This is a genomic window from Mycetocola sp. Y171, from assembly GCF_056713165.1.
Genome location: NZ_JBWYGX010000002.1, coordinates 54,466 through 110,433, shown reverse-complemented (window position 1 = coordinate 110,433; position 55,968 = coordinate 54,466). Strand labels below are relative to the sequence as shown.

Sequence of the window (55,968 nt, the reverse complement as noted above, 5' to 3'; positions counted from 1 at the left end):
CGAAGGGCGGCCGACGGGCCTCGAGCACGCCGGCGGCGCCGGCGACAGCGACGAGCACGGCACCGATTCCGATGAGGAGCGCGATCTTGTCGTTGGTGCCGAACAGCGCGATCGCCGTCTCTTTCGCCCATGACGGCGCCAGGTCGATGAGCAGCGAGCCCACCACCACGAACGGACTCGATGACGGAGCGAGGAGTGCCGCCCCCAGCTCACCGACGCCGGTTCCGAAGACGACGGATGCCACACCGGCTGCTGCCGGCAGCACCCAGCGCCCTCGCGGGCCGCGCCGGTCTGTCATGGGTTCAGGGTAGCCCCGCATCCTGTGTGGGGAGGCCCGAAACCATCAGTGGGCCAGGGCCACCGTCACACCGCCAGTAGGGTGCCGATCACCAGAAGCTGACCTGCGCGAGAACGAGGAGACCGATCAGGAAGACGACCACGATTCCCGCGAGGATTCCCAGCGTCTTGCGCGACATCTTCGCCACTCCGAACCCGACGAGGAACGGGAGCGAGAGCAGGAACAGGGTGGCCACCCACCAGAACGTGGCGTACCCGGTCGCCGAGACGTCGACCGCGTTGGTGAAAAGGAACCGCGTCTCAGGGTGGGTCGCGAAGGCGAACGCCGCCGAGAGAGGGACCGCGATGAGAGCCGCAGTGACGACTCCGGCGAAAAACCCCCACATCCCGGCCTTCGAGCTGTCGACCGTGGATGACGAATGTGATTGCGACTTCTGCGCGGCAGCCATGCTGAGACCTCTTTCATCGCGCGGGCGTCGACCCGCGGCTGTTCTGACTCGTAGCTTGGCACCCGCGGGCGTCCGATGCCACGCCCCGTGGTCACCGACGCCGAATTTCACCCGCCGAGGGTGACCGCCACCGGCCGGATCACCTCTTAGCGCGACAGCGCCGATGGGAAACCGGGGTCCGCATCTTCTGAGCCGTTCACCCCTGAAGGATGATGTGGGCTGGCCGAGGTGCGTCCACCATCAAGGAGTCCGGTCCTGTGACGGGTGCGCCCGCGACAGGACGCCGGGCATTCGCGCGAGAGGAACCTCATGAGCACACCGCTGGCCAGCTGGAACGAGGGGACGGCGAAGGATGCCATCCTCGATTTCGTCAGAAGGAGCACGGCCGACGACTCCGCTGAAGCAGTGCCGCCGGAGGATCGTGTCGCCGTGTTCGACAACGACGGCACGCTCTGGTGCGAGAAACCGATGCCGATCCAGCTCGACTTCATCCTGCGACGACTCGTGGCTATGACGGAAGACGACCCGGACCTGCGCACGGCTGAGCCGTGGCGTGCCGCCTCCGAACGTGACTACGCCTGGCTGGCCTCTGTGCTTTCCGACCACTACGCCGGCGACGACACGAAGCTGGCCGGAATGGCAGCGGGCATCCTGAAAGCCCACGCCGACATCAGCGTCGACCGGTTCGACGAGCTCGCTGCCGAGTTCCTTCGCACGGCGCGCCACCCGACACTCGACCGCAGCTACCTCGACTGTGCCTACGCACCGATGATCGACCTCCTCGGCTATCTTCGGGCGAACGGCTTCGCCACGTACATCGCGTCGGGTGGCGGACGTGACTTCATGCGACCGATCACGGCCGACGTGTACGGGATACCGCGGGAGAACGTGATCGGCAGCGCGACCGCCCTCGAGTACACGGCCGACGACGACGGGGGGACCATCGTCAGGCGGGCTGAGGCCGACTACCTCGATGACGGACCGGAGAAGCCGGTGCGGATCTGGGATCGAACGGGTCGGCGCCCGGTTCTCGCCGCCGGAAACTCGAACGGCGACATCGAGATGCTGGAGTTCACCCGACGCTCGGGGAGGCCGTCCCTGCAATTGCTTGTTCTGCACGACGACGCCGAGCGCGAATTCGACTACACCTCAGGGTCGGAACGCGCTCTCGAGCGAGCGAGAGACGAAGGCTGGACTGTCGTGAGCATCCGGAACGACTGGAACACCGTCTTCTGACCGGCCGATGACATCCGCCCGCCGCCCACAGAGCACAGCGACGGCCGACCAGATCCTGGAACGGCTTCGCGAGATGGCGGACCCCGCCGAATTCGCGAAGATCAGCACGCGGGTCGACCCCGGCCAGGTGATCGGCGTGCGGATGAAGTCCCAGTTCGACCTGGCAAAACAGGAGTCGACGATGGACCTCGACGAGGTACGCCGACTGCTCCGGTCGCCGTGGTACGAGGCGAGGATGGTGGCCATCAGCATCCTCGACGCCCGCGCTCGCCGCTCTCCCGCCGACACGGAAGAGCGACGCCGACTGTACGAGCTGTACCTGTCCGAGCACAGCCACATCGACACATGGGACCTCGTCGATCGCGCGGCGCCCCGCGTGATCGGGGGCTACCTGCTGCACCGCTCGCGGGCTCCCCTGTTCGACCTCGCGAGATCGGTGAATATCTGGGAACGACGCACGGCCATCACCGCGTCGTTCTGGATCATCCGCTCGGGCGATCTCACCGACCCCCTGGCAATCGCTGACCTCCTGCTCGACGACGAGGAGCATTTCGTGCAGACCTCGGTCGGTACGGCGCTCCGTGAGGTCGGGCGGGTCGACGCGGACGCGCTCGAGGCCTTCGTGACACGCAACGCCGACCGGATCAGCCCGACCACCCGCCGCCTGATGAAGGACGGTTCCTCGCGCTAGAACGTCGGGCACGGGGGCGGAGATGTCACAGCCCTGCTCGGCACGCAGAAAGGCGGTCACCCGATGGGTGACCGCCTTCTGTGCGACGAACCGGACGGGCTAGAAGTCCCAGTTCTTGCCCGCCGTGCTGCGAAGCCCGGAATCCCGAGGATTGTGCGGTACGTCTCTTCACTTGTGCCTTCTGCGTGCCCCCCGCATTTGAAGTTGGACCGCGTCGGGGTGACTCATTTAGCGCTTCGGACTTCGGTTGCGCTAGGAGCCTTGTGCGTGTTCATCGATTATCGACCCGCGCGGCGATTTTTCGTCCACCCGGTCGTCTTCGACGTTCTGTTTTGTGAGCGCGTAGGCGAGGCCCCGCCGCTCATGTGTCGTCCACACCGCGATGACGCTCGCGATGGCGAGGAGGGAAGCGAGGGCTGCGAATCCGGGTAGGTCAAGTTGTGTCAGTACCGCCCAGCCGCCAATGCCCAGAGCCCACCGGCCAAGTGAGGTCGCGGTGTTAGGTCGGACGACTGGACGAAGCCGCACGACCAGCTCTCCGAGCGTCCGGCCCGTTTTGAGCACGATGAGAAGTTGACCGAGGGGCGGGACGAACATCAGTGCTTTGACAGTGATCTCGACGTCGCGATGTGCAGCGGTTTCGCCTGCTGCGAGAACACCGAGCACGACGGCGGTCACGAGGGCGCCTTGTGTGAGCACGACGGCCAGGAGGTCGCAGACCATCCCAAGCAGGCGCCGCATTGCCGTCACGGGCTGCGGGATGGTTGCGCTCGCCGGGCTGCGCTGTCCTGGAATGAGTATGAGCATGGGGGCGAGGATGCCCCCGATGAGCGCACCAATCGTATTGGCGATGAGGTCGTCGACATCGAAGAGGCGGTAGGCGCAGGGGTAGAGGAACCAGTTCCCGGTGAGCTGTGTGAATTCCACCAGAAGAGATGTGACGAACCCGGCTGCCGTCGCCAATAGCACCCCGAGCACAAGCCGCCGGGCGAACACGTAGCGGACGATCATGCCGAGCGGGACGAAGAGCAGAATGTTGAAGACGAACTGCGCAGCGGCGGGGTTGCGCACGATGGATGCCAGTCCGACCATCCCGCCCTCGCGTTGGATGTCTGCGATGACTGCTCCGGGGTCGAGCTGTGGGTTGGCGCCTCCCGTGGCGCACATCTCCGTCGTCGACGCGGGAAGTGGTAGGAGAGTGTAGGTCAGAATCGCCAAGGCGTACACGACAGTGAGCGCCGCGATCAGTGTCGGCCCGACCCCGAGCGTGCCGCGGCGACGGTATTGAACGGCAGCCCAGGGCACGAACCCCGCAGCGATGATCAGAAGTCCCCCCAACACCGCTAGCACCGCTGGCATGATGGACCCCATAACTGCGATGCTATCGACGCGCCGAGGGCTTCTCCAACTCGATGTTTGTCATCAAGCCACCACGTCCTCTGCTTGAGACGTCACTTCGACCACCAGGAAATCCCGTGACCGCTGCAATGTCCTCAACTAGAGAGCGGAAGAGGCGCGGAAGAGGTGTGCGCTCAGTCCACTTCATCCTTTCCATGCTTGCGTTCGTTTTCGCTCTGCTCACGCAGGGCGCGTGACGGAACAGACTTGGAGACCGTTTGGCGGTCCGCTTGGGCTTTACCGGGTACCGCCTTCAGTCCCATTCAGCTCCACGGCAGGTGTCACTGCTGTTTGTGTTGGAAGCACGCCAGGACTCAACGCGCCAACTCCCTGCCCGGGGTGGTCCGGATGGAGGGTTCCTTGCCACATCGAACAGCTATTCATGTCCGTCTCAGTCCCCTCTATCTGTCGAGAGAGGGCACGAAAAGGCCCGGATCCGCAGGATTCTGCGGGTCCGGGCCTCTCAGCAGCCCATTACGGGCCGGGCGTGATGTGGCGCCCTAGAAGTTCCAGTCCTCGTCTTCGGTGACAACGGCCTTGCCGATGACGTACGACGAACCGGACCCGGAGAAGAAGTCGTGGTTCTCGTCGGCGTTCGGCGAGAGCGCTGAGAGGATCGCCGGGTTCACATCGGTGACCGTCTTCGGGAACATCGGCTCGTAGCCGAGGTTCATCAGCGCCTTGTTGGCGTTGTAGTGCAGGAACTTCTTCACGTCTTCGGTCAGGCCGACGGCGTCGTAGAGGTCCTGCGTGTACTGCACCTCGTTGTCGTAGAGCTCGAACAGGAGGTTGAACGTGTAGTCCTTGATCTCCTGGCGGCGCTCCTCGGTCTCCTTCTCGAGACCCTTCTGGAACTTGTAGCCGATGTAATACCCGTGAACGGCCTCATCGCGGATGATGAGCCGGATCATGTCGGCCGTGTTGGTGAGCTTGGCGCGGCTCGACCAGTACATCGGCAGGTAGAACCCGGAGTAGAAGAGGAACGACTCGAGCAGTGTCGAGGCGACCTTCCGCTTCAGGGGGTCGTCGCCGGTGTAGTAGTCCATGACGATCGAGGCCTTCTTCTGAAGGTTCTCGTTCTCGACCGACCAGCGGAACGCCTCGTCGATCTCCTTGGTGGAGCACAGGGTCGAGAAGATCGACGAGTAGCTCTTGGCGTGCACGGACTCCATGAACGCGATGTTCGTGTACACCGCCTCTTCGTGCGGAGTGACGGCATCCGGGATCAGCGACACGGCGCCGACGGTGCCCTGGATGGTGTCGAGGAGCGTGAGCCCTGTGAACACGCGCATCGTCAGCTGCTGCTCCTCGGGGGTGAGCGTGTTCCACGACTGGACGTCGTTGGACAGCGGCACCTTCTCGGGCAACCAGAAGTTGTTGACGAGGCGGTTCCACACCTCGACGTCCTTCTCGTCCTCGATCTTGTTCCAGTTGATCGCCTGGACGTGGTCGACCAGCTTGAGCTTGTCAATCATTGAAGAGTTCCTTTATGAGTACGTTGATCGAGCGAGTCGAGATCAGAGCATGCAGCTGACGCAGCCGTCAACCTCGGTGCCCTCGAGTGCCAGCTGACGCAGGCGGATGTAGTAGATCGTCTTGATGCCCTTGCGCCATGCGTAGATCTGAGCCTTGTTGATGTCACGCGTGGTGGCGGTGTCCTTGAAGAACAGCGTCAGCGACAGGCCCTGGTCGACGTGCTGCGTGGCAGCGGCATACGTGTCGATGATCTTCTCTGCGCCGATTTCGTAGGCGTCCTGGTAGTAGTCCAGGTTGTCGTTCGTCATGAACGGAGCCGGGTAGTAGACGCGACCGAGCTTGCCTTCCTTGCGGATCTCGATCTTCGACGCGATCGGGTGGATCGATGACGTGGAGTTGTTGATGTACGAGATCGATCCGGTGGGCGGCACGGCCTGCAGGTTCTGGTTGTAGATGCCGTGTTCCATGACGGATGCCTTCAGCGCGGCCCAGTCGGCCTGCGTCGGGATGGCCACGGCGGAGGTGGCGAACAGCTCGGCGACGCGTTCGGTCGTGGGCTCCCACACCTGATCGGTGTACTTGTCGAAGAACGTTCCTGAGGCGTAGGTCGACTTCTCGAAACCGTCGAAGGCGATGCCACGCTCGATGGCGATCCGGTTGGATGCCCGCAGCGCGTGGTACAGCACGGTGTAGAAGTAGATGTTCGTGAAGTCGATGCCTTCTTCGGAGCCGTAGTAGACCCGCTCGCGGGCGAGGTAGCCGTGGAGGTTCATCTGGCCGAGGCCGATGGCGTGCGACTTGTCGTTGCCATCTTCGATGGAGCGGACAGATTCGATGTGGCTCTGGTCGGACACCGAGCTGAGGCCGCGGATGGCGGTCTCGACGGTGCGGCCGAAGTCGGGCGAGTCCATCGACAGGGCGATGTTCATCGAGCCGAGGTTGCAGGAGATGTCCTTGCCGATGACGTCGTACGACAGGTCGGCGTTGTACGTGGTCGGCGTGTTGACCTGGAGGATCTCGGAGCAGAGGTTCGACATGTTGATGCGACCCTCGATCGGGTTCGCCTTGTTCACCGTGTCCTCGAACATGATGTACGGGTAACCGGACTCGAACTGGATCTCCGCGAGGGTCTGGAAGAAGTCGCGCGCCTTGATCTTGGTCTTCTTGATCCGTGCGTCGTCGACCATCTCGTAGTACTTCTCGGAGACCGAGATGTCGCCGAAGGGAACTCCGTAGACCTTCTCGACGTCGTACGGCGAGAACAGGTACATGTCCTCGCCCTTCTTGGCGAGCTCGAACGTGATGTCGGGAACGACAACGCCGAGGGAGAGCGTCTTGATCCGGATCTTCTCGTCGGCGTTCTCGCGCTTGGTGTCGAGGAACCGCATGATGTCCGGGTGGTGCGCCTGCAGGTAGACGGCGCCTGCACCCTGGCGGGCTCCGAGCTGGTTGGCGTAGCTGAAGGAGTCTTCGAGGAGCTTCATGACGGGGATGATGCCGCTGGACTGGTTCTCGATCTGCTTGATCGGCGCGCCGGCCTCACGGATGTTCGAGAGGAGGAGGGCGACACCCCCTCCACGCTTCGACAGCTGCAGCGACGAGTTGATGCCGCGGGAGATGGACTCCATGTTGTCTTCGATACGGAGCAGGAAGCAGGAGACGAGTTCGCCGCGCTGGGCCTTGCCCGAGTTAAGGAAGGTCGGGGTCGCTGGCTGGAAGCGACCGGCGATGATCTCCTCGACGAGCGCAGTGGCGAGCTTCTCGTCGCCCTGGGCGAGTCCGAGGGCGGTCATCACGACACGGTCCTCAAAGCGCTCGAGGTAACGCTTTCCGTCGAAGGTCTTCAGCGTGTACGACGTGTAGTACTTGAACGCACCTAGGAAGGTCTGGAAGCGGAACTTCTTGGAGTAGGCCAGGTCGTTGAGTCCGGTGATGAACTCGAACGAGTACGCGTCGAGCACCTCCTTCTCGTAGTACTCCTTCTCGACCAGGTAGTCGAGGCGCTCGCGCAGCGAGTGGAAGAAGACCGTGTTCTGGTTGACGTGCTGCAGGAAGTACTCCCGCGCGGCCTCCTGGTCTTTGTCGAACTGGATTTCACCGTTCGGGCCGTAGAGGTTGAGCATCGCGTTGAGCGAGTGGTAATCCATACCGGTGTCCATGGGCACCTCGGTCACTACTGTTCCAGCCAAAATGATTCCAATCCTTCGTGAACGACTCGTACGTCGTCTGGTGTTCCGAATACTTCAAAGCGATACAGGTTCGGCACACTGCACTTGGCGGAGATGATGTCTCCGGCCAGGCCGTATGCCTTACCGAAATTCGTGTTTCCTGCGGCGATCACGCCGCGGATGAGCTTCCGGTTCTTCTCGTCGTTGAGAAACCGGATGACCTGCTTGGGCACCGCGCCATGCCCGTCTCCCCCGCCATAGGTGGGGGTGACGAGCACGTACGGCTCGTTCACGGTGAGAGCGGGCTCTTTGGCGTGGAGCGGGATGCGCGCGGCCGGCACATCGAGCTTGTCGATGAAACGCCGGGTGTTCCCCGAGACGCTGGAGAAATACACCAGCTTCGTCATGGCTGTCACCCCGGTAGCGCGTCGATTGAGCTTGTCGAAATCACTCAGGAAAGACGCGATGCCAGCTCGTTGATCTTGTCGGGACGGAAACCGGACCAGTGGTCCTCGTCGGTGATGACGACAGGGGCCTGCAGGTAGCCAAGAGCCTTGACGGCCTCGAGCGCGGTTTCGTCGGCAGAAAGGTCGAGGATTTCGTACTCGAGCCCCTTGTTGTCGAGTGCGCGATAGGTCGCGGTGCACTGGACACACGAAGGCTTGGTGTAGACCGTGATTGTCATCGAACTGAGGCCCTTCTTCTTCATTCTTACTTGCCGCCGGCCGGTACTGGCTGACCGGGTGTCCCAATACTACATATAGTTGGTGCCTTTGGGGAGCACCCCAACCACTAGTAGTTACACGCCTGTAGTTATCAACACCTGTTTCCACCGATTTGTTCCGTTTTCCACCGTTTCTCCACCTTCTTATCCACATGTTCGTCAGGGTCGGAACAGGCGGAATTGAGCAGATTCCGGGGCGTTCGCAACCACCTTCTCCACAGTTCTCACGCTACGGCGAACCACCGACATTTAATTTCCCGCGCGCGGCCGTTTCCGGCGTGTCGCGCACCCCGGACATCGCACGCCAGCGTGTCGCCCTCGCCGCTCCCTAGACTTGACCCCATGAGTGCATATTCGAGCCTGCTGAAGACGTCAGGCGTCGCTCGAATCATCACCGCCCAGCTCGTGGCCCGGTTCCCGTTCGGGATGCTGTCGCTCGCGTTCCTCCTCCACGTCGAGCAGGTCACCGGTTCATATGCGGCCGCTGGGCTCGTCCTCGCCGCCGCGAGCGTCGGTCAGGCCGCCGCTGGACCCCTGACGAGCAGGTGGATGGGTGTCTGGGGCATGCGCCCCGTCCTCACGCTCACGCTCGTCGTCTGCGCGGTGACGGTGACCGCCGTCGCTCTCATCGAGATGCCTGTTCCCGGCTACATGGCGTTCGCGCTCGTCGCAGGGTTGTCCACTCCTCCGATCCAGCCGGCCGTGCGCACCATCTACCCCAAGATGGTCAACTCGAAGCAGCTCACTCCCCTGTTCTCCCTCGACGCCTCCGCACAGGAGATCATCTGGATCCTCGGCCCGGTGATCACGACCTTCATCTCCACGCAGGTCGGCACCGACTGGGGAATCCTCGTGGCCGTCGTGATCATGGTGCTCGGCGGAACCTGGTTCATCTCGTCGCCCGAGGTCGGTCGAGTGCGGATCCCCCGCTCGAAGCGCAAGCTCGGGCAGGTCCTCAAACGTCCGCCCGTCCTCCTGGCAACCGTGGTGGGGTTCCTCCTGATCGGTGCCTGTGCCGCCGTCGAAGCCGGGGTCGTCGCGACCTTCGGCCACGACGGCCTCGATGCCGGGATCGTGCTCGGCATTTTCTCGCTCGGCAGCCTCGCCGGCGGACTGACCCTCGGTCACATCCCGATCGGGCCGTGGGCGCTGGCCAGGCGCATGTTCATCGTTCTCGTCGGCATGGCGGCGTCGATCTTCTTCTCCAACGCGATTCTGCTGTCCATCACGCTGTTCGTAGCCGGAATCGGCATCGCGCCAGCCCTCACGGTGCTCTTCGCGATGGTCTCAGCCAGCGTGAAGTTCAGCGACACCGCCGAGGCGTACGGCTGGGTCGGCACCGGACAGCTCATCGGCGCCGCGCTCGGTTCAGCAGTCGCAGGGCTCCTCATCGACCAGAACGGCGCGACCGGCGCATTCTGGGCTGCGACGCTGTTCGCTCTCGTCGGTTTCCTCGTGCCGCTGCTCGGCAAGCGCTGGCATCCCGATCTCCGTGGCAGGGACATCAGCCCGATCCCTGACACAGAACCGATCCAGGTCCACCCGTCCTGACGGGCAGACCTGGATCGTCTCGCTCAACCGGCGATGAGTGCTGTTTCGCGGACCGCGCGAAGTGCAGGTGCCAGCGCCCCCAGTTCGTCGATCAGGCCGTCGAGCTGAGCCACCTGTCGGTCACTCGGGGTGAAGAACCCGTCGTCGACCTGACTGGACGCTTCCATGATGTCGACGTGGGTGCTCGCCGCGACGAGCCCGAGGGAGGACAACACCGGCCGCAGCGCGGCGGCGCCGAAGGCTCCACCACCTCGTCCGCCGTAGCTGACCAGCCCGACCGGCTTCCTGCCCCATTCGTCGAAGAGGAAGTCCAGGGCGTTCTTGAGTGCAGGCGCGTAGCTGAAATTGATCTCGGGTGAGACGAACAGGAACGCGTCCGCCTGCGCCACCCGCGTACTCCACGCGACCGTGTGCCTGCGACTGTACTCGTGCAGCCGAGGCAGCCGCACTTCATCGACCATCGGCAGATTGAGTTCTGCCAGGTCGACGAAGTCGATGTCGAAGCCGCCGCGTTCCGTCACGTGTTCGTGGACCCAGAGGGCGACGGAGAGTCCGCACCGCCCTGGTCGTACGCTACCAATGATGACCATGAGTCTGATCGGGGTTTCGGGCCCCCGGTCAGTTGGGTAATTTTCCAACATAAGGGTTATGTCTCCAGCAAAAGGAGAAACTGGGGGCAGCAGTCCTCGCGGGATTCGGGGAGGTACTCGGGTGGGGCAACCCTTCGTACGTGACCTCTAGCATGCTCTGCTGGAGCGCCCCTGCAACCCCCCACTATGGGGCTGATGACACGGAGTGTCATCCTGTGATTCGGATCGTGACGCTACTGTGAGCAATCGCTCTTCTGCGACGCAGACCCCGACTCCTAGAGTGTGTCCATGGAGCTCCAATCGACTCGCCGCCGTGCTGTCGGCCGCGCTGTGCCGCTCGTCGCACTCGTCCTCGCCTGCTTCCTGCTCGCCGGCTGCTCGGCCGCAGGGAGCTCGGACAGCGAGAGCCCGGCCGATGGTGGCACGATCCCCGGCAGGGACCTCGGCTCGTCTGAGGATGGCGGCGGTATCGATGAGGGTGCTCTGGATGCCGACCGCCAGGTCGTCAGCACCGCCTCGCTGTCGCTGACATCGAACGACCCGGTCGCCGCGGCCGACTCCGCCGTCGAGATCGTCCTCGATGTGGACGGGCACGTCGACAACCGCACAGACACCCCCACTGATGACTTCCAGGAGGAGTCATCGCAGCTGGTCCTGCGGGTGCCGTCGGCAGACCTCGACGCGACGATGGTCGAACTGAAGACTGTCGGCGAGCTCGTCAGGTCGTCATTGAGCCAGAGCGACGTCACGACCCAGGCCGTTGACCTCGATGCCCGCATCTCGGCCCTCGAGACCAGTGTTGCCAGACTGCTCACGCTGATGTCGCAGGCCACGACCACCGCCGACCTGATCGACCTGGAGTCTGCACTGTCCCAGCGCCAGACCGAGCTCGACGGGCTCTCCGCCCAGCGCGACGCCCTCGGCGACCTCGTCGACTTCGCGACCGTCGAAATGTACATCTCGACACCGGGCGAAGTGGCCGGTGCTGCCCCCGGCGACTTCTGGGGCGGCATCGTCGTCGGCTTCCAGTCCCTCATCGCGTTCTTCGGCGGCCTGCTCGTCGTCGTCGGCGTGATCCTGCCCTGGCTCATCCCGGTCGGGCTGCTCGCCCTCCTGATCTGGTGGCTGGTCCGCCGTCGCGACCGCTCCGCGACCGCCCCACCGGCGCAGGGTGGCCCTGGCGCGACGACGCAGGACGCTATTCCTCCGCGCCCACCGCTCCCGCCCCGGCAGGACGAAGCCGGGGTAGACGGCGCCGTCCGGTAGAAGGCAAGCCCACCGGGACCCAGGCAGGAGCCGACATACGATGGGCGCATGACGACTCTGATCGACAGCCCGGCCGACGCTGAGCGCCGTGTCGCGCTCAGCAGGATGAAAGGAACAGCGACGGCGCTCCTCGGAGTGATGGCCGTGATCTTCTGCGTGTCATTCGCGCTGCAGGACGAGGTGCCGTGGCTGGCATGGGTCCGGGCGGCGAGCGAGGGCGGCATGGTCGGTGCGATCGCCGACTGGTTTGCCGTCACCGCCCTGTTCCGGCATCCGCTGGGGTTGAAGATCCCGCACACCGCGATCATCCCCCGCAGGAAGGACGAGATCGGCGCGAGCCTGGGAGAGTTCGTCGAGTCGAACTTCCTCTCCGCCGCCGTCGTCCGACAGAAACTCGAGTCGATCGGCGTCGGCCGAACGATCGGCGCGTGGCTGGCCCGCCCGGAGAACGCGGCCCGTGTGGCAGACGAAGCCTCGAGCGCGGCACGCGGGATGCTCGAGCTCCTCGATGACGACGACGTGCGGGATGTCGTGGAACAGCTCGCCCGCACCCACCTCATCGACCCGGCGTGGAGCGAACATGTCGGGGCGTGGGGCGAGCGGCTGATTGCGGACGGCGGGCACCACAGCGCCGTCAACCTGTTCATCGACGGTCTCGACGAGTGGCTCACGGCGAACCCCGAAGCGTTCTCCCGGCTCGTGTCCGCGCGGCTGCCCGGCTGGCTGCCGTCCTTCGTCGACCGTCTCGTCGACGAGCGGATCTACCGTGAAGCCGTCGACTTCGTGCGGCGGGTGCGGTCGGACGACCGGCACGCGGCCAGGCTCGCCCTCGACACCTACCTGTCCGAACTGACCCGCAAACTCCAGGAAGACCCAGAAACGATCGCCGCCCTCGAACGGGCGAAGACCGAGGTGTTCGACAGCCCACGGGTCCGCGATCTGGCCACCCGGGCGTGGAACACGACGAGGCAGGCCCTCATCGTCTCACTCGAGAACCCGCAGAGCGGGCTCAGGACCCAGCTCGCCGCCACCCTCGTCGACGTCGGCCAGCGCCTCGGGCGTGACGACCGGCTGGCCGGCAAGATCGACGACTGGGTGACGGATGCCGCCGTCACGCTCGTCGGAAATCATCGACACGAAATCGCCGGCATCATCACCGAGACCATCGAGCGCTGGGACCCCCAGGAGACGAGCGAGAAGATCGAGCTGCAGGTGGGCAAAGACCTCCAGTTCATCCGGATCAACGGCACCGTCGTCGGCGCACTGGCCGGACTGGCGATCTACACGGTGGCGACCGCCCTGTTCGGCGGCTGACGCCAAGCTTTCACCTTCCGGTCAGCTGGGCGCAGCAGGCCATTGGGTTGCCGTCGACCCTCGCCGGACAGTCTGAGGGCATGAGAGTCGCACTGGTTGCCGAATCATTTCTGCCTCACATGAACGGGGTGACCCACTCGCTCCTCCGCGTGCTCGACCACCTCGCCGAGCGCGGCGACGACGTTCTCGTCATCGCGCCGAAGGCATCCGCCACCCCGACCGAGCTCCACGGCTATCGCGTCACCTCCCTGCCTGCGTTCTCATTGCCGTCGTATCCGAACGTTCGGCTCGCGGCGGGAAGCGTTGCCAGGCTGAGCAGGATCCTGGCCGCGTTCCGTCCTGACGTCGTGCACCTGGCCTCCCCGTTCGTGCTGGGGTGGCGAGCGCTCCGCGCCTCTGAACGACTCGCCCTTCCCACGGTCGCCGTGTACCAGACCGATGTGCCCGCGTATGCCAGCAGGTACGGGTTCCCACTCGCCGAACCGTTCCTCTGGGACCAGGTCAGGCGCATCCACGGGAGCGCCACTCTCAACCTCGCACCGTCGGGCTACGCGCTGGCGCAGCTGGAGTCGCACGGAATCGCGAGGACCCGACTGTGGGTGCGCGGGGTCGACACCGAGCGGTTCTCCCCGGCTCGGCGCGACGACGGCTGGCGGCGGCTGGTCGCCCCGAACGGCGAGCGCGTCATCGGCTACGTCGGCCGGCTGGCTGCCGAGAAGCAGGTGCAGGACCTCAGGGCCCTGGCCGGCATCCCCGGCACCAGGCTGGTGATCGTCGGCGACGGACCCCTGCGCTCCCGCCTGCAGCGGCTCCTCCCCCACGCCGTGTTCCTCGGCTTCCTGGGCGGTACCGAGCTCGCCACCGCCGTCGCCGGATTCGACGTCTTCGTCCACCCGGGAGAACTCGAGACCTTCTGCCAGACCATCCAGGAGGCGATGGCGAGCGGTGTCCCCGTCGTGGCAACCGGCAGAGGCGGCCCGGTGGACCTGGTGGACTCAAGCCGCACGGGCTGGCTCTACCGACCTGGCGACCTCGACGAGTTCAGGGACCGGGTGGCCGATCTCACCGGTGACGAGACGAAACGGCGGGCGTTCGGCGCCGCAGCCAGGCTCGCCGCAGAGCCAAGGACCTGGAAGAGCGTCTGCAGCGCCCTGATCGGCCACTACAGTTCCGCCATCGAGATCAACGCCGACCAGTGGACCAGCCGTCTGGCCAGGCGGGGACGGCAGGACGCGTAACGACCGGGCGGCCGTTGACCCTCTCGCGCCGCGGTGCGACGATGGAGCCATGGCAGAGCAGAAGACCCTTCCGAGTTCAAGCGATCCCGCCGAGTTCCTTCGGTCGGTCGAGAGTGACGCACGCAGGGCAGACGCCGAACGACTGCTCGCCATCATGACCGACGTCACAGGAGAAGCACCAGTGATGTGGGGATCGACCATGATCGGGTTCGGTGCCTTCCACTACCGGTATGCCAGCGGCCGTGAGGGAGACTCCATGAAGGTGGGGTTCTCGCCGCGCAAGAGCGCGCTCACGCTGTACGGCCTGCAGGGTCACCCGGGCAGTGCCGACCTGCTGGCGCGGCTGGGCTCCCACACACTCGGCAAGGGCTGCGTGTACGTGAAGAAACTCGAGAGCGTCGACGAGGACGTTCTCCGCGAGCTCATCGCCAACGGATTCGCACACGCCGAGGCATCACTCAACTCCGCGTCCTGAGCCGGCCGCCGTGTTTCAGTCGGACGACGAGGAGGCTGGCGGTGAGCAGGCCTGCTGGCTGACCCTGGTCTGCGACGTCTGCGGCGCACTGAACGAGCGCGAAGCCGCGGCGTGCTGGCGGTGCGACACTCCCGTGCAGGTCGCCCGCTGAATCAGGCCAGGTCGATGACGGCCGCCGCGTGACGACCGGGACGCGAGCCGGGCGAACGCAGCACACCGTCGTGAAGCTCGAGGACCCGGTCGGCACGTTCCATCAGCAGGGGGTCGTGTGTGGTGACGACGGCGGCGACACCGCGGGAGTGCACGAGGTCGCCGATGAGGTCCATCATGTCGGCCGCCGTGCGACTGTCGAGCTGCCCCGTCGGTTCATCGGCGAGCAGGATGCGCGGCGACGAGGCGAGCGCCCTGGCGATGCCGACCCGCTGCTGCTGCCCGCCGGACAGCTCGTACGGCCGCTGGTCGGCATGCGAACCGAGACCGACCAGGTCGAGCATCTCCGCGACGACCCGCGAGCGGTCGGCCGGATCCGTCCGGGTGATCCGGAGGGGGACCTCGATGTTCTCCGCGGCAGACAGGATCGGGATCAGGCCGAACGACTGGAAGATGTAGCCGAGTTCGTCGCGCCTCACCGCCGCGAGGTCCTGCTCGCTCATGGTCCCCAGCTCACGGTCGCCGACCCAGACCCGGCCGTGTGTCGGCGTGTCCAGGCCGCCGAGCAGGTTCAACAGGGTGGTCTTCCCCGAACCGGACGGACCGCGCACGACGAGAAGCTCCCCCGCGTGCGCCTCGAGGGAGACGTCGCGGCAGGCATGTACGTCGCCGGCAGCCGTGGTGAAGACCCTGGAGAGCGATTCGGCCCGAAGCGCCACCGTCATGATTCCTGCCCGTCCTCTGGTCCGCGCCCCTGGCCGCCCTCATCGCCCGGCCAGACGCCGACGTGGTCAGGCTCGAGCGCCAGTCGCACCCGGTCCTGCAGCCTGAGCGCGGACGTGAACTCCTCGGGTAGCTGCAGCCGCCCTGCACGGTCCATCACGGCGAACTCCTCGGCGATGCTGTACTCCGTTCCGTGTTCGTCGGTCTCCATCCGTCTGAGCACTTCGGTGGATGTGCGACCGTCACGGATCTGGATCGTCCTGCGGACATGTCCAGACACCGCCGGGTCGTGGGTGACGATCAGGGTCGTCACCCCGCTTTCCTCGTTCACCGTCCGCATCGCCGCGAGGACCTCCGTGCTGGTGGCCTCATCGAGTTCCCCGGTCGGCTCGTCGGCGAGGAGCACCTTCGGAGCGTTCGCCATCGCCACAGCGATTGCCGTGCGCTGCTGCTGGCCGCCCGACATCTCGAACGGCCGCCGGTCGCGGCAATCGCCCACGTCGAGCAGCTCGAGCACCTCAGCGACCCGGGCTTCCCGTTCCCTCGCGGTCGTGCCGCCGGCGACCGTGAGCGCCATGGCGACGTTCTCCGCTGCCGTGAGGTACGGCAGAAGGTTCCTCGAGGTCTGCTGCCACACGAATCCCACACTCCGTCGCTGGTAGCGGATGCGTTCGGCCCGCCGCATCTCCAGCAGATTGTGCCCGGCGACATGCGCGACGCCCGCCGTCGGGGTGTCGAGACCGGACAGGATCGTGAGCAGGGTGGACTTGCCGGAGCCGGATGCCCCGACGAGCGCGACCATCTCACCTGGGTCGACCCTCAGGTTCAGTCCCTGCAGCGCCTGTACCTCGATGCCCTTGGCCGTGAAGATCCTGACCAGGTCGATGCACAGGATGTCCGGTGGTGTTCCTGGAGCCATCATTCCTCTTCTCCCGTTCCGATCGTGCCGGATCGGTTGACACGGCGGAGCAACCACGTCGCTGCGAGCACCCCGCCACCGGCCACGATAACAAAACTGCCGGTGATGACGGCGGTGAGCAGCGGGTTCATCGACACAGAGGGCTGAACCGTTCCGCCGGTGAACGGCCGCAGGTCGATCCCCGCGATCACCAGGTACGGGAGGAAGTGGCCGAGCAGCACGCCGACCACGACGGCCGTTGCGAGCATCGGCCCGAGCTCCCACCAGACCAGGCGGCCGTTCTCCCTCCTGTCTGCACCGAGGATCCGGAGCATCCGCAGGACCCGGTTGCGCGCTGGCGCGTTGACCACGAGCGTGATCACGAGTGCGAGAGCGCAGAGAAGCCCGGTGACGACCAGCGTTGCCACGAGGGTTCCGGTCAGGCCGGAGACCACCGGATTGGCCCGCTGCTCGTTCGCGGCGGAGACCGGTGACGTGACATCGGAACCGGGGCCGAGGATCGACTCGATCTCGCCCGCCAGTTCCGGGGTGTCCACACCGTCGACGAGGTCGATCAGGACGATCTTCGGGGAGAAGTCCACGTTGATGAGGTCGTCGGCGACCTCCCTGTCGATCAGCGCCCACGTCCGTCGACTCGACAGCGGGGTCTCGCTGGGAACCACACCCGCCACGTCGACCGCCTCCGACCCGAGCTCGATCCCGGTGGCGGGGCCGAGGGCGTCAGCGAGCTCCGCGGAGACGAGAACGGATGCACCGTCGCTGGCGGGCACGGTGAGCTCAGCTCCGAGCGGGAGGGCTCCAGGGGCTCCGTCCTGAACGGCGCGGAGAGCATCGACGTCGACGACGAGGAAGGTCACGTCTGTGCGCGTCCCGTCGATGACCGTCTGGATCTGTGCTTCGTCGTAGACGACGGCGAGGCTCTCGACAGCGTCGAGTCCTTCCATCTCGGCAACGCCGTCGCGGGTAACCACGGAAGACTTCGCGCGGAGGTCTGCGCCCACCTGGGTTCTGGCGGCCGTCGAGATGCCGTCGTCGAGCGTCGTGAAGAACACACCGGAGAAGACGGCCACCGAGACTCCGACCGTCATGGCCAGGACGGGGACGACCCCGGCGACAGGGTCCCGCAGCGCTCGAACCGATCCGACAAAACCCGTGAGGCCAGCGCGTGCCCGAGTGACCCGGACGAGGCTGCGCAGGGGAATCGGGTACACCCGGAGTGCGAGAACGCAACCGGCGAGCGAGAGGAGCAGCGGTGTCGCCGCGAGGAGCGGATCGACGCCGGTCTGCTCGGCAGACGTCGTCAGCCCGCGGGCGAGAAGCAAGGCGACGGACACCGCGGCAAGGGCAACGACGACAAGCTCGAGAAGCGGCCGGGTCCCGCTCCGGTCGCCCAGGTCGGATCTGACCTGGCGGAAACTCCCCGGGCTGCTCGCCGCGAGCAGGGCAGCGGGCGCCAGCCCGACAAGGAGGCCGACAACGACGACGGCGGCGCCGACGGCCAGGTTCCCGGGACGGAGGATCGTTCCGGCGATGGTGCCGATCACAGCAGCGGGAAGGCCGATCAGAAGGCCTTCGACAGCCAGGGTGCCCCGAACCTGTCCGTCGGTTGCTCCACGTGCCGCCGCGAGCACCAGGCCGGGGCGACGCCGGGTCGCGATCAGCCCTGCGGCCAGCCACACCACCGCGAAAGCAACCCCCAGCGGACCGGCAACCACGAGGGCCATGACGGCGTTCGTCGCCTGCACCCGGTCGATCGACTCCTGGATGGTGGAGAGTGCGCCGCTCGTGAACGCCCGGGTCGGCGGGGCGAAGCTGAGAAAGTCCTCCGGCGGTGTGACCTCGTACCGGACGCGGGAGAACTCGCGGATGGACGTGGCGAGAGCTTCGGCGTCTGCTGCGTGGATCGCGGATCCGTCGAGCGGGAACCAGACGCGGGTCTGGACGCGCACCCCGACGCCTGCGGACTCCGGCCACGATTCGGGGTTCACGTACGCCCCGCCGATGTACGTCGGAGGGGAGACTCCGTCATCGATGATCGACGGGCGGAGGGTGGCGAGGGTGTGATCCCAGTACGGGTCGTCGCTCGCCCGCGCGTCGAAAGTCCCGGAGAGCTCGACGGATTGTCTGCCCCCGTTCGCGACTCCGATCGACCGGACCTCACCGACCGGCCATCTCATGAATGATGCCGTCGCCTCGGACAACGCCACCTGCATGACTCCGGTTGTCGGCACAGGCGAAGTGACCGCCGCGGGGAACTCGCCGTCGACGAGCTCGATGTGGTCCTCCATCCGCGGGTCGAAGGTGAGGGAGATGAAGTTCCGCTGGCCACCGGTGTCGTCTGCACCCTCGACGATGACCGGATCGTATGTCGCCGTGTATCTGGCCGCACCCACCGCTGACTGCAGGAGCTGGGGCATGTCGCTGCGCACGTCGGCCAGTTCCTCGTCGAACTTCCCCCAGACCGCCTCCAGGTCGGCAGGCAGGTCGGTGGACCCGGCTTCCCGTGGCGCACCGGATGGGGGCGGGATCCTGTCGTTCGACATGATGTCGCGCTGGGCGGCGGACAGCCGGGCGAGGTCGAATCCCAGTCCTGCCGTATTCGACGCTTCGATGGTGCCTGGCGTGAACGCGAACAGCGCAGCGATCGCGAAGGTCAGCACGGCCACGAGCAGGGAAGCGCTCACGTCTGACGCGATGTGCCGCCAGAGCAGCCACCGGGCTTCGACGCGGGAGCGACGGACGGTCATCGGGACTCCGCTCGTATTCCCCGACGGGCATGAACGTTCACGCGGCTTGCGGACAGAGTGGCGATCCCGACGGCGACGACGAGGAAACCGGCCAGGAGGGCGGCAAGCGGCGGGAGCGCGAAGCCGAACCCCATGGGCACGCTCCCCGGTGTCGCCCCCACCGCCGCGCGCGAGAGCACCTCGACGGTTCCCGCAGAGACCAGGATGCCTGCACCGAGACCGAGGACGACAGCCGTGCCGAGAATCGCGACGAGTTCGGAGAAGCGGCTCCGCGCCTGGTCTCTCTGTGGCATCCCGAACGCACGCAACACCGCGACGTCGTCCCTCCCGGCGACCGCGAGAGTGGCCGTCATGGCCGCGAAACCGACCGCGGCGAGGAGGAGGGCGCCGGCCATCCCCCACCACAGGACGGCGAGGACCGGTTCGAGGAGGAGGGAGCTCGACTCGGTGGCGCGCGACGTGACGAGACTGGTGTGGTTGGACAGCGCCCCGACGGCAGCGGTCACGGCGTCCGGTCGATCGGTTCGAAGCCACACGTCGCCGGGTTGCGGAATGCGCTCGGACGTCCGCAGGAGGTAGTCGTTGAGGCTGGGCAGGTCGGCACTGATGCCCTGGCTTCCCGTCGTCCCGGGAAGAACCGTCGTCGTACCGACGATCACGGCCTCCACAGATGCGCCGGACCCTGCCAGGCGAAGAGACAGCCGGTCACCGACGGTCGCAGCGACCCGAGAGGCCGTGCTCTCCGTCACCACGACGGCCAGATCCTTCGCCTCGGCGTCACCGCCGACCATCGCGCGACGGGTGGGGTCCCGCCACGACAACGTCAGCTCCAGAGGCGCGGGGAGAGAATTCCCCGCGAGGGTCACGGCGACGTTCTCGGCGCCCTCGGATCCGGACAGGCTCGCCTCTGCAGCCAGGATCCGCCAGACGCCTGCCGGAGGATCGACGGTGAAGGTCACGGTCTCACTCGCGTCGCCGACCGTCGTCGTTCCGAGTGGGAATCGCGTGAGTGCTCCGTCTTCATCGGCCATCCAGAGGAAGGCCCCCACCGTCCCCTCACTGTCCGCGGTCGGCGCCGCGACCGTCAGGGTGATGCTGACGGGGCCGCGCTCCAGCGGAGTTCCCGCCGGCTCGGCGGCGAGTGCGTCCGCGAGAGCCACGGCATCCGCTTCTCCACCGGGAAAGGTCATCAGACCGGGGACGGCCGCCGCGCGGACCGCGATGAAGGGAATCGCGTCGCTGCCGACGGTCGCCTCAGTGGCGAGCACGGGGGCGGCCGCCTGCACTCCGGCCAGTGCCGCATACGAAACAGCCGAAACGAAGGACCCGTCGTCACGGATGCTGCTGGACACGTCGATCGCGACGCGCACGTCAGCGCCTGTGCGAAGCGCCGCTGCCCGGTCGTCGAGGGTGCGCCACCCGTTCTCGTACCCGGCGGCGAACGTCGCACCTCCGACTGCCAGGGTGACCAGGAGAACCACCAGACCGTAGATCGGGAGCCGCCTCGCCATTTGTCGGACGGGGAACACCGGGAGCATCCCCGGCCGGGCAGCGGCGAGCCGCTCCACGGCCGTGAGGATCGGAAACAACAGTAGGAGGCCGAGGAGCCCGAGGGCGAGGAGAGTCGCCGTGGGCGCGACGACCGCGATCGGATCGACCGGTCCGCCGCCTTCCCTCGCCCCGTACAGTCTGAGTTGCCAGAGCGAGACGGCCGCGGCGATCACGGCGATCACCGTGGCACCCGATGTGACGGCCAGAGCGCGGCGCGCCGTCCCGACGTCGCGTGCCTCCCGCTCCGAACGTCGAACCGCGAGCAGGGACGCGATCGCCACAGCCAGGGTGACGGCCAGGGCGACGGGCCAGAGGGATGCGACCTCCGAGGCCGCTGTGCCTCCGGCGATGAGGGCGAGCAGCAGCCACGCGCCTGCCACACCGATGGCGGCGGCGGGCAGTGCGACGAGCAGGGCCTCGGCCACGGTCACGGCCGCCAGCTGCCCGGCTGAGAACCCGCGGGAACGGAGCAGGCGGGTGTCGGCGGTACGCGCGGAAGCGAGCAGCCGGACGAGCTGCCAGACAGCCACGAGCCCCAGTGTCGCGACGAGGGCGACGGGCACCACGGCGATCGCGGTGACGGTGGCAAGCCGGTCACCGATCACCTGGAGCGTGGCGGCCAGGGTGCCCCGGACGGTGGTGGAGTCGACTGTCAGGTTTTCATCGTCGGCGACGCGTGACTCGAGCCGGGGCAACGCCGCCGAGAGCGAGGCGATGTCCCCTGCGGCGACGACCGACGTGTCAGGCGCCACTTGCCAGCGGACCGTCGCCGGCACGTCGAGAGAGGCCAGCTCGTCCTCTCCGAGAACGAGCGGACCGGCGACATCGCCGTCGGCTCCTGAGAGGATCGCCGGCTCGGCGAACCAGTAAGGGTCGGTCGCGTCGTTCGGGCGCCACGTGCCCACGACGGTGACCGGCTCAGGCGATTGCGCCAGGTCGAGCACGTCTCCGACGTTGACGCCGAGACGCTCGGCGGCATCCGCCTGCATGGTGGCCTGGCCTCCCGTCCCGGAGTTCCGGGCCCAGTCGCCGTCCACCAGGCTGGCGTGGTCCTCCAGCTGAGGGTCGACGCGCAGCAGGACCTGTGCCGCATCGAGCGGTTCACCGGGTCTTGACACCTCGACCGCTGACGACTGCACGGTACGGACCACCGTCACCGGCAGATCACCGAACACGGTATCGAACTGCGCACTCGCTGCGGCTGTCTGGGCCTCGGGGTCGTCGGACAGGTTCGTCTCGATGAGGATCGCCGACGCGGTCGGCGGCGCAGTCTCCAGCGTCGAGCGGATGCCGGACTCCGACGCCGTTGCGAGGAAGGCCGCGAGGCCGACCAGAAGCGCGACGATCATGGCGGCGACGAAGCCGATGGCTGCCAGCAGGCCGGCGTGCGCGCGCGATCGCTTCGCTGCCAGCACCAGAGGACCCACTGCCGAGCCCTCCCCGATGTCTGTCCCCAGCGGCCTTCGCTGGTCGTCCGACCGATCGGTGAACGATGACTTCACACTATCCGGGCTGTGGCCGCCAGCGGGGTGACGCCGCGCGCTCAGAGAACGCGATTGCCCTGCGCGTCGAGGAACGTGGTGTCAGGCATCCGTCTGGCGATGATCTGAAGCGCCGCGTAGCCGTCCGGTGTCGTCTGCGGCCAGTGCCACGTGCGGACCTGTGGTGCTGAGGGAAGTGCAGCCTCGAACAGGTCCACCTCGACGCCGGTCCTCAGGTGTTTGGCGGGCACGACGATGCCGAGCACCCGGCCCTGCTCGTGGAGGGTGGCGAACTGGATGCGCGACCCGGTCTTGTCGTCGCGGACGATGAACTCGCGGGATTCGGGGTCGTCAGGTGGGATCTCGGTGGTGTCGAACCGCGCGGACCCTTCCGCCGAGAATGCGCCCTTCATCCTCCGGCCGAAGAGAACGATCACGACAACGAGCATCGCCGCAATGGCGACTCCCCAGAGCCATCCACCTGGCACACTGTCAAACATGGGACTCCTCCTGGCTGCAGATCCACCAGCCTATCGAGCATCGGCACTGGACGGATGTCCGAGGTCTGGCGGACACTGGGACGGTGCCTGAACTTCCGGAAGTACACGCGCTCGTCACCGATCTCGGCTCACGCCTCGACGGCCGCATCGTCGAGCGGTTCGACGTCGTGTCATTCGCCGCGCTCAAGACATTCGACCCTCCCGTCGCCGCGCTCGCCGGAGGCACCGTACGGCAGGTGACGAGGCACGGGAAGTTCCTCGACATCCAGGTCGACGACCTCCACGTGATCATCCACCTCGCACGGGCCGGGTGGGTCCGCTGGCGTGCCGACCCGCCTGCAGCGTCGGGAAGACCGGGGCGGACGGCTCTCGCCGCACGACTGGTCCTCGACGACGGGTCGGGCTTCGATATCACCGAGGCAGGGACGAAGAAGAGCCTCGCCGTGTACGTGGTGCGCGATCCGAACGACGTACCGGGGATCACCCGGCTCGGACCCGACCCGCTCTCCCCCGACTTCACCCTCGACGTGTTCAGAGGCATCCTGGGCGGGGCGGGGCGGTCGCAGATCAAGGGGGTGCTCCGCAACCAGTCGCTCATCGCCGGCATCGGCAATGCGTATTCCGACGAGATCCTGCACACCGCTCGGATGTCGCCGTTCGCGCCGGCGGCGATGGACGACGAGAAGGTGGCCCGGCTGTTCGAGGCCATGCAGTGGACGCTGGCCGGCGCGATCGAACGTGCTGACGGGCTGGCGGCGTCGGAGCTCAAGAAGGAGAAGAAGTCCGCAATGCAGGTGCATGGCCGGACCGGAGAACCGTGCCCGGTGTGCGGAGACATCGTTCGCCAGGTGATCTACACCGACTCGACCTTCCAGTACTGCCCCACCTGCCAGACCGGCGGAAAGCCGCTCGCCGACAGGGTGCTGTCCCGGCTTCTCAAATGAGCCGCTGACGCCTGGTCAGTTCTTCGCCGCGAGACTCTTCGCGTGATCGGGGACGAAGTGCTGCTCGTCGATGTCCGGGCGATCCTTGTCGCTGGCGTCGGGCCGATCGGGAATCGTCACCTCAGGCGGTTCGGTCTGCTCGTACGGTACCTGGGAGAGCAGGTGGGCGATGCTGTTCAACCGCGCCGCCCGTTTGTCGTCACTCTCCACGGTCCACCACGGAGCCTCGGGGATGTCCGTTGCGGCGAACATGGCGTCCTTCGCGTGGGAGTAGTCCTCCCACTTGGTGATCGACGCCAGGTCGGTGTCCGACAACTTCCAGCGCCGCATCGGATCCTTCAGTCGCGAAGCGAAGCGCTTCTGCTGCTCGACGTCCGAGACCGAGAACCAGTACTTGATGAGAAGAATTCCGTCGTCGACCAGCATCCGCTCGAATATCGGCGTCTGCGCGAGGAACCTCTCGTATTCCTCGGACGAGCAATAACCCATGACGCATTCGACACCGGCGCGGTTGTACCAGGAACGGTCCATGAGGACGATCTCGCCGGCAGTGGGAAGGTGCTCGATGTACCGCTGGTAGTACCACTGGCCGCGTTCGCGCTCGCTCGGAGTGGGCAGCGCGACGACCCGGGCCGACCGGGGGTTGAGGTACTGAACGATTCGCTTGATCGCCCCGCCTTTTCCTGCGGCGTCACGCCCCTCGAAGAGCACCAGCACGCGCGCGCCGCTCGACACGACCCAGCGCTGCATGGCGACCAGTTCGACCTGCAGTCGGGCGAGTTCGGCCTCATAGAGCGCCTTGTCGACCCGTTTCTGCTTCTTCTTCGACTTTTTCGATTCGGACAACGTGTGCCCTTCCCAGCTCGGATGCCGGACCCCAGGGTCCAGACGGTGCGGCACTTACGAAACGGCGACGGTTTTCAGGGTGGACCTAAGGAGATTCGAACTCCTGACCTCCTCGATGCGAACGAGGCGCGCTACCAACTGCGCCATAGGCCCTGATGTTGTCCAGATTATCACGCGATTCATCGCGCGCGATTCACTAGCTTGCGACGCGGCGGCGGCTGAGGATCGCCGCGACGTCGGTCTGCGGGATCTCGGTGTCGTCGACGATTCCCATGCCCGCGAAGCGGCTCTGAGCCTCCGTGCCGGCCGCAGGCTGGTCGACGACCGGTGTGGTGATCGACGGCAGAATCGGTGCCTGTTCGGCAGCGCGTGCAGCCATGACCTGGGCCAGTGCCGCACGTCGGAGGGCTGCGTGTGCGTCGGCCTGCGCGATGGCATCTGAGGCCGCTGAACCCTGCGAGAGGTGAAGCGGTTTGGGGAGCGGCGACGGCGTCCAGGTCGCGACCTCGGGTGCAGACTCTTCGACATCGACCGGCTCGAACACGTCGGCCTGCCTGGCCGCCTGTGCGGGCGCAGCAACCCGAACACCACGTGCGGTCACCCTGGCCATGCGGACGAGGGCAGAGAGCGCGAGGACGGCCGTGCCGCCTGCTGCTGCCAGGAGGACGGGGGACCCGGCGGTGGCGAACAGCCACCCGCCTGCTCCTGCGGCGAGAAGGGAGACCATGAGCACGCCCGTAGCGGCGAGCCGTGCCCGGCGGCGTGCCCGGGCCAGCCGGACCCGCGGTTCGGCGCGCAGAGAGGCGATCGCGGCCGATGCTGAGGCGCGAGCGCTCTCGGCGGAGACGGTGGCCTCGAGGCGAGCGCGTTCGCGGGCCTCCGCTTCGAGCTGCTTGAGGACCTTCTGCTGTTCGGCGACATCGCGTGCTGTCGCTTCGACCCGGATCTCCTGCGGAACTTCAGAGGTCTCGGCGAGGATCCGCAGTGTCTGCTGAAGCCGGATCGCGTTCCGTTCGACCGCGACATACTCGCTACGACGCAGCCAGGTCGGGAGAAGGTAGACGATCCAGAGCGCGGCGGCGACGGCGAAGACGATTCCGCCGCTGAGGAGTCCGCCACCATTCATGGCTCTACGGTATGAGCGTTCCGGTCATTCGGACTTCATTGCGGGGGGTGTGTCACCCGAAAGTTGAGGTTGAAGGTTTAAAACAGTGCGGGGGGCGGCAGCAACGGAGTCTGGGACGCCAGAAGGTCGGTGGCCGGGATGCTCGCGGCTCCTGCCGGTACTGTGCCGTCGCGCCAGCGACGCAGCACGCCATGCGGAACCTCTTCGCGGACGAGCCCGAAGCAGAAGTGGTCACGCCAGTCCCCGTTGATGTGGATGTAGCGGCGGCGGAATCCCTCGTAACGGAATCCCAGCTTCTCCACGACGCGCAGGCTCGGACCGTTTTCCGGCCGGATGCAGATCTCCATCCGGTGCAGGCCCAGCTGACCGAAGCAGTAGTCGGTGGCGAGCGCGACTGACGTGGGGGTCACCGACTTGCCCGCGAAGCGCTCGGACACCCAGTAACCGAGGGTCGCCGATGAGAGGGAGCCGTACGTGATCCCGGAGACATTGAGCTGGCCGGCGAACTGGCCCTCATATTCCATCACCAGAGGCAGTCCACCCCCCGACCGCGCGTTCTGCAGGAGCGAACGGATGCTGGACCGCATGTCGAAGGAGCGCGGTGCGTACGGGCTGGTCGCCTCCCATGGGCGCAACCAGGTGCGGTTGCTCAGGAGTTCGTGCTCCATCGCCTTCGCGTCGCGAACGCGAACCGGGCGGACCGAGATCGGGCCGTCGCTCAGCACGGGCACGGGTAGAGGCACCGCTGTTCTCCTTCAGACTGTCCGGCGAGGGCTATTCGAGGTTGGCGGCGAATTCCTTGAGCCACGGCTTCAGGTCGACTCCGAGATCCTCGCGGTCCGACGCGAGCTGGACGATCGCCTTGATGTAGTCGAGGCGATCGCCGGTGTCATAGCGGCGGCCGCGGAAGATCACGCCGTACACGCCCCCGGCGATCGACTCGTCAGCGGCGAGCACCTGGAGCGCGTCGGTCAGCTGGATCTCGTTTCCCTTGCCCGGCTCGGTCGTCTCGAGGATGTCGAAGATCTCCGGGCGGAGCACGTACCGGCCGATGATGGCGAGGTTCGACGGCGCATCCTCAGGGGACGGCTTCTCGACCAGCCCGGTCACCCGGACGACGTCAGGGTTGTCGGTGGCCTCGACGGCCGCGCAGCCGTACATCTGAATGGTGGAGGGGTCGACCTCCATGAGGGCGATGATCGTCGCGTTGCGGGTCTCCTGCTCGCCGATCATGGTGGTGAGGAGCGGGTCGCGGGCATCGATGAGATCATCGCCGAGCAGGACGGCGAACGGCTCGTTGCCGATGTGGCGGCGGGCACGAAGGACGGCGTGGCCGAGGCCCCGCGGGTCTCCCTGACGCAGGAAGTGGATGTCAGCGAGCTCACTCGCTTCGACGACACGGTCGAGACGGGTGGTGTCGCCCTTCGCCTCGAGGGCGTTTTCGAGCTCAGTGACCCTGTCGAAGTGGTTCGCGAGTGCGTTCTTGTTGCGGCCGATGATCATCAGGACGTCGTGCAGACCTGCCTCTACCGCCTCCTCGACCACGTACTGGATCGCGGGCTTGTCGACGACAGGCAGCATCTCCTTGGGCATGGCCTTGGTTGCCGGAAGGAAGCGAGTCCCAAGTCCGGCTGCGGGGATGACGACTTTTCGTACTGATGAAGACATGGGTCAATCGTAGTGGGAGCCGATTTCGCCCGGATAACCCCTGAGCGAACGGATGCCGGTTACGACGCATCCCCCGCCTAGAATGAGGCCATGCCCAGTCCCGCCGATCATCAGAAGCGCGCGCTCCGTGCCGAACTGCGCGAACGGCGGCAGAATCTCACCGCGAACGAGCGGGAGAAGGCCACCATCGGTGTGACGAACAACCTCGTCGCCCTGGTCACCGGCCTAGATGCCAGGAGCATCGCCTGCTACCTCTCCGCGGTCAACGAACCGAACACGCGGCCCTTCCTCAACTGGGCCCTCTCCAATGACATCCGCGTCCTGTTCCCCGTCAGCCGCGAGGACGGACTCCTCGACTGGACCGTCGGAGACGAGGGCACCGAGACCGAAGGCCTGTTCGGGATGCCCGAGCCGGTCGGCGAGCTCCTCGGTCCGATCGCCATCAACGAGGTCGACCTCATCATCGTCCCCGCCGCCGCCATCGGCACCGACGGAACCCGCCTGGGCTGGGGCCGCGGCTACTTCGACAAGACTCTTGGCTCGATGGAGAAATGCCCGCCGGTCTATGCCGTCGTCTTCGACAACGAAGTCCAATCGGACGTCCCCCGCGAGAAGCACGACCAGCCGGTCAACGGCGCCGTGACGCCGTCCCGCATCTACGATTTCTAGCTCCACGACCCGGCACACTGCCGCAACCACCCAGGAATACTCATGCCCACTTACTCGTACAAATGCACCGTCTGTGACACCGCCTTCGACATCCAGCAGTCGTTCACCGACGCGTCCCTGACCGAATGCCCCACCTGCCAGGGCAAGCTGCGCAAGCTGTTCAGCGCCGTCGGCGTGACGTTCAACGGGTCGGGTTTCTACCGGAACGACTCGAGGGCGTCGGAAAAGAGCTCAGCGAAAAAGGCACCCGCGAAGAAGGCGGAGAAGGCTGTATCGTCGTCTCCTGCTGCCAGCAGCTCGACCTCGAGCTCCTCAGGCAGCACCGCTTCCGCTTCGTAGTTCGCTCGTCAGACAGGAGACACCTGCCATGCTCAAGGGTTTCAAGGATTTCATCATGCGGGGCAACGTCATCGACCTTGCCGTCGCCGTCGTCATCGGTGCCGCGTTCACGGCAGTCGTGAACTCGATCGTCGTCAACATTTTCAATCCGCTGATCGGCGCCCTGTTCAAGGCCGACAGCCTGAACGAGGCGTTCAATGTGTCGATCGGTGACGCCACGATCAAGTTCGGCGCCGTGGTCGGGGCGATCATCACCTTCCTCATCGTGGCCGCCGTCGTGTATTTCGTCTTCGTCCTCCCGATCAACAAGATGAAGGAGCACGCTGAAGCCCGCCGCAAGGCCGGCGTGGTCACCGAGAAGGCTCCAGTCACCGAGATCGACGTGCTCACCGAGATCCGTGACCTCCTGGCCAAGAGCAACACCAGGTCCTGACGCGGCCTGAACGTCCGACCGCGAGCAGCCCGGCTGCTCGCGGTTCGTCGTTAACGGTGGTGTCCTGGCGGACGGCCGGTCAGCCCCAGTGCGGAGGGACGTCCCGTTTCAGCTGGTCATCGTTGCTGTCCGCTCCGCGCGATCCCCACGTTGCATCCCTGTCCTCTGTCGCCTTCACCGGCTCCCGGATCTGCTGCGGGGTCGGATCTGCGCCGGGCGCGCCGGGGCGAATGGCGCGCCGCGAACCACGGATACGTCGAACCGGCGTGTCGTCTGACTCGCCTGCTGAGGGGGGTGGGGCGCTCATACTCCCAGTTTAAGCGTCACAGACTCTAAGCGTCACAGACGTGCGTCGCCGTCCGTGGCATCCGTCTGCCCGGTCCGCGTCGACGCGTCGAGCTGCGGTGCCCCGAGCATCGACACGATCTTCGACGCGACGCCGTCCGGGTCGCTGAAGAGGTCGAAGCTGTGCACACGGAGGTAGTGCCAGCCCAGGCGCCGGAGCACATCAGGCCGCAACCGCAGGGACTCACGCAGCGAGTCCGATCCGACCTCGGGGTCGGACTCGACGGCGATGGCCTTGCCGTCGTACGACGCGACGAGTGCGAGCTTGCCCCGGTAGCCGACCTCGACCGAGAGGCCGTGGCGGTACAGCCGCTCGGCCAGGTCGAGCAGCATCGGCTCGGCGCCGTCCGTCGCCGGCGGGGTGGGGACGTGCTGAACCGGCTGGCGCAGGATCTCGGTGAGCGCGGCGATGCCGTGCTGCATGCGGTCGACGTCGATGTCCTCGGGGCGGATGCAGGAGACGATGACCATGGAGCGGCGGGCCCTGGTCATGCCGACGGCGAGCAGCCGGTCTCCGCCCGGCTTGGCGAGGGAGCCGAAGTTGGACAGCACGCGGCCGTGCGGGGTGACCCCGTAGCCGAGCGAGAAGATCACCCGGTCGCGGCTCTCTGCGACCGACTGCTCGAGGGTGAGCACCGTGAACGGCTCCGCCCGCTCCTTGAGGATGAAGTCTGAGAGATCGGCGCGCATCGCGAAGGCGGAGATGACGGCCTGGTGGACCCGGGTGGCGTGCTTCTCACTCGCGGTGATGACCATGAGCGACTCGCGCGGCCGATTGATGGCGTGTTCGAGCACGAGGTTGACGACGCGGGCGACCTCGGCGTCGACGCTCTCCACTCCCCCGGTCTCGGGGTCTGGCATGCCGTGGCCGTTGGGAACGTAGTCCAGGGTGAGGCTGCCGTGGCCGAGGAACGATCCTGCCCAGGGCAGGGATTCGATCTCTCCACCGTAGAACCGGTGGTTGACGAGTTCGGCCAGGTCCTCACCGCCTGCACGGTAGCTGCGGGTCAGTGTGAGGGTCGGCAGCAGTCCCGACAGGTGCGCGAGGGCGGAGTCGGCATGCCTGGCGTCGACGTCGTCTGCGGCGGGTTCGGCGTGGGCCGTCTCGCCGATGGCGATGTCGAACGGGGTCGGGCTCTGCGTGACCGGGTCACCGACGGCGACCACCTGTCGTGCCCGTCGGATCGCTCCGGCGTTCTCGGCGAGCGTCGTTGCGCCGGCGTCGACCAGGAAGACGGTGTCGAAGCGGACTCCGTCTGGGATGACGTGCACTTCATACGGCGACGCCAGCCAGACCGGTGACAGCACGCGCGACAGGTGAGGTGCCGTCGCCTCGAGGCGTGCGGCGGTGGCGCCGTCGCCGCGGAGCAGCTTCTTCAGGGCGGTCGCCTCCTCCGGGAAGTCGACGAGGCCGATCTTCCAGGTGTCGGCGAGCAGCGAACCGAGGAGAGCACCGGATGCCGAGGCGTGCGCTTCGTCGACGAGGCGGAAGTCTGCCTCGAGGCGGTCGATGACGCTCGTGTTGGCTCCGAGCAGGGCTCGGTCGGTGGCCAGCATGTGTTCGAGCACGGACTGCCACCAGGCGAGTTCGAGCTCGGCGGAGACCTGCTCCTCGGGGACGTGCCTGACGGACAGGTCCGTGATGAGCGGCGCAAGGCCCTTCTCGCGCAGTTCGGCGATGAGGGTGGTGCGTTCCTGGAGGTTCTCCATCACCTGCGAGTCGGCGGCCAGGCCGGAGAGCAGGCGAACGAGTTCCTTCACCGGGAGGGAGATCAGGGCCTGCGACTTGTCGCGGCCGAGGGGCACATCGAGCTTGCCGAGGTCCTCGACGACGCGCTGGTAGGCGACCTGGACGTCGGCGATACCCAGCGGAACCTCGGGCGTGACACCGGCGGCCACGTAGCGCTGCCACAGTGTGCGCTGCTGCTGGATGCGACGGAGCGCTGCGTTCATGTCGGCGACATGGACGCCCGGGCGCACGTATTCGCGGGCGAGCTTCTTCAGACGGCGACGGTTCGCGCCTGACATGGCCGGGGCATCCCGCCTCGCGCTCGTCGCGGCGATGAGTTCACCGAGCGACCGGTCGAAGACGCTCGGCTGGAACTTGTCCAGGGTCTCGCGGACGTCGAGGAGGAGTCGCAGGTAGACGCCGAGCTCCTCCACCGACTCGAATGCGCGCATCCGGGTCTGGCCGATGAGTTCGTAGCCGCGCTCGAGCAGGCGGGGCAGCTCGGTGCGGTGCAGTTTCTTGGCGAGGTCGTGGGTCGCCTTGGCCTGCTTGGTGCTCGCGAACTGGGCGCCGTACCACGGCGAGTCGTCCGGGCCGTACTGGAATTCACCGAGGGATGCGGCTGTGGCCAGCTTGCGGGCGATGAGTTCGCGCTTGCCGGCGAGCTTCTCGAGCGATGCCAGGTCGAGGCGTGCCGAGGTCGTCGGCGGAACGGGCAGGTTGCCGAGGCGGGTCAGTGCTTCGAGGGTGTCGATGACGCTGACCTTGAGTCCGCCGTCGACGCGCCCGAGCGAGCCGCGGTAGTCGAGAAGAACCTTGCGCAGACGAACGAGTGCGTCGTCGACGTCGGCCACCTTGGGCGCGACGGCCTTTTCGTTACGTGAGATCGCCTGGATCAGGTCGCGGCGGATGGTCCCAGGGCTCACCGTGAATCCGGGAAGGCCCACCTTGCTGAAACGGTGACGGATGCCGTCGAGGCTGGAGCGTCTGGCGCTCACGACGAGGACCCGTTTGTGCTGGGAGACGAGCTCACCGATGGCGTTGACGACCGTCTGGGTGCCGCCGGTGCCCGGGAGTGTCGTGACGACGATGGAGTGCCCGGCGGAGATCTGGGCGATCACGTTCTCCTGCTCGGTGTCTGCATCGAGGAGGAGTGTGTCCGTTGTCGGTGGGCGGTCGTCCTGGCCGATGGCATCCACGGGGCTGAACAGTCCTTCGACGAGTCGCCGCGCGCCCGGGTTGCCTGCCAGCGCGTCGAGGACCGGGTGTTCGAGTTCGCCGGCGTCGCGAGAGAGGGCGGTGCCGACGTCTGCGAACGACGAGACGACGAGGCGCGGCTGGACGCTGAACCATTCGAGATGCTGGGTGAGGCCGCGGAGCCGGTCGATGACCGGCTGCGGCTTGAACACGCCGTTCGTGACGGCGAGCGCTTCGAACGCTTCGGCGTCGAGGGTGATCCGGTACTGCTCGTGGAGCGCACGGGCGAGCTCAGGGTTGAGGAACGGAGCGCCCTTGAGCTTGAGCTCGAAATCGCGGCCGTAGCGGCGGATCGCCACGGGGCGAAGCAGAACGGGTGCGGAGAAGTCTTCACCGTCGTTGCGCCACTGGGCGAGGCCGATGGCGAGGTGCACCGACTCGATCCCTCGGACGGTTCGCAGCTCGATGCCCTTGACGGTGATCTGGTCTGCGGCGGCTTTCGCGCTGCGGAGGGCGAGCTCGTCCCGGATGAGGTTGGACAGGAGTGTGGAGTGTCCGGTGATGAACTGCGGCAGTCCGCCGGGGTGGGTGGAGCTCAGCTCGATGCGCGTGCGCGGTTCGTCGACGAAGTGCAGCAGAGGTGAGCGACCGCCCACTGCTGCGAGCTGGCTGCGCCAGCGCTGTCGTTCCGTTTCTGCCACGTTGCCCACCGCGAAGTTCGGATCGCCTGTGCTCAAGCCAGTCGGACTGGTGACTGAGAGCGCAAGCGAAGTATTGGCGTCGTCGATATCAAAATCACGCGCATCTGGTTTCTTGTCTAGCCGCCACACAACCCACACCCTAAGCGCTCGGGTGGCCAATCGCCGGTAGCTTCACCGGTTTTTCGCCGAGTTGGACGCGTTCTCGATGTATTCAGTCCCGCGCCCTCACCCGCCCACGCAATTGTTGCTCCCGCTGTAGCACGGCTGGTAGTTCGTTGGAAGGGGTTCGGGGGCCTCGTCGGCACGCATCCATCGCCCCTGGGGAACAGCGAACAGGAGTGCGGCCACCAATCCGATGACGAGCAGGATGCCAGCGACCCACGCGAGTTCCCAGCGTCGCGAAATCACGGCGCTGAGAACGGATGCTCCGAGCGCGATCACGCAGATGGCCGCCGTCAGCTCGTACCGGTGGACATCTCCGCCTTCGACGACCGCGGGAGTCCAGATCGTGAAGTACACGTCGACGAACTGGAAGAAGAGCACGCCGATGAGGATCGTGCCCCCGCCACACAGGATGCCCGACAGGATGGCGAGAGCCGTTTCCCACCACGGAATCCGTCGCGAGGGCACCGCCGGCGTGTTCTCGACAGCGTCTGTTTCGGTCCCCCCGGAATCCACCATCCGTCCATACTGCCTCGTGGGCATCCGTTTTCCCGAAAAAGTTCTTGCGCGCTCCGAGTCAATTCCACTACGGTGATGCCTACGCCATTTACGAAAGGAGCCCAGCGTGATTAATTTCAAGTCTGCAATCGCATTCCACACGTCCGCCGGCTTCGTCGGCGTCTTCACCGCCTGATCGGCCAGTAGATACCCACCGGTTCAGACGGTGGTGACGCTCTCGAAGCCCGACCAGGCAGGTCCAGCAGAAATCTGCAATCTCCTGCCCGCAGGTCACTCACCCCGCGTGTGACGCGCATCCGCGTGTCATCCCTGTGTCGCTCCGTGCGGCCATCTCTCTTTTCGGCGACCCCGAACGCTCTCATCAGTGGGCCCGGAATCGCCACCAACGCAAGGAATTTCCATCATGAATACCCAACTGGTAACCGCGCCCGGTCGCCAATCCCACCCGCCCCAACCCGGTTCCGCCCTCGACCAGCGACCTGTGCGCCGCGTCGGACTGCTCGATCGAGCCGCGCTCCACCTCGGCGTCGCTCTCATCAAGTGGGGACGTCGACCGAACCAGCGAGAATCCCGCGAGGGGCTCGCCTCATGGGCCGAGACGCACGAAGCCCGCCGCAAGCTGGAACAGATGCGCGTTGAGAACGAGATGTGGGGCGCCGACCTCACCCGGCTCAAGTAAGTAAGTGTCCGTGATCGAACGGGGTCGGTACCGAAGCTCAGCTCCGGTCCCGACCCCGTCTTCGGCTCTACGCCGGACTCAGTTCGCCCTGCTGACAGGCACCGTCGAGGCCGGTGCTTCCGCGAAGGCGGCCCGAGTGGCGACCGATCCGGTGCTGCGCAGGAAGACGATGACCCAGCTGAAGATCAGCACGCCAGCGACGAGCTCCACCGCGGTGAGGTTGTAGTACCCGGTGATGAAGAAGACGGCCAGGACGACAATCACGCCGATGTAGACGTAGCCGAGGATCAGGAAGATGCGCGGCATCGACGGGACCCACCACCGCAGAGCGATGACCATGACCACATAGATCGCGACCATTCCCGAGGCCACCGTGTTGTGGATCTCGAGAAACTCGTCCACGGGGAAGATGCCGACGCAGGCGAGGAAGATCCCGATGAGCACGAGCGCGATCCGCAGGAAGCGTCTGCCTCGCGCTTCACGAGGCGTCGTCGTCGGGAGATTTGCTGTGGCGTAGTGCGCGATCGTCGTTACCATGACACCGGCGATGATCAGTGTGAGGTTGAACGCGCGAGCCGACACGTCGTCGGTGATGCCGAGCGAACTGAGATTGAGCTTCCACCAGAGCGGATCCGATGCGCTCAACATACTTGCCAGGGCGCCGACGACGAGGAACACGGCGAGGACGAGCGAGAGCAGCATCGGGGTGAGGCTGACGGATGAGATGAACGTCACGTAGGCGGCCAGCCCGATGCCGACCCCCGCGAGCACAGATGCTGACAGGGCGAAGACGACCGCGCCCTGGAAGCTCATCTCCAGCAGCGACGACATCCCCAGCCATCCCAACAGGGCGACGAACGCGTGCGCGAGGGCAATTGCGAGGACGTCCCACCAGTGCAGGCGGGTGGCCGACATCGCGTCACCGCCTGACCCGGCGGCGAGCAGCCGGCCACCGATGAAGGTGATGAAGGATGCGATCGCGCTGCCGATGGCGACGAACTGTCCGAGCGAGCCGGGGCCCGCAATAGGCAGGTAGCTGCCCCAGAAGACGATCCCCGCGACAATGAAGGAGATGACGAGGACGACTGCTCCGACGATGAGCGCGCTGGATTCGACCGACTCGGAATCGGCGATGGGCCGTCGCAGAATGCGGCCGATCGGTCTGGGCTGGCTCACGGGGTCTCCTTCTTCCTGGCTCGGCTGGATGGCGCGCGCGGGCCGCGAACGGGTGCCACGTTGGGTATGCCGCGGCTCAATAGAAGGGACACGAGCGCGATCACTACGAGCGCGAAGAATGCCGTCTGGAGGGACGAGATCTGCGACTCGGTGTAGATCGTGTTGAGCGTTTCGCCTTCGCTGTCGGACAGGCCGGCGTCCTCGGCGATCTGGGCGACGGTGGAGACCGGAACGATCGGGAGAGCGCCCTGGGTCTGTTCGCTCACGGTCGCCTTGACCCCGTCGGGCAGGTCACTTGCGGCGACGCCTGTGGCGAACGAAGTCGTCAGCGCCCCGATCAGCACCGAACCGATCAACGCGGTACCGAGAGACGAGCCGAGATTCTGGAACACGCCCTGAAGCCCGCCCACCTCACTCGTCTCCTTCTCGGTGACGCTCGACATGTTGACGTTGCCGAGCTGACTGGCCAGCAGGCCCAGTGCGGCACCCGCGAAAAACATGCCGATGCCGAATGCCGGACTCTTCAGCTCGGTATCGATGGCGCTCAGGAGCACGATCGAACTGATGACGAGGACCCATTGCCCCACACGAACGATCCGGCGCGGCGACCAGAGACTGGAGAGCCGTGTCCCGACGATCGAGAAGAGTATGAGGGAGATCGACAGGGGGAATATGCGGACGCCGGTTTCGAGGGCGTCGAGCCCCAGTGTCATCTGCAGGTAGACCGGCACCATGAAGAAGAGCCCTGCCGTGATGGTGTACTGCGACCCCAGCACGGAGAGACCGCTGCGGAGAGGTTTGATGCTGAACAGCGAAACGTGGACGAGGGGAGCCTTGCCCGCGGAAACGAGCGCGGACTGGCGGCGGATGAAGGCCCAGAGCAGGATGCCGCCGACGAGCATGAACCACGACGTCAGGGAGATACCGAGAGGAGCCACGTCCTGTCCATTGAACTCCGGTGAGTCGAGCGGAGTGATCCAGCCCCAGGTCTTGCTCTGCAGCATCCCGAAGACGACGGACACGAGACCGAATGCCGAAAGCAAAACGCTGAGCAGGTCGATCCTGGTCTTCTGGCGGGGCGTACTGTCGGTGATCAGGCGATGGGTGAGGACGACGACCGCCATGATGACGACTTCGGCGACGAAGACGTACCGCCAGCTGAAATAGGTGGTGACGAAGCCACCGATCAGCGGGCCCGCTGCAACGGCCCCACCGGATACCGCGCCGATTATTGCGTACGCGGTGATGCGATCTTTGCCCGTGTAATTGTCGGCGATCAGGGCAGCGATCGCCGGGATCACGAGCACGGCGCCGAGGCCCTCGATGATCGACCAGCCGAGGAATAGGACCTGGATCGTGGGAGCGATCGCCGTGATGAGCGAACCGATGGCATAGATGATCGAGCCGATGACGAACGCACGTCGACGGCCCCAGATATCGCCCAATTTGGCCCCGAGGAGCATCACGGATGCCATGGTCAGCGTGTAGAAGGTGATCGCCGACTGCATCGCGGCCACCGTTGTGTCGAGGTCGACCACCACGGTCGAGATCGAAACATTCATCACAGTGCCGTCGAGCACCATGACGAACTGAGCAGCACCCAGGATGATGACGACAAGCCACTTCTTCACCGCGTCCGCCTCACTGTCAGGTCGATTGAGGCTAGGGCGCTGCTGTGGCCAGCGCAACTGGTTTCGTCGAGAGTCACCTCATCCGCATGATGCACAGCGGAAAGGGACCGGCCTATCTTTCAAGCACAGCCTCGCTATCGCCTGGCCGCGACGACACGGGCACGATGCCGGGAACGTGAGAGAAAAGGTGTGGAAATGAGCACGGTAAAGAAAACGGGTTGGGTCGGCTGGGCGAAATTCGCGGGCGTGATTCTCTTCATCAGCGGCGCGTTCAGCGTCGTGCAGGCCCTTGTGGCGCTGATCGGGCCCAACACGTACTACGCGGTCGAGAACGGGACACTGTGGCTGCTCGACCTCACCGGGTGGGGCTGGTGGAACCTCATCATCGGTGCACTTCTGATCGTCACCGCTGTCGCCCTCTTCGCCGGCCAGACCTGGGCACGCGTGATCGCGATCATCCTGGCGGTTCTCAGCGCACTCGGTCAATTGCTGTTGATCCCGGCGCAACCATGGTGGTCACTCATCGTGATCGCGATCGACGTCCTGATCATCTACGCGCTCACCGTGCACGGAAACGAGCTGCGCGCGGAGGACTGACCCCGGCGGACGCCCGAAGGAAAAGTGCCCCTGGAGGGACTCGAACCCCCAACCAACTCCTTAGGACGGAGGTGCTCTTCCATTGAGCTACAGAGGCTGACCGTCCAAGTTTAGCGGAGCCGAATACCCCCTGTGCGACGCACCCGCCCGGGCGTACCATGCGAGGTGGAACACGGTCCATACGCGGCGCCTCCCGAGGCCGGCGGAACATCCGACGTCGAGCGGGCACCTTTCCTCCCTCACCTGATCCCTGATCAGGCCCACCTATCCGGTGGCGACACATCCGGCCGCATCCGGCCACACCCGCATGGAGTTGACATCATGCTCACCCTTTCAGCCTCATTCCCCGTCCTTCCAGCCGAAGACATCGCCCGCGTCCGCGACTTCTACAGCAAGCTCGGGCTGACACCGTTCCGTGAAGACGACGAAAGCCTGCTGTACGGCTCGACCGAAGACCCCGAACTCATGATCTACAAGACACCGAACGTCGGGACCGCCAAGAACACCCAGATCTGCTGGGCCGTGACAGACATCCGCGCGACGATGGACGAACTCCGCTCTGCGGGCATCACCTTCGAGGACTACGACTTCGATGGCCTCAAGACGGTCGACGGCGTCGTCGAAATCGACGGCGAATACAGCGCCTGGTTCAGGGACAGCGAAGGAAACTTTGTCTGCCTCGCCCAGACAATACAGTAGGGATCAGGCCGCAGCCGGCGTGAGGTACTGGTCCCACAACGGCATGGCCCGCTCGGCACCGCGCACCGCCCAGGTCGGTCCGTATGGCATCCGCGGCTTCGTGCGGAGGGACCAGCCCATCTCGCCGGGAGTCCTGTCGCTCTTAGCGTTGTTGCAGCGCAGGCAGCAGGCCACGAGGTTCTCCCATGAATCCGCGCCCCCGCGCGACCGCGGCAGGATGTGGTCGATCGTCGAAGCGGATGTGCCGCAGTAGCCGCACCGGTTCGCGTCGCGCCTCAGCACGCCGCGGCGGGTGACAGGAACGCGGCGGGACGTCGGGATCTTCACGTAGCGCGACAACACGATCACCGCCGGGCGATCATGCGCACCGTCGGTTGCCCACACCGGGTGACCGGTGTCGATCTCCACGATCGAGGCTTTCTGGTTCATGACGAGCACGAGTGCCCGTCGGAACGAAACGATAGCTAGTGGCTCGTACCCGGCGTTCAACACCAGTGTGCGCATGTCGGTTCCTCTCAAATCGCCGTGACGGCTTCACGGTCATTCGGTTCTCTCCGACCGATGAGAGAACGGGATCCAGACAACAAAAAAGGCGCCGTCTTTACAGACAGCGCCTTTCCACAACCGACAGGCGGCTGTGACATGTGTGGCCGGCGGGCCCAGGTCCGAGGCAACCGCAAGCATCCGTGGTGTGGATACCGGGTATTCGATCCATGAGCTTCCCGCACTTTCCAAAGGTCAGGGCTTTAATGTAACGCACAATCGGCGTGCCCCCGAACGGAGGCACGCCGATTCTGAGCGTGTGCTGTGTCGCATGAGGTCGGGAAGGACCTCGGTCGATTAGATCCCGATGCGGACGATCCACCAGTTCTCGGCGTAGATGGGGCCGATGCGAAGCGGGGTGCCGGGACGTGACGCGTGCAGGATCATGCCATTGCCGGCGTAGAAGCCGATGTGACCGGCACTCACCACGAGGTCGCCTGGCACGGCATCCTCGACGGAAATGCGGGTACCCATGTTGCCCTGGGCGGTCGACGAGTGAGGCATGTCGATTCCGAACTGCGCGTAGACGTACTTCACGAAGCCGGAGCAGTCGAAGCCGGCAGGCGTCGCACCGCCGTAGACGTAAGGAACGCCCTGGTACTGCAGCGCGACCGAGAAGACCTGTTCGAGGCTGAAGTCGGGGTACGGCGGGGCTGAGAGGTAGTCCTCGGCCGATGGGCCCGAGAAGGTCGCCTGCGTGTCTACGAATGTCGCACGCTGCGCGGCTGCCTCGGCCTGGGCCTTCGCCGCGGCGAGTTCGGCGACCGTGGTCGCCGAGTAGCCGTCGCGGGTCACGGCCGTGGCGGCCACATCGGCGTCGACCGACAGGGACTGCGCGCCGGACTCCTTCAGCGACTGCAGTTCGGAGGTGGCAGACGCGTCATCAGCGGAAGGAGTGAACGCGTACGCCGGAAGGGCGACGGTGGCGAACAGGCCGGGCACGACGAGAGCCATGATCGCGGTCGAACGCCATGAACGCCACTTGCCTGGCTTGGCTGCGGGCTTCGGCTTGGCAGCCGGGCCGGTTGACGCGGTGGTCGTGGGAGCAGTGCGGCGGCTGACTGAACCGCGCGGCGAAACCGCTACCTGGCGTGCACTGGTGTCGGAGCCTGTCAGCTTCAACGAGTCACCGAGCGACTCCTGGTTTGTGTTTTCGGCCAAAGTGCGAACCTCCGGCGCCTCGCACAACGCTTAGGGGCGTTGTCTCGTCCGCAAGGAAAATATCGGGTTTCGCGATACGGGGAGACGAGCAAGAGAGGCGCCCCATATCGGGTCCTGCGATCGACTTGCGACCTTCGGACTTATCCGAGGGTACGGGACCGTTACCAATTTGTCACCTTTATCCACCGATAAATAACAAACGGGTAACAGGAAAGAACGCCAGACGGATGGGTCCCGACCGTCTGCGCGCGACGCTACAGCGCCCGCGAGGCCCGGAACTACGCGTTCTGGACGAAGATGTGCCCGGCGACCTCGTTGGGCAGTTCGAGTCCGTTGCCGAATCCTTCAACCTGAACGAGAACGTACGAACCGACGGCCGAGAAGACTGCCTCATTGCCAGGAACGATGCCTGCCTGCTTCAACTGGAGGAGGAGTTCCGGATCGACCTGTGCAGGTTCTCCCAGCCGCCGGATGGTGGCGGTCACGGGATCGGACCCGTTCCGCACCAGTTCGACGAGGTTCGTCACACCGTGTGAGAACGTACCGGCCGGTGCGTCGCCCAGTTCGTCCAGCCCGGGGATCGGGTTGCCGTATGGGGACTCGGTCGGGTGGTCGAGCATCGCCAGGAGCTTGCGCTCCACCTGCTCGCTCATCACGTGTTCCCAGCGACATGCTTCCTCGTGGACGTATTCCCACTCCAGGCCGATCACGTCACTGAGCAGACGCTCCGCCAGGCGGTGCTTTCGCATGACGTGGACGGCTTTGCTCCGGCCGGCGCCGGTGAGCTCGAGGTGCCGATCGCCGGAGACGACGACGAGACCGTCGCGTTCCATGCGTCCGACCGTCTGTGACACCGTGGGGCCTGAGTGACCGAGCCGCTCGGAGATGCGTGCCCGAAGGGGCACGATGTTCTCTTCTTCCAACTCAAGGATGGTACGGAGGTACATCTCGGTGGTGTCAATCAAGTCAGTCATTGACGGCTCCCCATGGTTAAGCGCAATTGCGACCAGCCTAGCGGCCCTGAGCAGACACTCGGCGCTGTGGCGCGTTCACCGCCCGCGTATCGCCGCCACGGCATCCCGTGGCTCCTAGAATTGGGGAATGCCTGAGATCGCGATCCCCACAGAACTCCTGCCCACCGACGGTCGTTTCGGTTGCGGCCCCTCCAAGGTTCGGGCGGAGCAGGTGGACGCCATCGTTCGCGCCGGTTCCGGCCTGCTCGGCACCTCGCACCGCCAGGCCCCCGTGAAGAACCTCGTCGGAAGTGTGCGGTCGGGGTTCGAGACCCTGTTCTCCCTTCCGGACGGCTACGAGGTCGTCCTCGGCAACGGCGGGTCGACGGCCTTCTGGGATGCCGCCGCATTCGGCCTGATCGAGCGTCGCAGCGAGAACCTCGTCTTCGGCGAGTTCGGTCAGAAATTCGCCAAGGCAGCGGCAGCGCCGTGGCTCGAGGCTCCTCTCGTCCGTGAGGCCCCTGGCGGATCCCGCAGCGAGGTCGAGGTCGCAGAGGGCGTCGACGTGTACGCATGGCCGCACAACGAGACCTCCACCGGAGTGATGGCCCCGGTCACACGCGTGGCGGGAGACTCAGGCGCGCTCACCGTCGTCGATGCGACAAGCGCGGCCGGCGGCATTTCGGTCGACGCGTCCGAGACGGATGTCTACTACTTCGCCCCGCAGAAGAACTTCGCCTCAGACGGAGGACTGTGGTTCGCCCTCTTCTCCCCCGCTGCGATCGAACGCGTCGAGCGGATCGCGGCCTCCGAACGGTACATCCCGGAATTCCTCAGCCTGAAAAACGCGGTCGACAACTCCCGTCTCAACCAGACCCTGAACACCCCGGCACTGGCGACGCTCGTCATGCTCGAGAACCAGCTGGAGTGGATGAACGGCAACGGCGGACTGGACTGGGCATCCGGTCGCACCCTCGAGTCCTCCTCACACCTCTACGACTGGGCGGAGAAGACCTCGTACACGACGCCGTTCGTGGTGAACCCGGAGCACCGCTCCCAGGTGGTCGTCACGATCGACTTCGACGATGCGATCGACGCCACCGCGATCGCCAAGGCGCTGCGCGCCAACGGCATCGTCGACACCGAGCCGTACCGGAAGCTCGGCAGGAACCAGCTGCGCGTCGCGACGTTCGCAGCGATCGATCCGGACGACGTGCGTCAGCTGACCCGCAGCATCGAGTTCGTCGTCGACGCCCTCTGACCCGCACCGACCAGACGAGAAATGCCCCCTCCTCGGAGGGGGCATTTGTCATCGATCACGGAGCCGGGTGGCGCGCTCAGTAGCTGCGCTCGGGGCCGTCTTCGTCGTCCTCGTCGTCCGACTCATCGTCGTCGTCGTCCTCGTCATCCGACTCGTCGTCGTCCGATTCGTCATCGTCGTCCGATTCGTCATCGTCATCCGATTCGTCATCGTCATCGTCATCGTCATCGTCATCGTCATCGTCATCGTCGTCGACATCCGACTCGTCATCATCATCCGACTCATCGTCAACCGACTCGTCGATCTCGTCGACGTCGACACCGTCCACGTCACCGGCGTGGAGAATGCTGAACTCGTCTTCGTCGTCCTCGTCATCGTCGTCGCCATCGAGAACGGCAGCGGCCTCAGCCAGGGCGCGCGCTTCGCTCTCGGCGACTTCCTGGGATGCCTGGTAGTCGGCGAGCCGCTCGGACCACGGGACCCAGTCAGGTGCCAGCAAGGCGTTCTCGCCCGGCATCAGCTCGGTCTCCAGGATGGTCGCCTCGCCGTCATCACCCACACGGGCGAGGGTGGCGGTCCAGTGCCAGCCGGGGTACCCGGGCAGCTTGCTGTCGAAGAACAGCGAGAGTACGTGATCGTCCTCGGCGACGTGACCGACGACGTCGCCGATAGTCGACTCAGGGGTCACCTCGAGCAGCGCAGCGCGCGCAACGTCGACGGAGGCCAGCAGGACTTCGTCCGTCACAGGCGCCGGCCGTTCAATGACGGACTCGTCGACGACAGTCTCGGTGACGGCCGGTTCGTCGGGTTCGGTCACGGGCGCCTCGACGGTGTCCGTTTCGGCGACCGACGGTGCGGATTCCTCGACAGGCTCGGCGGCGACGGCATCCGTCACCGGAGCCTCAGCCGGTGTCGTGACCTGAGCCGGTTCGGCCTCGATCGGTTCTGCGGTGGAGTTCTCTGTGTCGGTCATCGGAGTGCTCCTCGTGAAAAGACGGCGGGCCCAGCCTGGCGCGGCGATCACGCGTCCAGTTCGTCGGCTACGCGTCGCAGCAACTGGGCGACCTTGCGGCTGTGGGCGTTGTCGGGGTAGCGACCCTTGCGAAGGTCCCCGCCGAGGCCGTCGAGCAGCTTCACGAGGTCTTCGATGATGATCGCCATGTCGTCAGCCGGCTTGCGCTTGAGCTTGACAAGGCTCGGCGGGGCATCGAGCACCCGGACCGAGAGAGCCTGGACACCGCGCTTGCCGTCGGCGATGCCGAACTCGAGCCGCGTGCCAGCCTTCACCGAGGTCACACCTGCGGGAAGAGCGGATGCGTGCAGGAAGACTTCCTGTCCGTCATCGCTCGAGATGAAGCCGAAGCCCTTCTCGTCATCGTAGAACTTAACCTTGCCGGTGGGCATGGACGAAACCTCGCTGTGAACTGGGACACCCAGGCCCAAGCCGGAGTGCGGTGCTGTCGCTGCGGCAGGGGCTGCAGACGAACGGGACTCTCCCCGCCCCTCCAGCTTAGAGCGTCGGCGAATAGTCGGCACATCGTGGCTCATTGGGCATCGCGACGCCGGTGCAGATAACCTGAAGATGTGACCGACCCTCAACCGCACAACGCCAGCCGCTTCGAGCGGATCCTCGCGTTCATGCTCCTCGCCCTCGTGCTGCTGTCCATCGGCAGCTTCGTCGCGATCATGGTGGGCACGGGGCAGGGCATGGGTTCGGACGACTTCGGGCAGGGGTTGTGGCCCGTCGTCGTGATGGTTCCGTACATCGGACTCCCGCTGGCGATCGTCCTCCTCATCACGCTCATGATCTCCAGTGCCGCGAGGCGCGCCCGCGAATCACGGCGAGACCAGCCGGAGAGCTGACCGGGGAACCGGCTGCCCATGACTGACATCCTGACCCTCGCCGGAAGCCTTCGGGCGCTCTCCGACGCGGCCATCGAGGGTCTCCTCACCGAACGCCGGGTCTCCAGCCAGGCGCGGGTCCAGGACTTCTTCGACCTGGCAGAGATCCTCCTCGACGCTGCAAGCATCCGCGGCGCGCTGCAACGACTCGACCGGCCCACCCTCAGCGTGATCGCGGTCGCGACACCCGAACCCCTCTCGGTCGCAGACCTCGCCGCACGCCTCACCTCGTTCGGTGCGGAGTCCGTCGACACGGAATCCGTCGCCGAACGGGCCGCATTCGCCGCCGATCGTGCACTGCTTTCCCGTGTCGGTGACGGTTTCGCCGCCATCGACGCCGTCGACACCGTCCTGGCCGGCTGGGCAACGCCCGACCTCCCCGTTGCCGCGCACCTGGCCGCCACTCCTCCCCCTGCCCTCCCAGCGGCCGAACCGGAGGACTCAGCAGCCCTCACCGACCTCAGCGCCGCCGAGCAGGCGTTCCAGACCACCTCGGCGAGCGCCGAACTGCTCAGCGAACTCCTCGTGAACCCCGCCCGCGAGCTCGGCAAGGGCGGGCCGGCCCTTCCGGAACGCAAACGGCTGGCCATGGCCATGCAGGTGGATGCCACCACCGTCGATGCCTACCTCGACCTCACGGTCAGGGCCGAACTCGTCAGCCACGAACCCGGCCTGTGGCTCACCGCCCCCGCCGGAGAGGACTGGCTGGTCCGGACGGCAGGCGAACGCTGGCGTATCCTCGCGGCGGCCTGGCTCGACGCGCTCCCGCAGCAGGTCAGACAGGTCCTCAGCGGACGCACACGCTCGTCATGGGGAGCCGCGCTGCACGAGTACGCCCAGTGGCTCTACCCCGCCGGAGGCGACTGGATCCACGCCCAGGTGCAGCGGGTGACCGACCAGGCCAGGATGCTCGGCATCACGAGCGGTCCGAGCCCAGATACACAGGTTCCGAGCACTGCAGGCAGGATCCTCCTCGAAACGGATGCCGCCGCCGCCGCGACCGCGATGTCTTCCCACTTCCCCACCCACGTTCGCCAGGTGTATCTGCAGCACGACCTGACGATCATCGCGCCTGGGCCGCTCGAACCGACGACGGACCTGCGCCTCCGCGCCTTCGCCGACCTCGAGGGCCGTGCGCAGGCGTTCAGCTACCGGTTGAGCGCCGAGAGCGTCAACCGGGCGCTGTCCGCCGGTGAGACCGCCGAAGGGATGCTGGAGTTCCTCTCGGCACTGTCACTCACCGGCATCCCGCAGCCCGTGGACTACCTCATCTCGCAGGCCGCATCCAGGTTCGGTTCGGTGCGGGTCGGCCCGCTCAGCGATTCGCACCCCGGCGCCTCCCCGAGCGAGGCGAGGAGCTACGTCCGGTCGGACGACACATCCCTCATCGGCCTGCTCGACGTCGACCAGGCGCTGAGCTCGCTCGGTCTGCGACGTTCGGGAACCAACCGGATGCTCAGCCGTTTCGAATTCGACGTCGTGTTCTGGGCGCTGAGCGACGCACGGTACCCGGTCGCAGCCGAAACCGAAGACGGAGAGCTCGTGAGCCTGCGCCGCCGTCGGGTGGCGCACCCGGTCACCGCTCCCGTCGTCGTCGACCACGGTGACGTCATCGCCCGCCTGCGACAGGCAGAGGCCGACGTCTCCGGCGGAACCGACCTCGCCTGGATCGCCCGCCAGCTCGACGCCGCGATCCGCGCCAAGCAGACCGTCACCGTGACCGTCCAGGTTCCCCGTTCAGGGCCGATCGATTTCGTCCTCGAACCGACCGGCGTTTCTGGCGGCCGCCTCCGCGGGCGGGACAAGAAGGCAGACATCGAACGCACACTGCCGCTGTCGAGCATCCTCGAGCTGAAGTAACGCCGCGCATCGACTTCACAGCCGACCGGACTAGGCTGGCTAGCTATGTCTGATGGCCCCCTGATCGTCCAAAGCGACCGCACCGTACTGCTCGAGGTCGCCCACCCCCTCGCCGAAGACGCCAGACACGATCTGGCCGTGTTCGCGGAACTCGAACGCGCCCCTGAGCACATCCACACCTACCGGATCACCCGGCTCGGACTGTGGAACGCTCGCGCAGCGGGCCACGACTCCGCCGACATGCTCGCGACGCTGGAGAAGTACTCCAAATTCGCCATCCCGCCGACGGTCTCCATCGACATCACCGAAACGGTCGGCCGGTACGGTCGCCTCGTCATCGAACGCAACGACGACGGCGAACTCGTCCTCCAGTCGCACGACGAAGCCGTCCTCACCGAGATCTCCCACGCCAAGCGCATCGCTCCCCTGCTCATCGGCCACCCGACGCCGGATTCGTACCTCGTCGAGCCGTGGGCCCGCGGGCAGCTGAAGCAGGAACTCGTGAAGATCGGATGGCCGGCAGAGGACCTCGCCGGTTACACCCCAGGCACCCCGCACGAGATCGACCTCCTCGAGGGCGACTGGCACCTCCGCGACTACCAGCAGAAGGCCGTCGACAACTTCTTCGATGGCGGTTCAGGCGTCGTCGTTCTGCCCTGCGGCGCCGGCAAGACCCTCGTGGGTGCCGGAGCGATGGCCACCGCCAAGACGAACACCCTCATCCTTGTGACCAACACCGTCTCCGCGCGACAGTGGCGCGACGAGCTGCTCAAGCGCACGAGCCTCACCGAGGACGAGATCGGCGAGTACTCCGGGCAGCTCAAGGAGGTCAAGCCGGTCACCATCGCGACCTACCAGATCCTCACGGCCAGGCGGAAGGGCGAATACGCCCACCTCGCACTCCTCGACGCCATGGACTGGGGCCTCGTGGTCTACGACGAGGTGCACCTGCTCCCCGCTCCGGTGTTCAAGCTCACCGCCGAGCTGCAGGCCCGCCGCCGTCTCGGCCTCACTGCGACCCTCGTTCGTGAGGATGGTCGCGAGGGCGACGTCTTCAGCCTGATCGGTCCGAAGCGCTTCGACGCACCGTGGAAGGAGATCGAAGCACAGGGCTTCATCTCCCCCGCATCCTGCTTCGAAGTGCGCATCGACCTTCCGCAGTCTGACCGGCTCAGCTATGCCGCGGCATCCGACGATGACCGGTACCGCCTGGCCGCGACCGCCCCTGCGAAGCTCGACGTTGTCCGCGACCTCGTCGCCCGGCACCCGGGCGAGCGGATCCTGGTGATCGGCCAGTACCTCGACCAGATCGATGAGCTCGCCGAGGCCCTCGGCGCTCCGAAGCTGACCGGTGCCACCCCCGTCGACGAACGGGAACGACTCTTCCAGGCGTTCCGGGTCGGGGAGATCACCGTGCTCGTCGTCTCGAAGGTGGCGAACTTCTCCGTCGACCTTCCCGAGGCGACCGTCGCCATCCAGGTCTCCGGCTCGTTCGGTTCACGACAGGAGGAGGCACAGCGCCTCGGTCGGCTGCTCCGCCCGAAGGAGTCAGGCCTCAGCGCCAACTTCTACACCCTCGTCGCGCGCGACACCGTCGACCAGGACTTCGCCCAGAACCGCCAGCGGTTCCTCGCCGAGCAGGGTTACAGCTACACGATCCTCGACGCGCACGCTCTGGCGGCCTGACAGGTCAGTGCGCCCCGACCGGCCGGACATAGCGGAGCAGGAGCGTCCCCTCGCTGCTGAGCACATGGGCGACGTCCATCTGGCGACGGATGTCGATGGGCTGCCCGGCCACGATCCGCGGCGCCCCCGGGCCCTCGAGACCCGGACCGATGGTCAGGCATACTTCGTCGACGGCGTCGTCCCTGAGCAGATCCGCGAACAGGCTCGGACCGCCCTCGCAGTGCACCTGACGCAGACCGCGCTCTGACAGCAGCGCACGCATCCTCGCGGTGTCGACCGACGACTCACCCGCCGTGAGGACGTCTGCGACAGCCGAGAGCGCGTCGACCCGCACACCCGGGGCGTCTTCCACCGTGACGACGATGGGTCGCACCGGCGCCTCGGTGAAGATCGGGGACCCGGGATCCAGGTCGAGCCCTGCTGAGACGATGGCGAAGACCGGATGCTCGGCCAGACCGTGCGCGAGCCGCCAGGCGGCCGCGGGAGAGTCGAGGCGCATCGGGCCGTAGCCCTCCGCCCGGACCGTTCCCGCCCCGACAACGACGACGTCGCACAGGCGGCGAAGCAGGTCGAAGACGCGAAGGTCCGCCGGGGAGCCGAGCCCTGCTGACAGCCCACCGGACGTGGCCGCTCCGTCGATGCTGGAGATGAAGTTGACCCTGGCCCACGGCACGGCACGGTCTGCCACCGAGTACAGGGCGAGGATGTCCTCGTCGCTGAGGTCTGCACCACCCGCCTGGAGCAGGGCGATCGCGGGCTCAGTCATTGCGCTCTCCCATGTTGTGCCGAAGGTACGCGGGTTCGCGGAAGCCGAGGATGGCCTCGGTCATCCTCGCGGCATCGACGGCCGGGCGGACGTTGTGCATGCGGATGAGCCTCGCGCCGTTCACGATCGCGACGACTGCTGCAGCGAGGGATCCGTCGACGCGGTCGCCCCGGTCCCTGTCGAGGGTCTCTCCGATGAAATCCTTGTTGGAGACGGCGGCGAGCGCCGGATAGCCCAGGGCCGCGATCTCACCGAACCGGCGGGTCAGTTCGAGCGAGTGCAGCGTGTTCTTGTTGAGGTCGTGTCCGGGGTCCACGATGATGCGATCGGCGGGAATGCCTGCGGCGAGCGCCACCTCCACCTGCCCGGCCAGGAAGGCGGCGACTTCTGCGACCACGTCCGCGTATGCGGGTCGGGCGAACGGCGTCCGCGGTTCGGCGAGGCTGTGGGTGAGAACGACCCCGGCGGCGCTGTCGGCGAGCACCCGGGCCATCTCCGGGTCACGCAGCCCTGTGGTGTCGTTGATCAGATCGGCACCGGCCTCGATACTCCTGCGCGCCACCTCCGGCTGGAAGGTGTCGACGGAGATGACGACATCGGATGCCGCCCGGACGGCCGCGATGACCGGCACCACCCGGTCGATTTCGTCGGCGACGGGCAACTCGGGTCCCGGCGCAAATGGCGCCCCGCCGATGTCGATGATGTCTGCCCCGTCTGCAACGGCCTGAAGCGCTGCCGCGACCGCGGAGTCGAACGCGAACGTGCTGCCCCTGTCGTAGAACGAGTCCGGCGTGCGGTTGACGACCGCCATGACAGCGACCCGGCGGGAGAAGTCGAAGGTGTGCGCCCCGATCGTGCGCACAGGTGAGATGAGGGGCGGGGAGCCGATGGCCGAGGTCGGCCGGGATTCAGTCATACCGTTTATCGTGCCGCACGGCGATCAGAGATCGCCGATGGCCACGCTCGGATCGGCGAGCCGGCCGGCATCGACGGTACGCCCGGACCGGACGAGTGCCCTGATGTCGTCGTTGACATCCCAGACGTTGACGTTCATCCCGGCGACGACGCGACCATCACGCATCCAGAACGCGACGAACTCGCGACCGTCGACGTCACCCCGGTAGATGACATCGGCACCGAGCGCGAGCGGGAAGAAGCCGGCGTACTCCATGCCGAGGTCGTACTGGTCGGTGTAGAAATACGGGACCTTGTCGTACGACAGAGGCTGGCCGAGCATGGACCCGGCGACCGCCTTGCCCTGGTCGAGAGCGTTCGCCCAGTGCTCGCTGCGGAGACGTGCCTCGAGGGTGGGATGCCACGCGTTCGCAACGTCACCGGCGGCGAAGACGGCCGGATCCGCGGTCCTGAGGGCCGCGTCGACGACGATTCCTCCGTCCACGTCCAGTCCGGCAGCCCTGGCGAGGTCGACAGAGGGGGTCGCTCCGATGCCGACGACGACGAGGTCGGCAGGGATCGTGTCTCCGTCGTCCGTCAGTACACCGGTGACTCTCCCCTCGGCGCCGGTGAAACCGGTCACCCCTGTTTCCATCGCGAAGGTGACGCCGTGTTCGACGTGGAGGCGCTGGAACTGCCGGCCGAGCTCGTCGCCGAGGGCTGAAGCGAGCGGAACGGAGCCCGGGGAGACGACGGTGACCTCGTTGCCGTAGCCCCTGGCGGCCGCGGTCACTTCGAGGCCGATCCAGCCCGAGCCGACGCTGACGACCTTTTTCCCGCCGGAGGCGAGGTCGTCCTTGAGGAGATCGGAGTCGTCGATGGTGCGCAGGTAACGGATGCCATCGAGGTGGGAACCCGGCACGTCGAGCCGTCGAGGGACCGCCCCGGTCGAGAGCAGCAGCCGCCGGTACGGCAGCGTCCTGCCCGATGCGAGAGTGACCAGGTGACCGGCACGGTCGATGGCGGTTGCCGCGTCCCCGACGATGAGGTCCACGGCCGAATCCGCGTACCAGCCGTCGTCGTGGATGAAGGCGGTCTCCCTGCCGGCCTTCCCGGTGAGCACGTCCTTGGAGAGAGGAGGGCGGATGTACGGATGGTGCTTCTCGCCAGCGACCAGATGGATGTCGCCGGTGAAGCCCTCCTGACGGAGCGCTTCCGCCGCGGTGGCGCCGGCGAGGCCCGCTCCGATGATGACGATTCCTCCGGACGAATCCGGGTGGTGGTGATCCAGCTGAGACATGGGATCCCGCTTTCTCGATGGTCTACTTGCGACCCTAGGACGCTCACCGGGCGCCGTCCAGCGTCCGAATCGGATTCGCTCGAACCCCGCACCGCGGACGCTCAGGAACATCTCAGGCAACACGCAGATACTGGAGCCATGACTGGACCACGCATTCTCATCGTCGATGACGAACCGAACATCCGCGACCTGCTCACCACGAGCCTCCGCTTCGCCGGCTTCGCCGTGCGAGCCGTCGGAAACGGCGCCCAGGCCATCTCGGCCGTCCTGGAAGAAGAGCCTGACCTGATCATTCTCGACGTCATGCTCCCCGACATGAACGGATTCGGCGTCACCAAACGCCTCCGTTCCGCCGGCTACACCGCGCCCATCCTCTTCCTCACCGCCAAGGACGACACCGAGGACAAGATCATGGGCCTGACCGTCGGTGGTGACGATTACGTCACGAAGCCGTTCAGCCTCGACGAGATCGTCGCCCGCATCAAGGCAATCCTCAGGCGAACGATGCATGCTGATGAGGATGCCGTCATCCGCGCAGGCGAACTCACCATGGATCAGGACACCCATGAGGTTCTCGTCGGCGAAACGCCGATCGAGTTGAGCCCCACGGAGTTCAAGCTTCTGCGGTACCTCATGCTGAACCCCAACCGGGTGCTCAGCAAGGCCCAGATCCTTGACCATGTCTGGGAGTACGACTTCAACGGGGACGCAGGCATCGTCGAGAGCTACATCTCTTACTTGCGACGCAAGCTGGACCAGTTCTCGACTGAACCGCTCATCCAGACCAAGCGCGGATTCGGCTACATGCTGAAGACAGCGAAGGCGTAGACCGAATACGGGTAGATGCACGATCCAGTAGCCGAGTGGTGGAACGCGATTTCACTGCGCACGAAGATCACCGGCGTGACCGTGCTCGTCCTCACCTTCGGGTTGCTCGTCGCAGGTGTCGGAACCGTCGTGATGCTGCGCCCCGCGCTCATCAGCAAGGTCGACTCCGACCTCGTCTCCACCGCGCAGTCCCCCGTTCCACCGGGATTCCTTGATGCCGACAGTGCCGACGACATGGGCGACATGGTCAAGGACTCCACGTCCTCCGACTACTTCACCGCGATCTACGACCCTGACGGGCAGCTGCGGGCGGCTACCTGGCAGGACAAACCGGAGCGGTCCCTGCCGGCGATCGCCACAAATTTCCAGCTGTCGGATGCCGTGAAGCGGGACTACGTCTTCGAGATCCACAGCCTGGACCACAAGACGACGTACCACGCTGTCGTCGTTCCGTATCAGTGGAACGACCAGGGCGACATCGGCGTCGTCCTCGTCGCGATCTCGATGCGGGAGACCGAACAGATCATCGCCACCTACCTGACGATCTTCTTCGGCCTCGGTCTCGGCGTGATCATCATCGGGGCCCTGCTCACCCGGTTGCTCGTGACGAGCACGTTCCACCCGCTCCGCGAGGTCGAACACACCGCTGCGGCCATCGCCGACGGTGACTTCAGCCAGCGGCTCGCCGTCGCTACCCCGAACACCGAGGTCGGTAGACTCAACCGTTCCCTCAACACGATGCTCGCCCGCATCGACAAAGCGTTCTCCGACCGTGCCCGCACCATCGACCAGATGCGCCGGTTCGTCGGCGATGCCAGCCATGAACTGCGCACCCCTCTCGTGACCGTGCGCGGTTACGCCGAGTTGTACCGGATGGGGGCACTCCAGAACTCCGACGACCTCCGCCAGGCGATGGACCGAATCGAGAAGGAAGCAATCCGCATGGGCGGCCTCGTCGAGGACCTGCTCGAACTCGCCCGACTCGACGAGACCCGGCCGATGGTCCTCACGCCTGTGGACCTCTCCCCCATCGCCAGGGATGCCGCGCTCGACGCGAATGCGTCATCTCCGCGCCGCACCGTGACCGTTGTCGTCGATCACCCGCCTGTTCCGGACTTCGTGCCTGAACCCACGACAGAGGACACCGTGCCGTCACCGACGGTGACCCGCCCGCAGCCCGACGACGATGAGACGACGACGGCAACCGGCCCGATCGCTTTCGCCGGCGCCACCCTCGCCCGTCTGCGTCGCCGACCGCGTCGGCAGTCGGATCCCGCCGACAAGCTGACCGTGCACTCCGATCTCATGCTTCCGCCCGGGCAGCGCCCAGAGGTCCCTGCCATCGTTCTCGCCGAGGAGAACAAGCTCCGACAGGTCGTCACCAACCTCGTCGGCAACGCTCTCCGTTTCACTCCGGAGAACAGCCCGCTCGAGATCGGTGTCTCTGCGAACAGACACACCGGCAAGGCGACCATCGCGGTCATCGACCACGGCGAAGGCGTCCCTCCGCAGATCCGGGAGAAGATCTTCCAGCGTTTCTGGCGAGCAGACAGCTCGCGCACGCGCGAAACCGGCGGGTCAGGCCTCGGCCTCGCCATCGTCTCGTCCATCGTCGCCGCCCACAACGGCACGGTGAGCGTGTCAGAGACCCCGGGCGGTGGGGCGACGTTCCGTATCGAGCTTCCGCTTGCCGGCTCTGCCGACACAGCCGCCGTCCAGCCCGCCACCGCCGGCTGACGAGGCACCTCCTCCACAGCCCGAAACGCGGCACAGCTTCTCCCCTGCGCGCATCAGCCCTCCGTCTACCGCAGATCAGGCGGCTACCGTCGGCCGCGACGGATGCCGCCAGTGAGCATCCGCAGGCGAGGAGAGAGCCATGACCAGGTACCAGGTCGACAGCGACATCGTGATGGGCACGACGGGCTCGGTCCGCGCGCGCATCGAGACGATCCAGGGAGAGGTCAACGCGATGATGCACCAGTTGACCGAACTTCAGTCGTCGTGGACGGGCGAGGCAGCCAACGCCTTCCAGGGCGTCGTGGCCGACTGGCGCGGCACGCAGCGGCGGGTCGAGGAGAGCGCTGTGCACATCAATACGGCACTGGCGAGGGCCGGTGCGCAGTACCAGGAGATCGAGCGGTCGAACACCGACCTGTTCCGGGTCTGATCACGGCCCACAGGCCGAGACGACGACAGCGGGGCGCCTCCCGAAGGAGACGCCCCGCTGTCTGAAACGCGTTGTTCGGACCTAGAAGTCCATGCCACCGGTCGGGTCGCCGGCCGGAGCCGGGTTCTTCTCCGGCTTGTCGGCGACGACGGCCTCGGTGGTGAGGAACAGTCCGGCGATCGACGATGCGTTGAGCAGCGCCGAGCGGGTGACCTTCACCGGGTCGTTGATGCCTGCAGCGAGCATGTCGACGTACTCACCGGTCGCGGCGTTGAGGCCGTGTCCGACGGGCAGGTTGCGGACCTTGTCGGCCACAACACCCGGCTCGAGGCCGGCGTTCAGCGCGATCTGCTTGAGCGGAGCGTCGATGGCGACCTTGACGATGTTCGCGCCGGTTGCCTCGTCACCCGAGAGCGACAGCTTCTCGAATGCGGTCTTGCCAGCCTGGATGAGCGCAACGCCACCACCGGCGACGATGCCCTCTTCGACGGCAGCCTTCGCGTTACGGACGGCGTCCTCGATGCGGTGCTTGCGCTCCTTGAGCTCGACCTCGGTCGCTGCTCCGGCCTTGATGACCGCAACACCGCCGGCCAGCTTGGCCAGGCGCTCCTGCAGCTTCTCGCGGTCGTAGTCGCTGTCGGTGTTCTCGATCTCCTTGCGGATCTGGGCGACGCGGCCCGCGATCTGGTCGGTGTCGCCGGCACCTTCGACGATGGTGGTCTCGTCCTTGGTGATGACGACCTTGCGTGCACGGCCGAGAAGGTCGAGCGTGACGTTCTCGAGCTTGAGGCCGACCTCTTCCGAGATGACCTGTCCGCCGGTGAGGATCGCGATGTCCTGCAGCTGAGCCTTGCGACGGTCTCCGAAGCCAGGTGCCTTGACGGCGACCGACTTGAAGATGCCGCGGATCTTGTTCACGACGAGGGTGGCGAGGGCTTCGCCGTCGACGTCCTCAGCGATGATGAGGAGCTGCTTGCCCGACTGGATGACCTGGTCGACGATCGGGAGCAGATCCTTGATGCTGGAGATCTTGGAGTTCGCGATGAGGATGTATGGGTCCTCGAACACGGCTTCCTGGCGATCGGGGTCGGTGACGAAGTATGCCGACAGGAATCCCTTGTCGAAGCGCATTCCCTCGGTCAGCTCGAGCTCGGTGCCGAACGTGTTCGACTCCTCGACGGTGACGACGCCTTCCTTGCCGACCTTGTCGATCGCCTCGGCGATGATCGCGCCGATTTCTGAGTCGCCGGCCGAGATGGAGGCGGTTGCCGCGATCTCTTCCTTGGTCTCGACCTCTTTCGCGTTGGCGATGAGCTCTTCGATGACCGCAGCGGTGGCCTTTTCGATGCCACGCTTCAGCGAGATCGGGTCAGCGCCGGCTGCGACGTTGCGCAGGCCTTCGCGGACGAGGGCCTGAGCCAGAACGGTTGCGGTGGTCGTGCCGTCGCCCGCGACGTCGTCGGTCTTCTTGGCGACCTCCTTGACCAGCTCTGCGCCGATCTTCTCGTACGGGTCGTCGAGCTCGATCTCCTTGGCGATGGACACACCATCGTTGGTGATCGTGGGGGCGCCCCACTTCTTCTCAAGGACAACGTTGCGACCGCGGGGGCCAAGCGTGACCTTGACAGTGTCAGCCAGAATGTTCAGGCCGCGCTCGAGGCCGCGGCGGGCTTCCTCGTCAAAAGCAATGATTTTTGCCATGTGGTTTTTCGTCCCTCCCGGACGTGATGAACGTAGTTAGCACTCAACGAATGCGAGTGCTAACACGATTCTGGCACTCTGCACCTGCGAGTGCAAGCTCAACAGGTCGGGGCGCTGAGGTTACGCCGGACGCGGAACCGACAGCAGCGCGGCCTGCAGGAACAGCACGACGCCGCCCGCGGATGCGCGGACGGCGTCGTGACGGATCGAGTGGTGGCTCAGGCTGGTCGCACGGCCTCCGCCTGCGGTCCCTTCGCCCCTGTACCGATCTCGAAGCTCACCTGCTGGCCTTCTTCAAGCGACTTGTACCCACCCACGTCGATGGCGGAATAGTGGACGAAGACGTCCTGCCCATCGCCATCGACAGTGATGAAGCCGTAGCCCTTCTCAGCGTTGAACCACTTCACGGTCCCGTTCGCCATGTGTTACTCCCATTGCTGTGTTCCTCGTGCAGGCAGGCGCCCACCCGGGTCTGCCGCACCAAGGCCCGGCGATCGTGCCGACCGTCGTCTGCCTGGAAGGCTGGTGCGATGGAGCACAAT

General features: G+C 66.0%; 54 protein-coding genes and 2 tRNA genes (1 of these 56 only partly in view). 22 read left to right on the top strand and 34 right to left on the bottom strand.

Annotated elements, in window-relative coordinates; genetic code table 11:
* Positions 1-298: the start of a molybdopterin-dependent oxidoreductase gene (locus AC1M2K_RS10150; protein WP_480240897.1), read on the bottom strand. 1,259 nt of this gene lie to the left of the window's left edge; the window shows 298 of its 1,557 coding nt (coding positions 1-298); the start codon lies at positions 296-298; the stop codon falls past the left edge of the window.
* An 88-nt stretch (positions 299-386) separates the two neighbouring features.
* On the bottom strand, positions 387-746 hold the full coding sequence (locus AC1M2K_RS10145; protein ID WP_480240896.1) for a hypothetical protein: 360 nt from the start codon (positions 744-746) through the stop codon (positions 387-389).
* A 309-nt stretch (positions 747-1,055) separates the two neighbouring features.
* Between AC1M2K_RS10145 and AC1M2K_RS10140 the strand changes: the two genes are divergently transcribed.
* A complete protein-coding gene (locus AC1M2K_RS10140) occupies positions 1,056-1,982 on the top strand; it encodes an HAD family hydrolase (protein ID WP_480240895.1) in 927 nt (308 codons plus the stop codon).
* A 7-nt stretch (positions 1,983-1,989) separates the two neighbouring features.
* Positions 1,990-2,673 carry a DNA alkylation repair protein gene (locus tag AC1M2K_RS10135; protein ID WP_480240894.1) on the top strand — a complete coding sequence of 228 codons (684 nt, stop codon included), beginning with the start codon at positions 1,990-1,992 and terminating at the stop codon, positions 2,671-2,673.
* A 252-nt stretch (positions 2,674-2,925) separates the two neighbouring features.
* Here AC1M2K_RS10135 and AC1M2K_RS10130 read toward each other — a convergent pair whose 3' ends face one another.
* The 5 genes from AC1M2K_RS10130 to nrdH all read right to left on the bottom strand — a co-directional run bounded on the left by AC1M2K_RS10130 (position 2,926) and on the right by nrdH (position 8,400).
* Complete coding sequence (locus AC1M2K_RS10130; RefSeq protein ID WP_480240893.1) at positions 2,926-4,032, bottom strand: VanZ family protein; 1,107 nt, start codon at positions 4,030-4,032, stop codon at positions 2,926-2,928.
* A gap of 539 nt (positions 4,033-4,571) precedes the next feature.
* Positions 4,572-5,546, bottom strand: a complete 975-nt coding sequence (nrdF, locus tag AC1M2K_RS10125; protein WP_480237226.1) for a class 1b ribonucleoside-diphosphate reductase subunit beta — start codon at positions 5,544-5,546, stop codon at positions 4,572-4,574.
* A 42-nt stretch (positions 5,547-5,588) separates the two neighbouring features.
* Positions 5,589-7,706: a class 1b ribonucleoside-diphosphate reductase subunit alpha gene (gene nrdE, locus AC1M2K_RS10120; protein ID WP_480241728.1), complete on the bottom strand. Its 2,118-nt coding sequence runs from the start codon at positions 7,704-7,706 to the stop codon at positions 5,589-5,591.
* Positions 7,707-7,720: 14 nt separating this feature from the next.
* Entirely contained in the window at positions 7,721-8,122 is a 402-nt protein-coding gene (nrdI, locus tag AC1M2K_RS10115) for a class Ib ribonucleoside-diphosphate reductase assembly flavoprotein NrdI (RefSeq protein ID WP_480240892.1), read from the bottom strand.
* A 44-nt stretch (positions 8,123-8,166) separates the two neighbouring features.
* On the bottom strand, positions 8,167-8,400 hold the full coding sequence (gene nrdH / locus AC1M2K_RS10110; RefSeq protein WP_480237371.1) for a glutaredoxin-like protein NrdH: 234 nt from the start codon (positions 8,398-8,400) through the stop codon (positions 8,167-8,169).
* Between the two features lie 381 nt (positions 8,401-8,781).
* On the opposite strand from nrdH, the gene AC1M2K_RS10105 reads away from it, so the two are divergent.
* The gene (locus AC1M2K_RS10105; RefSeq protein WP_480237228.1) at positions 8,782-9,990 is read left to right on the top strand and encodes an MFS transporter; all 1,209 of its coding nucleotides are present in this window, start codon (positions 8,782-8,784) and stop codon (positions 9,988-9,990) included.
* Positions 9,991-10,013: 23 nt separating this feature from the next.
* Here AC1M2K_RS10105 and AC1M2K_RS10100 read toward each other — a convergent pair whose 3' ends face one another.
* Entirely contained in the window at positions 10,014-10,580 is a 567-nt protein-coding gene (locus AC1M2K_RS10100) for an NADPH-dependent FMN reductase (protein WP_480237229.1), read from the bottom strand.
* A 288-nt stretch (positions 10,581-10,868) separates the two neighbouring features.
* Here AC1M2K_RS10100 and AC1M2K_RS10095 point away from each other — a divergent pair, with 288 nt between their 5' ends.
* From AC1M2K_RS10095 to AC1M2K_RS10075, 5 genes are all read left to right on the top strand, one after another.
* Complete coding sequence (locus AC1M2K_RS10095) at positions 10,869-11,846, top strand: DUF4349 domain-containing protein (protein ID WP_480240891.1); 978 nt, start codon at positions 10,869-10,871, stop codon at positions 11,844-11,846.
* Between the two features lie 48 nt (positions 11,847-11,894).
* Positions 11,895-13,160, top strand: coding sequence for a DUF445 domain-containing protein (locus AC1M2K_RS10090; RefSeq protein ID WP_480240890.1), 1,266 nt, complete (start codon positions 11,895-11,897; stop codon positions 13,158-13,160).
* 80 nt (positions 13,161-13,240) lie between these two features.
* Positions 13,241-14,398, top strand: coding sequence for a glycosyltransferase family 4 protein (locus tag AC1M2K_RS10085; protein WP_480240889.1), 1,158 nt, complete (start codon positions 13,241-13,243; stop codon positions 14,396-14,398).
* Between the two features lie 49 nt (positions 14,399-14,447).
* Entirely contained in the window at positions 14,448-14,873 is a 426-nt protein-coding gene (locus AC1M2K_RS10080) for a DUF1801 domain-containing protein (RefSeq protein ID WP_480240888.1), read from the top strand.
* A gap of 10 nt (positions 14,874-14,883) precedes the next feature.
* Complete coding sequence (locus tag AC1M2K_RS10075) at positions 14,884-15,024, top strand: hypothetical protein (RefSeq protein WP_480240887.1); 141 nt, start codon at positions 14,884-14,886, stop codon at positions 15,022-15,024.
* Between the two features lies 1 nt (position 15,025).
* Here the strand turns inward: AC1M2K_RS10075 and AC1M2K_RS10070 are convergent, their stop codons facing one another.
* The 5 genes from AC1M2K_RS10070 to AC1M2K_RS10050 all read right to left on the bottom strand — a co-directional run bounded on the left by AC1M2K_RS10070 (position 15,026) and on the right by AC1M2K_RS10050 (position 22,944).
* A complete protein-coding gene (locus tag AC1M2K_RS10070; RefSeq protein WP_480240886.1) occupies positions 15,026-15,748 on the bottom strand; it encodes an ABC transporter ATP-binding protein in 723 nt (240 codons plus the stop codon).
* Entirely contained in the window at positions 15,745-16,665 is a 921-nt protein-coding gene (locus AC1M2K_RS10065) for an ABC transporter ATP-binding protein (RefSeq protein ID WP_480240885.1), read from the bottom strand. The genes AC1M2K_RS10070 and AC1M2K_RS10065 overlap by 4 nt, the downstream gene beginning before the upstream one ends.
* Complete coding sequence (locus AC1M2K_RS10060) at positions 16,665-19,412, bottom strand: FtsX-like permease family protein (RefSeq protein WP_480240884.1); 2,748 nt, start codon at positions 19,410-19,412, stop codon at positions 16,665-16,667. The genes AC1M2K_RS10065 and AC1M2K_RS10060 overlap by 1 nt, the downstream gene beginning before the upstream one ends.
* Positions 19,409-22,390: an FtsX-like permease family protein gene (locus AC1M2K_RS10055; RefSeq protein ID WP_480240883.1), complete on the bottom strand. Its 2,982-nt coding sequence runs from the start codon at positions 22,388-22,390 to the stop codon at positions 19,409-19,411. The genes AC1M2K_RS10060 and AC1M2K_RS10055 overlap by 4 nt, the downstream gene beginning before the upstream one ends.
* A 116-nt stretch (positions 22,391-22,506) precedes the next feature.
* Positions 22,507-22,944 (bottom strand): hypothetical protein, encoded by a 438-nt coding sequence (locus AC1M2K_RS10050; RefSeq protein ID WP_480237238.1) that lies wholly within the window; start codon positions 22,942-22,944, stop codon positions 22,507-22,509.
* An 83-nt stretch (positions 22,945-23,027) separates the two neighbouring features.
* On the opposite strand from AC1M2K_RS10050, the gene AC1M2K_RS10045 reads away from it, so the two are divergent.
* Positions 23,028-23,888, top strand: coding sequence for an Fpg/Nei family DNA glycosylase (locus AC1M2K_RS10045; RefSeq protein WP_480240882.1), 861 nt, complete (start codon positions 23,028-23,030; stop codon positions 23,886-23,888).
* 15 nt (positions 23,889-23,903) lie between these two features.
* On the opposite strand, the gene ppk2 is transcribed toward AC1M2K_RS10045, so the two are convergent.
* The 5 genes from ppk2 to galU form a co-directional block, all read right to left on the bottom strand.
* Entirely contained in the window at positions 23,904-24,734 is an 831-nt protein-coding gene (gene ppk2, locus AC1M2K_RS10040) for a polyphosphate kinase 2 (RefSeq protein WP_480240881.1), read from the bottom strand.
* A gap of 80 nt (positions 24,735-24,814) precedes the next feature.
* Positions 24,815-24,887, bottom strand: a tRNA-Ala gene (locus tag AC1M2K_RS10035).
* 43 nt (positions 24,888-24,930) lie between these two features.
* A complete protein-coding gene (locus tag AC1M2K_RS10030) occupies positions 24,931-25,860 on the bottom strand; it encodes a hypothetical protein (protein ID WP_480240880.1) in 930 nt (309 codons plus the stop codon).
* 77 nt (positions 25,861-25,937) lie between these two features.
* Positions 25,938-26,603 (bottom strand): GNAT family N-acetyltransferase, encoded by a 666-nt coding sequence (locus tag AC1M2K_RS10025; protein WP_480237245.1) that lies wholly within the window; start codon positions 26,601-26,603, stop codon positions 25,938-25,940.
* A 31-nt stretch (positions 26,604-26,634) separates the two neighbouring features.
* The gene (galU, locus tag AC1M2K_RS10020; RefSeq protein WP_480240879.1) at positions 26,635-27,528 is read right to left on the bottom strand and encodes a UTP--glucose-1-phosphate uridylyltransferase GalU; all 894 of its coding nucleotides are present in this window, start codon (positions 27,526-27,528) and stop codon (positions 26,635-26,637) included.
* A 90-nt stretch (positions 27,529-27,618) separates the two neighbouring features.
* On the opposite strand from galU, the gene AC1M2K_RS10015 reads away from it, so the two are divergent.
* From AC1M2K_RS10015 to mscL, 3 genes are read left to right on the top strand one after another with little or no spacing between them, the layout of a single operon-like run.
* Entirely contained in the window at positions 27,619-28,197 is a 579-nt protein-coding gene (locus AC1M2K_RS10015; RefSeq protein ID WP_480240878.1) for a 5-formyltetrahydrofolate cyclo-ligase, read from the top strand.
* A gap of 42 nt (positions 28,198-28,239) precedes the next feature.
* A complete protein-coding gene (locus tag AC1M2K_RS10010) occupies positions 28,240-28,536 on the top strand; it encodes an FmdB family zinc ribbon protein (protein ID WP_480237248.1) in 297 nt (98 codons plus the stop codon).
* Positions 28,537-28,564: 28 nt separating this feature from the next.
* Complete coding sequence (mscL, locus tag AC1M2K_RS10005; RefSeq protein ID WP_480240877.1) at positions 28,565-28,969, top strand: large conductance mechanosensitive channel protein MscL; 405 nt, start codon at positions 28,565-28,567, stop codon at positions 28,967-28,969.
* A gap of 79 nt (positions 28,970-29,048) precedes the next feature.
* Here the strand turns inward: mscL and AC1M2K_RS10000 are convergent, their stop codons facing one another.
* The 3 genes from AC1M2K_RS10000 to AC1M2K_RS09990 all read right to left on the bottom strand — a co-directional run bounded on the left by AC1M2K_RS10000 (position 29,049) and on the right by AC1M2K_RS09990 (position 33,622).
* A complete protein-coding gene (locus AC1M2K_RS10000) occupies positions 29,049-29,276 on the bottom strand; it encodes a hypothetical protein (RefSeq protein WP_480240876.1) in 228 nt (75 codons plus the stop codon).
* 32 nt (positions 29,277-29,308) lie between these two features.
* Positions 29,309-33,070 (bottom strand): AAA family ATPase, encoded by a 3,762-nt coding sequence (locus tag AC1M2K_RS09995; protein ID WP_480240875.1) that lies wholly within the window; start codon positions 33,068-33,070, stop codon positions 29,309-29,311.
* A 96-nt stretch (positions 33,071-33,166) separates the two neighbouring features.
* A complete protein-coding gene (locus AC1M2K_RS09990) occupies positions 33,167-33,622 on the bottom strand; it encodes a DUF6234 family protein (protein WP_480240874.1) in 456 nt (151 codons plus the stop codon).
* 403 nt (positions 33,623-34,025) lie between these two features.
* Here AC1M2K_RS09990 and AC1M2K_RS09985 point away from each other — a divergent pair, with 403 nt between their 5' ends.
* On the top strand, positions 34,026-34,301 hold the full coding sequence (locus tag AC1M2K_RS09985; protein WP_480240873.1) for a hypothetical protein: 276 nt from the start codon (positions 34,026-34,028) through the stop codon (positions 34,299-34,301).
* A 78-nt stretch (positions 34,302-34,379) separates the two neighbouring features.
* Here AC1M2K_RS09985 and AC1M2K_RS09980 read toward each other — a convergent pair whose 3' ends face one another.
* Both AC1M2K_RS09980 and AC1M2K_RS09975 read right to left on the bottom strand, forming a co-directional pair.
* Positions 34,380-35,477: a DUF998 domain-containing protein gene (locus tag AC1M2K_RS09980; RefSeq protein ID WP_480240872.1), complete on the bottom strand. Its 1,098-nt coding sequence runs from the start codon at positions 35,475-35,477 to the stop codon at positions 34,380-34,382.
* Positions 35,474-37,108, bottom strand: coding sequence for an MFS transporter (locus AC1M2K_RS09975; protein ID WP_480240871.1), 1,635 nt, complete (start codon positions 37,106-37,108; stop codon positions 35,474-35,476). The genes AC1M2K_RS09980 and AC1M2K_RS09975 overlap by 4 nt, the downstream gene beginning before the upstream one ends.
* Positions 37,109-37,303: 195 nt before the next feature.
* Here AC1M2K_RS09975 and AC1M2K_RS09970 point away from each other — a divergent pair, with 195 nt between their 5' ends.
* Positions 37,304-37,705: a DUF7144 family membrane protein gene (locus tag AC1M2K_RS09970; RefSeq protein WP_480240870.1), complete on the top strand. Its 402-nt coding sequence runs from the start codon at positions 37,304-37,306 to the stop codon at positions 37,703-37,705.
* Positions 37,706-37,730: 25 nt separating this feature from the next.
* Here AC1M2K_RS09970 and AC1M2K_RS09965 read toward each other — a convergent pair.
* Positions 37,731-37,802: transfer RNA gene (locus AC1M2K_RS09965), tRNA-Arg, on the bottom strand.
* Between the two features lie 224 nt (positions 37,803-38,026).
* Here AC1M2K_RS09965 and AC1M2K_RS09960 point away from each other — a divergent pair.
* A complete protein-coding gene (locus AC1M2K_RS09960) occupies positions 38,027-38,404 on the top strand; it encodes a VOC family protein (RefSeq protein ID WP_480237257.1) in 378 nt (125 codons plus the stop codon).
* A 3-nt stretch (positions 38,405-38,407) separates the two neighbouring features.
* On the opposite strand, the gene AC1M2K_RS09955 is transcribed toward AC1M2K_RS09960, so the two are convergent.
* From AC1M2K_RS09955 to AC1M2K_RS09945, 3 genes are all read right to left on the bottom strand, one after another.
* Complete coding sequence (locus AC1M2K_RS09955; protein WP_480237258.1) at positions 38,408-38,908, bottom strand: HNH endonuclease; 501 nt, start codon at positions 38,906-38,908, stop codon at positions 38,408-38,410.
* Positions 38,909-39,244: 336 nt separating this feature from the next.
* Complete coding sequence (locus AC1M2K_RS09950) at positions 39,245-40,108, bottom strand: C40 family peptidase (protein ID WP_480240869.1); 864 nt, start codon at positions 40,106-40,108, stop codon at positions 39,245-39,247.
* Positions 40,109-40,386: 278 nt separating this feature from the next.
* A complete protein-coding gene (locus tag AC1M2K_RS09945) occupies positions 40,387-41,082 on the bottom strand; it encodes an iron-dependent transcriptional repressor DtxR (RefSeq protein WP_480240868.1) in 696 nt (231 codons plus the stop codon).
* 127 nt (positions 41,083-41,209) lie between these two features.
* Between AC1M2K_RS09945 and serC the strand changes: the two genes are divergently transcribed.
* On the top strand, positions 41,210-42,322 hold the full coding sequence (serC, locus tag AC1M2K_RS09940; protein WP_480237261.1) for a phosphoserine transaminase: 1,113 nt from the start codon (positions 41,210-41,212) through the stop codon (positions 42,320-42,322).
* A 76-nt stretch (positions 42,323-42,398) separates the two neighbouring features.
* Here the strand turns inward: serC and AC1M2K_RS09935 are convergent, their stop codons facing one another.
* Positions 42,399-43,295 carry a DUF3027 domain-containing protein gene (locus AC1M2K_RS09935; protein WP_480240867.1) on the bottom strand — a complete coding sequence of 299 codons (897 nt, stop codon included), beginning with the start codon at positions 43,293-43,295 and terminating at the stop codon, positions 42,399-42,401.
* Positions 43,296-43,342: 47 nt separating this feature from the next.
* Positions 43,343-43,726 carry a cold-shock protein gene (locus tag AC1M2K_RS09930; RefSeq protein WP_480237263.1) on the bottom strand — a complete coding sequence of 128 codons (384 nt, stop codon included), beginning with the start codon at positions 43,724-43,726 and terminating at the stop codon, positions 43,343-43,345.
* A 180-nt stretch (positions 43,727-43,906) separates the two neighbouring features.
* Between AC1M2K_RS09930 and AC1M2K_RS09925 the strand changes: the two genes are divergently transcribed.
* The 3 genes from AC1M2K_RS09925 to AC1M2K_RS09915 are packed head-to-tail and all read left to right on the top strand — an operon-like array spanning position 43,907 to position 47,770.
* Positions 43,907-44,185 carry a multidrug ABC transporter ATPase gene (locus AC1M2K_RS09925; RefSeq protein WP_480237264.1) on the top strand — a complete coding sequence of 93 codons (279 nt, stop codon included), beginning with the start codon at positions 43,907-43,909 and terminating at the stop codon, positions 44,183-44,185.
* Between the two features lie 18 nt (positions 44,186-44,203).
* On the top strand, positions 44,204-46,084 hold the full coding sequence (locus AC1M2K_RS09920) for a helicase-associated domain-containing protein (RefSeq protein ID WP_480240866.1): 1,881 nt from the start codon (positions 44,204-44,206) through the stop codon (positions 46,082-46,084).
* A gap of 45 nt (positions 46,085-46,129) precedes the next feature.
* Positions 46,130-47,770, top strand: coding sequence for a DNA repair helicase XPB (locus AC1M2K_RS09915; RefSeq protein WP_480237266.1), 1,641 nt, complete (start codon positions 46,130-46,132; stop codon positions 47,768-47,770).
* Positions 47,771-47,774: 4 nt separating this feature from the next.
* On the opposite strand, the gene AC1M2K_RS09910 is transcribed toward AC1M2K_RS09915, so the two are convergent.
* Genes AC1M2K_RS09910 through AC1M2K_RS09900 form a run of 3 tightly spaced genes read right to left on the bottom strand, consistent with a single transcriptional unit; the run spans position 47,775 to position 50,730 of the window.
* Positions 47,775-48,536, bottom strand: coding sequence for a pyrimidine reductase family protein (locus AC1M2K_RS09910; protein ID WP_480240865.1), 762 nt, complete (start codon positions 48,534-48,536; stop codon positions 47,775-47,777).
* Complete coding sequence (gene folP / locus AC1M2K_RS09905; RefSeq protein ID WP_480237268.1) at positions 48,529-49,452, bottom strand: dihydropteroate synthase; 924 nt, start codon at positions 49,450-49,452, stop codon at positions 48,529-48,531. Before folP ends, AC1M2K_RS09910 begins: the two co-directional genes overlap by 8 nt.
* A gap of 24 nt (positions 49,453-49,476) precedes the next feature.
* Positions 49,477-50,730 carry an NAD(P)/FAD-dependent oxidoreductase gene (locus AC1M2K_RS09900; protein ID WP_480240864.1) on the bottom strand — a complete coding sequence of 418 codons (1,254 nt, stop codon included), beginning with the start codon at positions 50,728-50,730 and terminating at the stop codon, positions 49,477-49,479.
* Between the two features lie 138 nt (positions 50,731-50,868).
* Here AC1M2K_RS09900 and AC1M2K_RS09895 point away from each other — a divergent pair, with 138 nt between their 5' ends.
* The 3 genes from AC1M2K_RS09895 to AC1M2K_RS09885 all read left to right on the top strand — a co-directional run bounded on the left by AC1M2K_RS09895 (position 50,869) and on the right by AC1M2K_RS09885 (position 53,725).
* Positions 50,869-51,558, top strand: a complete 690-nt coding sequence (locus AC1M2K_RS09895) for a response regulator transcription factor (RefSeq protein WP_108391630.1) — start codon at positions 50,869-50,871, stop codon at positions 51,556-51,558.
* Positions 51,559-51,573: 15 nt separating this feature from the next.
* Complete coding sequence (locus AC1M2K_RS09890; protein ID WP_480240863.1) at positions 51,574-53,295, top strand: sensor histidine kinase; 1,722 nt, start codon at positions 51,574-51,576, stop codon at positions 53,293-53,295.
* 139 nt (positions 53,296-53,434) lie between these two features.
* Positions 53,435-53,725 (top strand): WXG100 family type VII secretion target, encoded by a 291-nt coding sequence (locus tag AC1M2K_RS09885; RefSeq protein WP_480237271.1) that lies wholly within the window; start codon positions 53,435-53,437, stop codon positions 53,723-53,725.
* Between the two features lie 81 nt (positions 53,726-53,806).
* Here the strand turns inward: AC1M2K_RS09885 and groL are convergent, their stop codons facing one another.
* Both groL and AC1M2K_RS09875 read right to left on the bottom strand, forming a co-directional pair.
* Positions 53,807-55,426 (bottom strand): chaperonin GroEL, encoded by a 1,620-nt coding sequence (gene groL, locus AC1M2K_RS09880; protein WP_480240862.1) that lies wholly within the window; start codon positions 55,424-55,426, stop codon positions 53,807-53,809.
* A 218-nt stretch (positions 55,427-55,644) separates the two neighbouring features.
* A complete protein-coding gene (locus AC1M2K_RS09875; protein WP_480237273.1) occupies positions 55,645-55,848 on the bottom strand; it encodes a cold-shock protein in 204 nt (67 codons plus the stop codon).
* Between the last annotated feature and the right edge of the window lie 120 nt (positions 55,849-55,968).

What these genes read in the sequence shown, in the direction of transcription:
- AC1M2K_RS10065 (WP_480240885.1), bottom strand. Translation starts at nt 16,665, where the DNA reads ATGGCTCCAGGAACACCACCGGACATCCTGTGCATCGACCTGGTCAGG.
- AC1M2K_RS09910 (WP_480240865.1), bottom strand. Translation starts at nt 48,536, where the DNA reads ATGACTGAGCCCGCGATCGCCCTGCTCCAGGCGGGTGGTGCAGACCTC.
- AC1M2K_RS09955 (WP_480237258.1), bottom strand. Translation starts at nt 38,908, where the DNA reads ATGCGCACACTGGTGTTGAACGCCGGGTACGAGCCACTAGCTATCGTT.
- AC1M2K_RS10105 (WP_480237228.1), top strand. Translation starts at nt 8,782, where the DNA reads ATGAGTGCATATTCGAGCCTGCTGAAGACGTCAGGCGTCGCTCGAATC.
- AC1M2K_RS09885 (WP_480237271.1), top strand. Translation starts at nt 53,435, where the DNA reads ATGACCAGGTACCAGGTCGACAGCGACATCGTGATGGGCACGACGGGC.
- AC1M2K_RS10145 (WP_480240896.1), bottom strand. Translation starts at nt 746, where the DNA reads ATGGCTGCCGCGCAGAAGTCGCAATCACATTCGTCATCCACGGTCGAC.
- AC1M2K_RS10135 (WP_480240894.1), top strand. Translation starts at nt 1,990, where the DNA reads ATGACATCCGCCCGCCGCCCACAGAGCACAGCGACGGCCGACCAGATC.
- AC1M2K_RS09935 (WP_480240867.1), bottom strand. Translation starts at nt 43,295, where the DNA reads ATGACCGACACAGAGAACTCCACCGCAGAACCGATCGAGGCCGAACCG.
- AC1M2K_RS10000 (WP_480240876.1), bottom strand. Translation starts at nt 29,276, where the DNA reads ATGAGCGCCCCACCCCCCTCAGCAGGCGAGTCAGACGACACGCCGGTT.
- AC1M2K_RS10070 (WP_480240886.1), bottom strand. Translation starts at nt 15,748, where the DNA reads ATGACGGTGGCGCTTCGGGCCGAATCGCTCTCCAGGGTCTTCACCACG.
- AC1M2K_RS10095 (WP_480240891.1), top strand. Translation starts at nt 10,869, where the DNA reads ATGGAGCTCCAATCGACTCGCCGCCGTGCTGTCGGCCGCGCTGTGCCG.
- AC1M2K_RS09945 (WP_480240868.1), bottom strand. Translation starts at nt 41,082, where the DNA reads ATGACTGACTTGATTGACACCACCGAGATGTACCTCCGTACCATCCTT.
- AC1M2K_RS10060 (WP_480240884.1), bottom strand. Translation starts at nt 19,412, where the DNA reads ATGACCGTCCGTCGCTCCCGCGTCGAAGCCCGGTGGCTGCTCTGGCGG.
- AC1M2K_RS09890 (WP_480240863.1), top strand. Translation starts at nt 51,574, where the DNA reads ATGCACGATCCAGTAGCCGAGTGGTGGAACGCGATTTCACTGCGCACG.
- AC1M2K_RS09970 (WP_480240870.1), top strand. Translation starts at nt 37,304, where the DNA reads ATGAGCACGGTAAAGAAAACGGGTTGGGTCGGCTGGGCGAAATTCGCG.
- AC1M2K_RS09960 (WP_480237257.1), top strand. Translation starts at nt 38,027, where the DNA reads ATGCTCACCCTTTCAGCCTCATTCCCCGTCCTTCCAGCCGAAGACATC.
- serC (WP_480237261.1), top strand. Translation starts at nt 41,210, where the DNA reads ATGCCTGAGATCGCGATCCCCACAGAACTCCTGCCCACCGACGGTCGT.
- nrdE (WP_480241728.1), bottom strand. Translation starts at nt 7,706, where the DNA reads ATGGACACCGGTATGGATTACCACTCGCTCAACGCGATGCTCAACCTC.
- AC1M2K_RS10130 (WP_480240893.1), bottom strand. Translation starts at nt 4,032, where the DNA reads ATGCCAGCGGTGCTAGCGGTGTTGGGGGGACTTCTGATCATCGCTGCG.
- groL (WP_480240862.1), bottom strand. Translation starts at nt 55,426, where the DNA reads ATGGCAAAAATCATTGCTTTTGACGAGGAAGCCCGCCGCGGCCTCGAG.
- AC1M2K_RS09985 (WP_480240873.1), top strand. Translation starts at nt 34,026, where the DNA reads ATGAATACCCAACTGGTAACCGCGCCCGGTCGCCAATCCCACCCGCCC.
- AC1M2K_RS10015 (WP_480240878.1), top strand. Translation starts at nt 27,619, where the DNA reads ATGCCCAGTCCCGCCGATCATCAGAAGCGCGCGCTCCGTGCCGAACTG.
- AC1M2K_RS09920 (WP_480240866.1), top strand. Translation starts at nt 44,204, where the DNA reads ATGACTGACATCCTGACCCTCGCCGGAAGCCTTCGGGCGCTCTCCGAC.
- AC1M2K_RS10100 (WP_480237229.1), bottom strand. Translation starts at nt 10,580, where the DNA reads ATGGTCATCATTGGTAGCGTACGACCAGGGCGGTGCGGACTCTCCGTC.
- nrdH (WP_480237371.1), bottom strand. Translation starts at nt 8,400, where the DNA reads ATGACAATCACGGTCTACACCAAGCCTTCGTGTGTCCAGTGCACCGCG.
- AC1M2K_RS09915 (WP_480237266.1), top strand. Translation starts at nt 46,130, where the DNA reads ATGTCTGATGGCCCCCTGATCGTCCAAAGCGACCGCACCGTACTGCTC.
- AC1M2K_RS09895 (WP_108391630.1), top strand. Translation starts at nt 50,869, where the DNA reads ATGACTGGACCACGCATTCTCATCGTCGATGACGAACCGAACATCCGC.
- AC1M2K_RS10140 (WP_480240895.1), top strand. Translation starts at nt 1,056, where the DNA reads ATGAGCACACCGCTGGCCAGCTGGAACGAGGGGACGGCGAAGGATGCC.
- folP (WP_480237268.1), bottom strand. Translation starts at nt 49,452, where the DNA reads ATGACTGAATCCCGGCCGACCTCGGCCATCGGCTCCCCGCCCCTCATC.
- AC1M2K_RS10010 (WP_480237248.1), top strand. Translation starts at nt 28,240, where the DNA reads ATGCCCACTTACTCGTACAAATGCACCGTCTGTGACACCGCCTTCGAC.
- mscL (WP_480240877.1), top strand. Translation starts at nt 28,565, where the DNA reads ATGCTCAAGGGTTTCAAGGATTTCATCATGCGGGGCAACGTCATCGAC.
- AC1M2K_RS09990 (WP_480240874.1), bottom strand. Translation starts at nt 33,622, where the DNA reads ATGGTGGATTCCGGGGGGACCGAAACAGACGCTGTCGAGAACACGCCG.
- AC1M2K_RS09900 (WP_480240864.1), bottom strand. Translation starts at nt 50,730, where the DNA reads ATGTCTCAGCTGGATCACCACCACCCGGATTCGTCCGGAGGAATCGTC.
- AC1M2K_RS10090 (WP_480240890.1), top strand. Translation starts at nt 11,895, where the DNA reads ATGACGACTCTGATCGACAGCCCGGCCGACGCTGAGCGCCGTGTCGCG.
- AC1M2K_RS10050 (WP_480237238.1), bottom strand. Translation starts at nt 22,944, where the DNA reads ATGTTTGACAGTGTGCCAGGTGGATGGCTCTGGGGAGTCGCCATTGCG.
- AC1M2K_RS10080 (WP_480240888.1), top strand. Translation starts at nt 14,448, where the DNA reads ATGGCAGAGCAGAAGACCCTTCCGAGTTCAAGCGATCCCGCCGAGTTC.
- AC1M2K_RS10030 (WP_480240880.1), bottom strand. Translation starts at nt 25,860, where the DNA reads ATGAATGGTGGCGGACTCCTCAGCGGCGGAATCGTCTTCGCCGTCGCC.
- AC1M2K_RS09875 (WP_480237273.1), bottom strand. Translation starts at nt 55,848, where the DNA reads ATGGCGAACGGGACCGTGAAGTGGTTCAACGCTGAGAAGGGCTACGGC.
- nrdI (WP_480240892.1), bottom strand. Translation starts at nt 8,122, where the DNA reads ATGACGAAGCTGGTGTATTTCTCCAGCGTCTCGGGGAACACCCGGCGT.
- galU (WP_480240879.1), bottom strand. Translation starts at nt 27,528, where the DNA reads ATGTCTTCATCAGTACGAAAAGTCGTCATCCCCGCAGCCGGACTTGGG.
- AC1M2K_RS10085 (WP_480240889.1), top strand. Translation starts at nt 13,241, where the DNA reads ATGAGAGTCGCACTGGTTGCCGAATCATTTCTGCCTCACATGAACGGG.
- nrdF (WP_480237226.1), bottom strand. Translation starts at nt 5,546, where the DNA reads ATGATTGACAAGCTCAAGCTGGTCGACCACGTCCAGGCGATCAACTGG.
- AC1M2K_RS09930 (WP_480237263.1), bottom strand. Translation starts at nt 43,726, where the DNA reads ATGCCCACCGGCAAGGTTAAGTTCTACGATGACGAGAAGGGCTTCGGC.